Here is a 50,986-nt window from a genome sequence, read left to right on the forward strand (position 1 = left end):
CGGACGCCCATCCCCGGTCACACGATGATCATCGCACCACGACAACCACCACACGACCGGGGACCTGACTAGTTACAAACAGTGTTCTAACCCTGTTTCTCACTCACGACCACTGGCACCGCTCGGCAGCCGCAGCGTGAACGTCGAACCCTGACCGGGTACGGAAACCGCCGTCGCGGTCCCGCCGTGGGCTTCCGCGAGCTTCCGCACGATCGCCAGCCCGAGGCCGCTGCCGCCGGTCCCCCGGGTGCGCGCCTTGTCGGCCCGCCAGAACCGGTCGAACACGTGCGGCAGGTCCTCGGGCGCGATCCCGGCGCCGGTGTCGGCGACCTCGATGACGACGTCGTCGCCGTCCCGGCGCCCGCGGACCTCCACCGACCCGCCGGCCGGGGTGTGCCGGACGGCGTTCGACACCAGGTTGCCCACGGCCTGCCGCAGCCGCACCGGATCAGCGGTCAACGAGAGTGGCCCGGCCGACACCGTGAGCAACAGGTCCGCGGGCCGGAAAGCCGCCACGACCTGGGCCAGCAGCGCCGCCGCGTCGACCGGTTCCGGGTGCAGCCGCAGCGCGCCGGCGTCGGCGAGCGCGAGGTCCTGCAGGTCGTCGACGATGTGTTGCAGGTGGACGGCCTCTTCGAGCAGGGAGTCGACCAGTTCGTCGTCGAGCCGGCTGATGCCGTCCTGGGTCGCTTCCAGCCAGCCGCGGATGTTGCTCAGTGGCGTGCGTAGCTCGTGCGCGATGTCGCTGACCATCGCCTTCCGGGTCTCCTCGAGCCGCTCGCGGCTGGCGGACATGGCGTTGAACGCAGTGCCGAGCCGGGCGATCTCGTCGCGGCCGCGCACCTTGACCTGCGCGCCGCTCTCGCCGGCCTCCATCCGCTGCGCCGCGCCGGTGAGCGCCCGCAGCGGGCGGATCAGCCGGAGCCCGGCGAACGCCGTGACCAGCAGCGTCAGCAGCAGGATCCCGCCGGCGACCTGGAAGAGCCGGACCTGGTTCTCCGGCGACAGCGTGAAGCCCGCGGGCGGCTCGCCCGACGGCGCGGTGAGGTAGAGCGACGCGGCGGGCGCGACGAACGGCGTCAGCTGCTCTCGGCGCGCCGCGTTCAGGCACGACCGCACGGCCTGCTCGGATTCCTCGGCCGCGACGCCCTTGTGCACCCAGGTGAAGTCGAGCAGGACCTGCACCTGGGCCAGCGGCTTCGACTCCGGTCCGCGGTTGAGGCAGGCGTTGACCAGTGTGGACAGCTGGTCCAGCGCCGTCTGCTCGGTCTTCGCCGGCCGGCTGAGCGCGGTGCCGTTGCAGGAGGAGAGCACGAACGGGTCGGCGCCCTCGATCCGCGGGTGCCCGCCCGGCGACGTCTCGATCGAGCCGAGGCCCGAGCGGCCCTGCACGCACCGCAGCACGCGCTGGGCGACGGCGGCGAGGTTCGCGCGGTCGGCCTCGGGCAGCGCGTACGGGCCGACCGCGTCCGGGTCGATCCGGTCGGCGGTGGTGTCCTGGCCGAGCCCGGAGTCGACCGACAGCGGGTCGACGACGATCGAGGGCCGCAGCGGCAACGGCCGGCCGTCGGTGGCCGAATCCGCGATCGGCGTGCCGTCGGTCAGCGTCAAGGCGATGCGGCGGCCGGTAGTCGCGGCGGTGCCACGCAGCTGGTCGCCGACGTCGTGCCAGTTCGGGTGCGTGGCGGCGTACTTCAGCAGCCCGCGGTAGATGTTCCCGTCGTCGGCCAGGGCCTGGCCCTGCTCCTGCTGAATCGCGCCGGACGTCGTGCGCGCGGCGAGCCACGCGGTCGCGGCGATCGACGCCACCGCGACCAGCGCCGACAACACGAACAACCGCAGGAGGAGGCTACGGCGCATCGGCGCCCGCGGTCAGCTTGTAGCCGACGCCGTAGACGGTGAGCAGCCGCGCCGGGCGCCGCGGCTGCGCCTCGATCTTCTTGCGCAGGTTCATCACGTGGACGTCGATCGCGCGCTGGGTGATGAACCGGTCGAAGCCGTGCAGGTGTTCCAGCAGCTGGCCCCGTGTGAAGACGCGGTCGGGCTGGGCCGCCATCAGCTCCAGCAGCCGGAACTCCCCCGGTGTGCAGTCGATCGGCCGGCCGTCGACAGTCACCTCGTGGCGCATCGGGTCGACGCTCAGCGAGCCGACGCGCGCGACGCCGTTCCCGGGCCGGGCCGGCGCGGCCCGCCGCAGCAGCGTCCGGATCCGGGCCATCAGCTCGCGCGGGCTGAACGGCTTGGTGACGTAGTCGTCGGCGCCGAGGTCGAGCCCGGCGAGCAGATCGTCCTCTGTGGACCGCGCGGTGAGCATGAGCACCGGCAGGTCCGACTCCGCACGCAGCGTCCGGCAGATCTCCAGGCCGTCCACCCCGGGCAGCATGACGTCGAGTACGAGCAGGTCGGGCGGGTGCCGGCGGACGAGGTCCAGCGCGACGGCGCCGTCTCCGACGACGACCACGGTGTGGCGCTCCCGCTCGAGGTAGCGCCGGACGAGCTCCGCCTGTTTGGCGTCGTCTTCGGCCAGCACGATGTGGGCGCACATGAGCCGAGCATAAGCGCGGCTACCGGAAGACCACGGTTTCCTGACCGGTCCCTGACATTCCGCTGCGAGCGTGACGCCATGAAAACCCGATCGGGTGGCCTGTGGGCGGCTGTCGCCGTGATCGCCGTGCTGGGCGCCACGACGTACTTCGTCGTCGACCACGGGCGCGGGACCGCCGCCCCGGCCGCGGCGCCGCCCGCCGTGGCCACCGTCGCCGTCCGGAAGACCGACCTGGCGAACACGCAGTCGTTCACCGGCACCCTGGGGTTCGGCACACCGGCGCCGGTGAAGGGCACCGGATCCGGGACCGTGACGAAGCTGCCCGCCGTCGGCGACGTCGCCCAGCGCGGCAAGGCACTGTACTCAGTGGACGGCCGGGGCGTCCCGGTGTTCTTCGGCGACACCCCGCTGTTCCGCAAGCTCGACAACCCGGATCTCACCGGTCCGGACGTCGCCGTCGTCGCCGCGAACCTGGCCGCGCTGGGCTACAAAGTGGGACACCCCAAGACGTTCACGTTCGCCGAAGTCCTGAAAAAGTGGCAAAAGAAAGCCGGGCTCGAGGAGACGGGCACGCTCGACGTCGGCCAGGTGCTCGTCCTGCCCGGCCCGGTGCGGGTCAACTCGGTGACCGCGCAGCCCGGCGACCCGGTCGCCGAGCCGCTGCTGACGGTCAGCGCCACGACCAAGGTGGTCGTCGCGCCGGTGTCCGCTTCGGACGTCGCGGCGATCAAGACCGGCGCGCCGGTGACCGTGGCCCGGCCGGACGGCCAGGAAGTCCCGGCCAAGGTGACGTCGGTGAGCACGGACGTGACGGGAACGCCGGAAGGCGGGGCACAGGGGCCGCCCAAGGTAAATGTCACGGTCACGCCCGACGACCCGAAGTCCGTCGCCGACCTCGACTCGGCGTCGGTCGAGGTGCGGATCGCCACCGGGACGCACGCCGGGGTCCTCGCGGTACCGGTCGGCGCGCTGCTGGCGCTGCGCGAAGGCGGGTACGCCGTGCAATTGCCGGACGGGACGCTGAAAGCCGTCAAGACCGGGATGTTCGCACGCGACCTCGTCGAGATCAGCGGCGCGGGGATCACCGAAGGCCTGAAAGTGGTGACGACGTCGTGACGCCGGTGCTGGCGCTGCGCGGGGTGAGCAAGCGCTATCCCGGTGACGTCGTCGCGCTCGACGACGTCACGCTGACTGTGTCCGACGGCGAACTGCTGGCGATCGTCGGGCCGTCGGGCTCGGGGAAATCGACGTTGCTGCACATCGCCGGGACGCTCGACCGCGCGACGTCGGGCACGGTGGAGGTCGGCGGCGACGACGTCACGTCGTTGTCCGACCGGCAGCTGTCCGCGTTGCGCGGGCGCCGGCTGGGGTTCGTGTTCCAGCAGTTCCACCTCACCGACGGACTGTCCGCGGTGGACAACGTGGCCACCGGGCTGCTGTACGCCGGGGTGCCGCGCCGCCGACGTCGTCCGCTGGCACTCGACGCGCTGGGCCGGGTCGGGCTCGGTCACCGCGTCTCCCATCGGCCGCACGAGCTGTCCGGCGGGGAACGCCAGCGCGTCGCGATCGCGCGCGCCGTCGTCAACGACCCGGCGCTGGTGCTGGCCGACGAGCCGACCGGCGCGCTGGACACCGCGAACGGGCAGGCCGTGCTGGAGCTGCTGACCGGGCTGCACGCCGAGGGCACGACGATCGCCGTCATCACGCACGACCGGGACATCGCGGCCGGGCTGCCCCGGCGCGTCGAGTTCCGGGACGGCCGGATCGTGGGAGACACGGCGTGACGCCCGCCGACGTGCTCGGCGTGGGCCTGCTGGGCATCCGGACGCGGCCGCTGCGGGCGGCGCTGTCCGCGCTGGGGATCTCGCTCGGCATCGCGACGCTGATCCTGGTCACCGGCATCCCGGCGTCGAGCCAGGCGGCACTGCTCGACCGGCTGACCGCGCTCGGGACGAACATGCTGCGCGCCGAACCGCAGCCGAACCAGACGCCGCCGGTGGTGCTGCCGGAGTCGGCGGTGGGGAGCGTGCGGCGGATCGGGCCGGTGACCACGGCGGCGGCCGTCGCGAACACGCACGCCGTCGTCCGGCGGTCCGACCGCGTCGACCCCCAGGACGGCTCGGGACTTTCGGTGCTCGCCGCGTCACCCGATCTTCTGCCGGCTCTGAACGGCACTGTCCAATCGGGACGGTTCGACGCTTCGGATCTGCCCGTCGTAGCGCTGGGCTACGTTGCCGCGTCCCGGCTCGGCATCCCGCGCGTGGTGCCGGGACAGCCGCCGCCGGTCGTGCTGATCGGGACGACCTGGTACACGGTCACCGGAGTGCTCGCGCCGATGCCCCTCGCTCCGGACGTGGAACGCGCGGTGCTCGTCGGATGGGGCTCGGCGAAACGGTTCCTGGGCTTCGACGGGCACCCGACGGTCGTGTACGTGAAGGCGCGCGAGGACGCGATCGCCGACGTCCGCGCGGTGCTGCCGGCGACGCTGAACCCCTCGTTACCAGGTTTGGTGCAGGTGTCGCGGCCGTCGGACGCGCTGGCGGCGAAGCAGGCGACGCAGACGGCGTTCTCCGCGCTGTTCCTGGGTTTGGCGGGCGTGGCACTGCTGGTCGGCGGGGTGGGCGTCGCCAACACGATGTTCGTGTCGGTGCTGGAACGCCGTCGCGAGATCGGCCTGCGGCGCGCGCTGGGTGCGACGCGCGGGCACATCCGCGACCAGTTCCTCACCGAAGCCGTGGCGCTGTCGGGGCTCGGCGGGTGCGCGGGGACGGTGCTGGGCGTCCTGGTCACCCTCGGCTACACGACCTACCAGGGGTGGCCGCCGGTGATCCCCCTTCCCGCGGTGGCGGGCGGGGTGTTCGGGGCACTGGTGGTGGGGGTGCTGGCGGGGCTGCACCCGTCGCTGCGCGCCGCGCGGATGCCGCCGACGCAGGCGCTGGCATGAGTCGCTCACGGCGTGCTGACGAGTTCCTGAAAAGCGCCGGTCATGCTTCCGGTATGGCTCTTCGTCTCCTGGCTGTTCCCGCTCTGCTCCTGGGCTTGGCCGCGTGTTCGTCCCCGCCCCCGGCACCGCCGCAGGTGGCTTCGCTCTCGACGCCCGCGTCGTCTTCTGCTTCCGCCGCGCCTTCCACGGACGCGGACGGCGGCCGCCCCCGCCACCGCGTCGACGAGACGGCGGAGGAGTCCAACCGCCTGATCGAGCCGTGGCGCACGTGCATGAAGGACCACGGCGCGGACGTCGACACGCAGCCGAACACCATTGCCGGCGCGGAGAAGTGGAGCGCGGACCACAAGGACGCGGGCGACGCGTGCCGGTCGAAGCTGCCCCTGCTGCCGTGGGGCATGGACCGCGAGAACCCGGCGTACCAGGACAACATGCACAAGTGGGTGCAGTGCATGAACGACAAGGGCATGCACGTGGTGGAGACGCCGGACAACGACGAGTCGCCGTGGACGTACTCGAGCGACTCCCAGCCCCCGAACGCGGACAAGATCGAGCACGACTGCGAAGTGGCGATCCTCGGCCCGAGTGACAAGCAGCACTCTTGACCTCCATGTTACTGGAGGTCTCAGCATGGCCTCATGACCGACTTGACGAAGGGCGTCACCGAGCTGGTGCTGGAAGCCCGTGACCTCGAAGCGTCCGAACGCTTCTACACCGAAGTGCTGGGGCTGCCGGTGGTGTTGCGCTGGGAAGGCCCGGCGTGGAAGGGCCGCGAAGCGGTGTGGGTCCAGTCCGGCGATCGGACACGGATCGGCCTGTGGAAGCCGTTCGTGGGCATCGCGGGAGCGCGCCCGGGAGCGCACGTCCACTTCGCGATGACGGTGTCCGAGGAGGACTACACCGCGGCGGTGGCCCGGGCGCACGCCCAGGGTGTCCCGGTGGACGAGGTGTACTTCGGCGACGACCCGGCGGAACCGGGCCAGCGCTCGGCGTACGTCACGGACCCGGACGGCCACGTCGTCGAGCTGTGGACCCGCGACGTCGCGACGCAGGTCGACGCCGGGCCGCCGCACGCGGTGACCCCGGACGTCTTCGGGGTCTAGCTCTCTGCCAGTTCCCGCAGTGCCGGGAGAAGCGCACGCAACGCCCGGCCCCGGTGCGAGACGGCGTCCTTTTCGGACGGTTCCATCTCCGCCGACGTCCGCGACTCGCCGTCCGGGCGGAAGATCGGGTCGTAGCCGAAGCCGTTCGTGCCCCGCCGTTCCCGGACCATCGTTCCGCGCCACTCGCCGCGGACCACCGTTTCCTCGCCGGACGTCAGGACCAGCGCCGCCGCGCAGACGAACTGGGCGCCGCGGCGCTCGTCCGGGACGTCGCCGAGCTGGCCCAGCACCAGGTTCAGGTTCGCGTCGTCGTCTCCGTGACCGCCTGACCAGCGGGCCGACAGCACGCCCGGCATGCCGTTGAGCGCGTCGATCGCGATGCCGGAGTCGTCGGCGATGGCCGGCAACCCGCAAGCCGCCACCGCGTCACGGGCCTTCGCCACCGCGTTGCCCTCGAAGTCGGGCGCGGTCTCCGGGGCTTCCGGAAAGTCGGGCACGTCCGCGAGCCCGAGCACCTCGATACCGGAGATTCCCTCCGCGAGAAGGATCCGCCGCAGCTCGCCCAGCTTCTTCGCGTTGCGAGTAGCCAGAAGCAGCTTCGTCACTTCGAGCCCTTCTTCTTGTCCGGACGCGGCTCCGGCAGCTCACCCGGGTAAGGCAGCGCCAGCGCCTCGTTCTGCAGCCGCGTCAGCTCTTCGCAGCCCGCCTGGGCCAGGTCCAGCATCTTGTCCAAAGTGGACCGGGCGAAGGTCGCGCCCTCGCCGGTGCCCTGGACCTCGATCAGCGTGCCCGCGTCCGTCGCCACCACGTTCATGTCGACCTCGGCGCGCGAGTCCTCCTCGTACGGCAGGTCGAGCCGGACGCGGCCGTCGACCACGCCGACGCTCACCGCCGCCACCGAAGACGACAGCGGCTGCGGGTCGTTGAGCCGGTTCGCCGCGCCCAGCCACGTGATCGCGTCGGCCAGGGCCACGTAACCACCGGTCACCGCGGCCGTGCGGGTGCCGCCGTCGGCCTGGATGACGTCGCAGTCGATGACGATCGTGTTCTCGCCCAGCGCCGCCAGGTCGATGCAGGCGCGCAGCGAACGGCCGATCAGCCGCGAGATCTCGTGCGTGCGCCCGCCGATCCGGCCCTTCACCGACTCGCGGTCGCCGCGGGTGTTGGTCGCGGACGGCAGCATCGCGTACTCGGCCGTCACCCACCCGAGCCCGGATCCGGCCCGCCAGCGCGGCACTCCTTCGGTGACGCTCGCGGCGCACAGCACCCGGGTGTTGCCGAATTCGATCAACACCGACCCCGCCGGCCACTGCTGGAACCCCCGGGTGATCTTGATGTCCCGGAGCTGGTCGTCGTTCCTGCCATCTTTTCGAGCCACGGGAGCACTCTAGGACCGACCGCTCAGACGTCGTAGACGGCACCCTGCTTGACGACCTCGGCCCCCGGGAACTCCGCCGACGCCTCGGCCAGAACCGCGCCCGCGTCCGTCCACGGCGCGATGTGCGTCAGCAGCAGCCGTCCGACCCCGGCCTCGCGCGCCAGCTCGCCGGCCTGCTTGCCCGACAGGTGCACCCCGGTCGGCCGCTCGGCCGAGTCCGTCCAGGACGCCTCGGCCAGCAGCAGGTCGACGCCGTCGGCGAGCTCGTTCAGCGCCGTGCATGGCCCGGTGTCGCCGGTGAACGCGAGGATCCGGCCGCCGTAGGAGATGCGCAGGCCGTACGCCGGGGTCGGGTGGTCGACCACGACGGCGACGACCTCGAACGGCCCGATCCGGAACGGTTCCGGCCGCAGCGGGTGGAAGGCGTAGACGTCGGTGAGGTCGGTGGTGGCCCGTTCGGCCTCGTTGGGCGCATAAGCGTTCGCGAGCCGCAGAGGAGCGTCGTGCGGCGCGTACAGCGGCAGCAACCGCGGGCGGGCCGGGTACGGCGGCGCCGGGTGGTAGCGCCGCAGGACGGTGAGCGCGCTGACGTCGGCGCAGTGGTCGGGGTGCAGGTGCGAGAGCACCAGGGCGTCCAGGTCGAACGGGTCGGCCACGGCCTGCAGCTGCGCCAGCGTTCCGTTGCCGAGTTCGAGGCCGAGCAGGAAACCCTCCGCCTCGACCAGGTAACCGGACGCGGCGGTGTTGGGCCCGGGGATGCTGCCGGAGCACCCGAGGATGGTCAGTCGCACTTCGACACCCTAAGCGCCCGCCAGCCTGATCACGCGGTGGTGGGAGCGAGGACACCCGGGGCGAACCCCATGAACCGCTGGGCGAGCCGGGTGAACGGCTCGGCCGAACCGGTGGCGAGGAACTCGTGGCGCGGCGGGGTCTCCCGGGTCGTCAGCAGGTCCCGCTCGGTGAGCACGCGGACGACGTCCTTGGCGGTCTCGTCCGCGCTCGACACCAGGGTGACCTCCTGGCCCATCACGATCTGCAGCACGCCCTGCAGGAGCGGGTAGTGCGTGCAGCCGAGCACGAGCGTGTCGACCTCGGCGTCGAGCAGCGGCTGGAGGTAGCCCTGCGCGAGCCCGAGGACCTGGCGGCCGGAGGTGATGCCGCGCTCGACGAAGTCGACGAACCGCGGGCAGGCGACGCTGGTGAGCGTGATGCCCGGCGCGGCGGCGAACGCGTCCTCGTAGGCGCGCGACCGCACGGTGCCCTCGGTGCCGATCACGCCGACGCGGCCGGTGTGCGTGGCCACGACGGCGCGGCGCGCGGCGGGCAGGACGACCTCGATGACCGGCACGTCGTAGCGCTCGCGGGCGTCGCGCAGGCAGGCCGCGGACGCCGTGTTGCAGGCGATGACCAGGGCTTTCACGCCGCTTTCGACGATCTCGTCGAGGGCCTCGAGCGCGTAGCTGCGCGCGGTGGCGATCGGGAGCGGGCCGTACGGGTTGCGCGCGGTGTCGCCGACGTAGCGGAGCTGCTCGGCGGGCAGCTGCTCGAGGAGCGCCCTCGCGACGGTCAGCCCGCCGACGCCGGAATCGAACACGCCGATCGGGGCATCAGCGGGCGAGGACGTCACCCTTCGAGGTTACCCGGCGCCGCGGGCTCGGCTTTGCGCGACTTGCCCGTGCGGCCGGTCAGCCACGCCGCGAGGACGCCGGCCAGCGCGCCGAAGACGTGTCCCTGCCAGGAAACACCCGGGTTGCCGGGCAGCAGGCCGGCGAGCATGCCGCTCCACACGCCGAGCAGGACGACGGCGACCAGGATCTGCCCGGCCGCGCGGTTGAAGATGCCGCGCACCAGCAGGTAGGCGAGCCAGCCGAAGGCCAGCCCGGACGCGCCGACGGTGACCGCGTTCGCCGGCCCGATCAGCCACACCCCGAGCCCGGACACCACCCAGATGATGGCCGTGACCAGGGCGAACCGGCCGATCCCGGCGGCCATGGCGAGGAAGGAGAACAGGAGCACCGGCACGGTGTTCGCGAACAGGTGCGACCAGCCGGCGTGCAGCAGCGGCGCGAACAGCACGCCGTCGAGGCCGGACAGCACCCGCGAATGGATCCCGCCCTGGTCCAGGTCGCCGGGCAGGATCACGTCCACCAGCTCGACCAGGTAGAGCAGCAGGGTGAACGAGAGCGCGACGAGCGCGGCCGCCTTCGGTTTCGGCGGCAGCACGCGCTTGGCGGCGTCGGTTTCCGGGGCCGGGTTCACGGGCAAAGTGCTCACGTGATCGACGCTACGTCGCTCCGGGCGGGCCCGCCTCGGGTGAAATCCCTGATCCCGGGCTTTTGTCGGACCCTCCCGCTAGCGTCTGCGGCATGGGGAACTTCGACGTTGACGGATACCTGGAGCGGCTCGGCCTCGACGCGGAGCCGCCGAGCGTGGCCGCGCTGCGGCGGCTGCACGCGGCGCACGTCGAGCGTGTGCCGTACGAGCCGCTGGAGATCCAGCTCGGGCGGCCGACGCCGCTGGAGCCGTCGGCGTCGATCGCGCGGATCCTGCGTGGTCGCGGTGGGTACTGCTACCACCTGAACGGCGCCTTCTCGGCCCTGCTGCGCGAGCTCGGCTACGAGGTCACGCGCCACCTCGGCGGGGTGCAGGGCAGCACGGGCGACGCGCCGAACGTCGACCGCAACCACCTGGCGCTGACCGTCACCGGCGTGCCGGACGAGCCGGACACGACGTGGCTGGTGGACGCCGGGCTCGGCGACGGCGTCCACGAGCCGCTACCCCTACGGGAAGGGTCGTACACCCAGGGCCCGCACACCTACCGGCTGCGGCCGTCGGAGGTGGCGCCGGGCGGCTGGCGGTTCGACCACGACCCCTCGGGCAGCTTCGCAGGCTTCGACTTCGCGCCGGGCGAAGCGGAGATGACCGACTTCGCGGAGAAGCACGCGTGGCTGTCGACGGCGCCGGAGTCCGGGTTCGTCCGGGTGTGCGTGCTGCAACGCCGGGACGCGACCGGGGTCGACACCCTGCGGGCGCGGACCCTGAACCGCCACGGCGCCAAGGAGGTCGTCGAGTCCCCGCACGCCTGGTGGACGGCCGCGGCGGACGTCTTCGGCATCACGCCGGACCTGTTCACGGCCGAGGAGCGCGAGCGGCTGTGGCGGCAGGTCGTGGCGCAGCACGAAGCGCACGTGAGCGGTGGGCCGGTGGTCAGCGTGTGACCGGGGCCGTCGGCAGCGGCGTCTTGCCGAGCGCGTAGCCGACGGCGGCGTCGGCGTGCAGGCTGGTCGTGGGGAACGTCGGCACCGGCGCGTCCTCCGGGCCGACGAGCAGCTCGATCTCGGTGCACCCGTAGATCACGCCCTCGGCGCCCGCCTCGACCAGCCGCGCGATCACCTCGCGGTAGGCCTGCCGCGAGGTGTCCTCGACGACCCCGAGCACCAGTTCGTCGTAGATGACGCGGTGGACGAGGTCGCGGTCTTCGGCGCTCGGCACGAGGACGTCCAACCCGTGCGCGGCGAGCCGGTCGCGGTAGAACGGCTGCCCCATGGTGAACCCGGTCCCGAGCAACCCGACCCGGCGGATCCCGGCGGCCTTGATGGCCGCGGCGGTGGCGTCGCCGAGGTGCAGCAGCGGGATGCCGAGGCCGTCCGCCAGCTGGTCGGCGACCTTGTGCATGGTGTTGGTGCACAGCACGACGAAGTCGGCACCGGCGGCTTCGAGCGCGCGAGCCGCGCGGTTCAGCTCCGCGCCGGCGTCGTCCCAGCGGTCCTCGGCCTGCATGGCCTCGATGGCGGCGAAGTCGACGGAGTAGAGCACCGTGTGCGCCGAGTGGAAGCCACCCAGGACGGCTTTCACCCGTTCGTTTACCAGGCGGTAGTACTCGATGGACGATTCCCAGCTCATCCCGCCGAGCAGCCCGATGACCTTCATGCTGACAGCATGCCCGAACTGCGCACGGCCTTCGCGGGGGTCTCGAACGTCCTGGTCACCGACGGCACCTCGAGCGTGCTGGTCGACGGCTTCTTCTCGCGGCCGTCCCTGCTGAAGATGGCGACGCGCGTGGCGCCGGACCGCGGCCGGATCGACGAGGCCTTGCACCGCCTCGGCGTCACGAAGCTCGACGCCGTCCTGGTGGCGCACTCCCACGTCGACCACGCCCTCGACGCGCCGGTCGTCGCCGAGCTGACCGGCGCCACGCTGGCCGGCTCACCGTCGACCCGGAAGGTCCAAGAGGGCTACGGCCTGGCCGCGCAGCCGTTCGAAGAGCTGGTCCCGGGCAAGCCGGTCGAGTTCGGCGCCTTCACCGTGACGGCAGTCGATGCCGAGCACAGCGACGGCGACCGGGTACCGGGCGAGATCACCGAGCCGGTCCGGCTGCCGGCCAAGGCGAAGGCCTTCAAGACCGGGCGTTGCTACTCGTTCCACATCGCGCACGCGGCGGGCAGCGTCCTCGTCCACGCGTCGGCGAACTTCGTGCCCGGTGCGCTGGCCGGCTACGACGCGGACGTCGTCTACCTCGGCGCCGGGGCGGCCGGGAAGCAGACCGAGGAATGGCGGGAGCGGTACTGGCGGGAGACCGTCGGCGCGCTCACCCCGCGCAAGGTCCGCCCGATCCACTGGGACGCCTTCTGGCGGCCGCTGTCGAAGCCGCTCAAGCTGCTGCCGAAGGTGTTCGACGACCTGGAGACGACCATGGCCACCTTCCAGCGGCTGGCCGAGGCCGACGGGATCGACCTCGCCCTGCCCGAGCTCTGGAAGGCCGAGTGACTCAGGCCCAGAGCTGCCCGTCGAGCCGCTCGGCGGCCTCGTCGAGCGACCCGGCGTAAGCCCCGGTCGAGAGGTACTTCCACCCGGCGTCCGCGACGATGAACGCCACGTCCGCGGTTTCGCCGCGAGCAGCCGCCTTCTCCGCGACGGCCAGCGCAGCGTGCAGGACCGCGCCCGTCGAAATGCCCGCGAAGATGCCTTCGTGCTCCAGCAGCTCCCGGGTGCGCCGCAGAGCGTCGTACGCGCCGACGGAGAACCGGCCGTTGAGGACGCTGGGGTCGTACAGCTCCGGGACGAACCCCTCGTCGAGGTTGCGCAGGCCGTACACCAGCTCGCCGTAGCGGGGCTCGGCCGCGATGACCTGGACGTCCGGCTTCGCCTCGTGCAGGTACCGGCCGACGCCCACCAGCGTCCCGGTCGTGCCGAGGCCGCCGACGAAGTGCGTCAGCGTCGGCAGGTCCTTGAGCAGCTCGGGCCCGGTGCCGCGGTAGTGCGCGTCGGCGTTGGCCGGGTTGCCGTACTGGTAGAGCATCACCCATTCCGGGTTCGCCTCGGCCAGCTCCTTCGCCCGCCGGACGGCTTCGTTCGAGCCGCCCGCGGCCGGGGAGAACACGATCCGCGCGCCGTAGGCCTGCAGCAGCTGCTTGCGCTCGGTCGAGGTGTTCTCCGGCATCACGCAGACCAGGCCATAGCCCTTGAGCTTGGCGGCCATGGCCAATGAGATGCCGGTGTTGCCCGACGTCGGCTCCAGGATCGTGGAGCCGCGCCGCAGCTTGCCTTCGCGCTCGGCGGCTTCGATCATGGCCAGCGCGGGGCGGTCCTTGATCGAGCCGGTCGGGTTGCGGTCCTCCAGCTTCGCCCAGAGGCGCACGTCGTGCGTGGGCGAGAGCCGGGGCAGCCCGACCAGCGGGGTGCCGCCGAGCGCGTCGAGCAGGGACTCGAAGCGAGCCATCGATCAGCCACCGGCCACGGCGGGGAGGATGGTCAGGGTGTCGCCGTCCTTGACCTCGGCCTCGAGCCCGCCGGCGAAGCGCACGTCCTCGTCGTTGACGTAGACGTTGATGAAGCGGTGCAGCTTCTCCTCCTTCACCAGGCGGCCCTTGATGCCGGCGTGGCGGGAATCGACGTCGTCGATGACCTCGAGGACGGTCGCGCCCTTCGCCTCGACGGACTTCTCGCCGCCGGTGTGGGTGCGCAGGATCGTCGGGATGGAGACGGTCACGGCCATGGGTTCTTACCTCCGGTGGGTTCTTACACGCAGACGCCGGTGGCGCGGCGGTTTATTCCGACGGGACTCAGTCGACGATCTCGACCGGCTCCTCGGTGATCTCGGCGTCCACGATCCGGTACGACCGGAACTCGTGCACTTCGGGGTCGCGGGTGGAGACGAGCACGTAGTGCGCGTCCGGCTCGGCCGCGATGTTCGCGTCGGTCCGCGACGGGTAGGCCTCGGTCGCGGTGTGCGAGTGGTAGATCACCACGGGCACCTCGTCGTTGGCGGCCATCTCGCGGTAGAGCTTCAGCAGGTCACCGGAGTCGAACTCGTAGAACGTCGGCGAGCGCGCGGCGTTCAGCATGGGGATGAACCGCTCGGCCGAGTCCGACCCTTCGGGCCCGGCGATGACGCCGCACGCCTCGTCGGGATGGTCACGGCGGGCATGGGCGACGATCTCGTCGACGAGTTCACGGCGGATCCGGAGCACACCCGACATCTTAGGTGGTGGACACAAGCTGTCCAGATGATGAGATGTACCGCTCACCAGGCATTCCTGGGACACTGAGCCGGTGCCGCTGTCGTCGAAAGTACGCGATCGGTGCCGGATGTACCTCGGCACGGACGAGCGGATCCAGTACGTCATCCCGGGCATGTCGCTCTACGTCAACCGCATGCGCCTGCGGGTCGGGTTCCTGGTCATGGTGACCGACCGGCACGTGACGCTGCTGGCCTGCGGCCGCTGGAGCCTGCACTGCCCGAAGCAGATCTGGGAGCGCCTGCCGCGCACCACGGAACTGGGGCCGCTGGAGATCCACCCGTCGCTGGGCCCGATCCTGTCCGTCGCGGGGATCGACATGGAGATCGACGAGGAGTACGTGAGCACGGTGCGCGCCGCCAACCTGGAGATCGGCGACGACGCCCTGCCCGAGGACCCCTACCCGGGCGCGTGAAGCGCTGCCGCTCACAGCTCCAGGAACACCGGCACGTCGCCGCGGGCCAGCGCGGCCGTGGCGAGGTGACTTTCCAGGTCCTGCAGCCAGACGGCGGTCCGCTCGGCACCCCACCGCGTCGCGAACAGGCCGGTGCCCGACGTCTTCCACCGCGTCTGCCGCAGGGTGACCGTCTGGGCGTGGGCGAGCGCGAGCCGCAGGTCGCGGACGCCCGCGAGGTCGAGGTCGAGCTCGGTCCTCCCGGCCCAGGCCGTGAGCACCCGGGCGAAGGTGGCGGCCACTTCGGCCCGCATCGCGGCACCGTGCCGGTCCCGGAAGGCCGCACTGGGTTCCCGGGAGTCGTAGGCGTCGGGGAACAGCCTGCGGTCGGGGATCCCGGTCCGCCGGTCCGAGCCGGCCAGGCGCGCGGCGACGTCGGTCAGCGTGTGGTGCAGCACCGCGGCCGTGTTCGGGGCCAGCCGGAGCCGGACGCGGCCGGCCACCCCGGTGACGTGCACGAAGTCGGTCATCCGACGCGCCGCAGGGTCGCGCGGAGGCCGCGGATCTGCAGGGCCGCGACGACGTTCTCCGCCTCCGGTGCGGACACCGGGGGTTCGAGCTCGGCCGAGCCGGTGGTGTGGATCCGCTCGGCGGTCGCCCAGCAGGCGTCGACCGGCCAGCCGAGGAGCTCTTCCAGCACCAAGGTCACGCCGGGGAAGGTGTTCACATTGTCGTTGTGGATCCGGACGATCCACTTGTCCTCGGTCCGCACGCGAGGATGATCCGCGCGCGGCGGCCTGGCGTTACGCGAACGCTTCCGGCCACACGTCCCGGTAAGCCGGCACCCCGCCCGCGGTCGTCGCCGCCAGCAGGCCGTGCACCATCGCCCGCGCGAACACCCGCGCCGCCGCCGAGCACAGGGCGTCCAACGCCGCCGGGCGCGCCGCCGCGCCGAACGGGCCGCTCGCCTCCGGCAGCTCACGCGCTCCGGTGGCCAGCGCGAACACCGTGTCGCCGTCGAACATCGTGTGGGCCGGGCGCACCGCGCGGGCCAGGCCGTCCTGGGCCGCGACCGCGATCCGCCGTGCCTCGGCCTTCGACAACGCCGCGTCCACCGCGACCACACCGATCGTCGTGTTCAGGTCGGTCGCGCGAGAAGGCAGCGACGCAGCGCGAGAAGGCCACGTGACGCCGAAGTCGCCGTGGTCGGCCGCGTACGCGCGTCCAGTGGAGAGATCCACGGCTTCGCCCGCCGCGTTGACCGCCGCCAGCGCCCCGACCGTGTATTCGCCGACGACCTCGCTCGCGGAACCGATTCCGCCTTTGAGCGACCCGACGGCCGCCCCCGCGCCCGCGCCGACCGTCCCCTGCGCGAACGACTCCGAAGCCGCTTCGCACGCCGCGTAGCCGAAGGACGCGTCGGGCCGGTTGCCCCACTCGCTGCGCGGCAGGTCGAACAGCACCGCCGCGGGCACGATCGGCACGACCTCGTGTGGCTGCATGCCCACCGGGAAACCCAGGTTCCGCTCGGCGAGCCACCGCATGACGCCGTCGGCCGCGGCCAGCCCGTACGCGCTCCCGCCGGACAGGCAGATCGCGTTCACTCGCTGCACCAGGTTCTCCGGCTCCAGCAGGTTCGTCTCCCGCGTGCCGGGCGCGCCGCCGCGCTGGTCGACGGCACCGACCGCGCCGTCGGGCACGAGGACCACCGTCGTCCCGGTCGCCCAGCCGTCGCCGACCCGCTCGTGGTGCCCGACCAGGACACCCGGCACGTCGGTGATCATCCGGTGAGCGCCTGGATCAGCGTCTCCTGCACCCAGGTCAGCCAGTGGTAGACGCCCAGGTGCGGCGCCCGCGGGTCGTCCTCGGGCAGCTCGTCGGGCATGTCGTCGGTGACGTCGAGCGCGGTGCCGAGCGCCAGCCGGACGTCGTTGAGCGCACCCAGCCAGGCGTCGGCCTGCTCCTCGGTCAGCCGGACGTGGCCGCCGTCGCGGGGCAGCGTGTCCAGCACGATCTTGGCCACGCCGACCTTGATGTCCAGCAGCTCCGGCTCGTGCAGCGACCGCATCGCCGCGGCGGAGTCGAGGTCCTCGCTGGTCGGGTTGTCCGGGTCGAGCCGGTGGAAGTCCGGGAGCAGCCGCGAAAGCACCGGGTCGTCCGGGGACTCCGTCGGCCCGATCCGGATGCCGGTCAGTTCGGCGAGCTCGTCCTGCGGCGCCTCCTCGGCGCGCGCGGTGAGCATGTCCTCGAGCTGGCTGACCAGCCCGCGCAGCACCGCGGCTTCCTGCTGCTCGAAGCCTGCGTGGATCACCGCGCCCTTGCGCCGCCAGCCGTTCACGAGGTCTGCTCCATCGTCGCCCACAGGCCTGCCGCGTGGAGCTTCGCCACGTCGGTCTCCACCTTCTCCTTGGAGCCGGACGAGACGATCGCCTTGCCCTTGTGGTGCACGTCCAGCATGAGCTTGGTGGCGTGGTCGCGCCCGTACCCGAACAGCTTCTGGAAGACGTACGTCACGTACGACATCAGGTTGACCGGGTCGTTCCACACCACGGTCCGCCAGGGTGTGTCCGACTCGGCGACCTCGGCACCGGCCGGCTCGACCTGCGTCTGCTCGGCTGCGACAGGCATGGACATGCACCCCATGGTGTCACGGGGGCGACAGGGTACGCCGCGCCAGGTCCGGCCATGTGGGTGAATAGGCTGACCCCATGGGTTCACCGGAGCCGGCCACGACCAGCACTGCGCTGCTCACCGACCACTACGAGCTGACCATGCTGGGCAGCGCGCTCGCCGACGGGACGCACGCGCGGCCCTGTGTGTTCGAGGTGTTCGCCCGGCGCCTGCCGGACGGGCGCCGCTACGGCGTCGTCGCAGGTACCGCCCGCGTCCTGGACGCGATCGCGGACTTCCGCTTCACCGAAGCCGAACTGGCGCAGCTGGAAGCCACCGCCGTCGTCGACGACGCGACGCTGTCCTGGCTCGCGGACTACGAGTTCTCGGGTGACGTCGACGGCTACTCCGAAGGCGAGCTGTACTTCCCGGGTTCGCCGTTGCTCACCGTCACCGGCTCGTTCGCCGAGTGCGTGCTGCTCGAGACGCTGGTGCTGTCGATCCTCAACCACGACAGCGCGATCGCGTCCGCGGCGGCCCGGATGTCCGGGGCCGCGCACGGCCGCCCGATCATCGAGATGGGCGGGCGCCGCACGCACGAGTACGCCGCGGTCGCGGCCGCGCGCGCCGCCTACCTGGCCGGCTTCGCGACGACGTCCAACCTCGAGGCAGGCCGCCGCTACGGGATCCCGACGCGCGGCACCGTCGCGCACGCTTTCATGCTGCTGCACGACAGCGAAGAAGCGGCGTTCCGCGCGCAGGTCGAGAAGATGGGCGCGGACACGACGCTGCTAGTCGACACCTACGACATCACCGCCGGCATCGAGACCGCGGTCCGCGTCGCTGGGCCGGAGCTCGGCGCGATCCGGATCGACTCGGGCGACGTCGGCCCGCTCGCCCGCCGCGCCCGCGAGCAGCTGGACTCCCTCGGTGCGAAGGACACCCGGATCGTCGTTTCCGGCGACCTCGACGAGCACGCCATCGCGGCGCTGCGCGCGGAGCCCGTGGACGCGTACGGCGTCGGCACCTCGGTGGTCACCGGGTCCGGCGCGCCGACCGCCGGGATGGTCTACAAGCTGGTCGAGGTGGACGGCAAGCCGGTCGCGAAGCGCAGCGCCCACAAGGAGTCCCGCGGCGGGCGCAAGTCCGCGCTGCGGCGCTACCGCGGCACCGGCACGGCCGTCGAAGAGGTCGTCTGGACGACGGCGTCCGGCGCGCCCACGCCGGACGCGAACGACCGGCCGCTGCAGATCCCGCTGATCCGCGCTGGCCGCGCGGAGGCGGACCTGCCTACGCTCGACGACGCGAGGCAGCGGTTGCGCCGCGGCCTCGTGAGCCTGCCGTGGGAGGGCCTCAAGCTCTCGCACGGCGAGCCCGCCATCCCGACGATCTTCCTCTGAAACGGAGTCCGGCCATGGGAACCGCGCTGATCGTGGTGGACGTGCAGAACGACTTCTGCGAAGGGGGTTCGCTCGGCCTGCCGGGCGGGGCCGCCGCGGCCGCCGCCATCTCGAAGCAGGCCGTCGAAGGCGGGTACAGCCACGTCGTGGCCACCCGCGACAACCACATCGACCCGGGTGACCACTTCAGCGAGACGCCCGACTTCAAGGACAGCTGGCCGGTGCACTGCGTCGCCGGTACGCCGGGAGCGTCGTTCCACCCCGCGCTCGACGTCGTCCCGATCGGCGAGGTGTTCTCCAAGGGCGAATACAGCGCCGCGTACTCCGGCTTCGAAGGCGCGGCCCGCGACGGGAAGTCCCTGGAGACGTGGCTGCGCGAGCACGACGTCACCGACGTCGACGTCGTCGGCATCGCGACGGACTTCTGCGTCCGCGCGACGGCCCTCGACGCGGCGAAGGCGGGCTTCGGCGTGCGGGTGCTGCTGGACCTGACCGTCGGCGGCTCGCAGCCGACGGTGGACGCGACGCTCGAGGACTTCGGCAAGGCGGGAGTCACCCACACCGGCACGGCGTTCGTCGGACCGGCCGCGTGAAGGACCTGCAAGCCTCGCTGGCGGAACACCGGCTCGTCGCGATCCTGCGCGCGGCCGACGCGTCGCGGTTCGCCGACGCGGCGATGGTGCTGCACGCGGCGGGCATCTGCCTGCTCGAAGCGACGCTGACGACCCCGGGCGCGCCCGCCGCGATCACCGCGCTGCGCCTGGCGCTCGGCGCGGACGCGCTGATCGGCGCGGGCAGCGTCCGCGAACCGTCCGATGTGGACATCGCGGTCGACGCGGGCGCGGCGTACCTGATCACGCCGACGGTGAACCCGGCGGTCCTGGAACGCGCCGCGGAGCTGGAGACCCCGGTGGTCTGCGGTGCGCTGACGCCGACGGAGATCGACCAGGCCCGGCGCCTCGGCGCGGCCGCGGTGAAGGTGTTCCCGATCGCGGCGGTGGGCGGGGTCGCCTACCTGCGTGCGATCCGGGCCCCGCTGCCGGACGTCCCGCTGGTCCCGACCGGCGGCGTCCACCTGGCCGACGTCGAGGGCTACCTGCGCGCGGGCGCGATCGCGGTGGCCGCGGCGACGCCGTTGCTGGGCGACGCGCTCTCGCCGAGCGGAAGCCTGCCGGACCTGGCGACGCGGGCCGGCGAGTTCGTCGCGGCGGCCAGCCGCTTCACGACTGTGTAGCTACTTCTTGCCGAAGGGGTCGCAGGCGGCCGTGCCCAGGTAGATGTCCCCGCTCGCCGGGCCGCCCTGCGGGAACAGCTTGATGTGCAGCGCGTGCGTCACGAGGCTGCCGTCCGGCGGCTGGGGCGTCACGGTCTCGTTGAGGATCACCGTCGCCAGCGCCGTGCCCGCCGGCCCGCCCGGGATGACGATCCGGTGGTTCGGCGGGATCTCCGCGGGCACGGTGATCCCGTCGACCGCGCCGATCGAGACCTCGCCGCCGCTGCCGGTCGCCGTCGTGGCGCACTTCGCCGAGTAGGTGCGGACGGTGATCACCGGGCCGCCGTAGCGCTTGAGCACGGCGGCTTCGAACCGGTGCCCGGACGCCTGCGCGATCGCCACGTCCCCCGTGCGCCCGCAGCCGCTCTCCCCGGTGCCGAACGTCGCGACATCGCCCGTCACGCCGCCTTGCGTGCGCGCGCTCAACGGGCCGTCGGCAGTGCATTTCGCCAGGTCACCGGTGACGACGTGCTCGTTGTCGATCGTCACGTCCAGCGAGCCCGCGGACGCCCATCCGGTGGACGTCCCGGGGGCCGCGGCGGCCAGGAGGGGCGCGGTCAGCAGCGTCACCGCCAGCAACCGGATCGTCCTCTTCCCGGCGTTTCGCATGCAGCGGCCTCCACGGTCGTCGTGACAGTTCGTAGTTACCCCTTTCGTCATCGGCAGGCACGCGGACACCCCTGATCGGGTCCACCCGGACGGGTGGCCGGTGAGGAACGCAACTTCCGGGGTTTTCCCTGGGTAACGAGCGTTAACCTCGGTTGTCTGCTCACCCAGGGAGGTTCTGTGTCTTCGCTGTCCTTCGCCGGCAAGCGGCCCGTGCTGGCCGACCTCGTGCCCGGTTCCCTCGTCCGGGACATCGCGCTGGTCGCCGGCGGTGCCGTGCTCACCGGCGCCGCCGCGCAGCTGACCATCCCGGTGCCGGGCAGCCCGGTGCCGATGACCGGCCAGACGTTCGCCGCGCTGCTCGTCGGCGCGTCGCTCGGCATGTCGCGCGGTGCCGCGTCGATGCTGGTGTACCTGCTGGTCGGTGCCGTGGGCGTGCCGTGGTTCCAGCACGGCACCGCGGGCCTGTCCGGCGCGAGCGCCGGCTACATCGTCGGGTTCGTCTTCGCCGGCGCGCTCGTGGGCGCGCTCGCCCGCCGCGGCGGCGACCGGACGCCGGTGCGCACCGCGGGCACCATGGTGCTCGGCAACCTCGTGATCTACGCGTTCGGCGTGCCGTGGCTGATGGCCTCGACCGGGTTCGACCTGTCGACGGCGTTCGCCAAGGGCGTGACACCGTTCCTGATCGGCGACGCGATCAAGATCGTCGTGGCCGCCGGCCTGCTGCCGCTGACCTGGAAGCTCGTCTCGGGCCGCACCGAGGACTGACTTGCCCGCCGAAGGGGACCTCGCGCTCGTGAGGTCCCCTTCGGCGTTCCCGCGACAGGGCGCGAGTGGCCCGTTCGCGACGGATCACCGATCCTGTCGGCGGTGGCGGCTAATGTGTCGCTGTGCCCGCTCGAACTGACTTCCCCGGCGTCCTCGAACTCCTCACCCACGCGGTGGAGTCCGTAGGCGGTGCCGAACGGCCCGGGCAGGTCGAGATGGCGGATGCCGTCGGCCGCGCCATCCGCACCGGCGAGCACCTGGCCGTGCAGGCCGGCACCGGCACCGGCAAGTCCTTGGCCTACCTGGTTCCCGCGATCCGCCACGCCGTCGAGAAGGAAGCCACCGTCGTGGTTTCGACGGCGACGATCGCGTTGCAGCGCCAGCTCGTCGACCGCGACCTCCCGCGCCTGGCGAAGGCGCTGAAGAAGCCCCTCGGCCGCGAACCGACCTTCGCGATCCTCAAGGGCCGCCGCAACTACATGTGCCTGCACCGCCTGGACGCCGGCGCACCGGACGAGCCGGAGGACGCCCAGCTCTTCGACCCGTTCGCGGTGTCGCGCCTCGGCAAGGAGGTCACGCGGCTGCGGGAGTGGGCGTCGGACACCGAAACCGGCGACCGCGACGAGCTCGTCCCCGGCGTCACCGACCAGGCGTGGCGCCAGGTGTCCGTGACGGCGAAGGAATGTCTCGGCGCGTCCCGCTGTCCGATCGGCACGGACTGCTTCGCCGAGAAGGCCCGTGCCGAGGCCGGCCGCGCCGACGTCATCGTGACCAACCACGCGCTGCTGGCGATCGACGCCCTGCAGGGCTACCAGGTCCTGCCGGACCACGACGTGGTGATCATCGACGAGGCGCACGACCTCGTCGACCGCGTCACGTCCGTCGCCACCGGCGAGCTCACCAGCGCGATGTGCGCGTCGGCCGCGCGCCGCTGCGGCAAGCTGATCGACGCCGACGTCGCCGACGGCCTCCTGGAGGCGGGTGACGGGCTGGCGCTGATCGTCGACGACCTGCCCGCGGGCCGGCTGGACGAGCTGCCCCAGCCGCTGCGGGGCGCGATCCCGGCGATCCGGGACGCCGCGCACCGGTGCATCACCTCGCTGGGCTCGGATCGCAAGGAGGACGTCGAAGGGGCCACCGCGCGCAAGCTGGCGCGCTCGCTGCTCGACGAGGTGCACGACACCGCGGTCCGGCTGCTGGAGGCGTTCGACGACGACCAGGCGCACCAGCGCGACGTCGTCTGGCTCTCCGGCGACAAGTACTCGTCGAACCCGCGGCCGCCGGCGCTGAAGGTGGCGCCGCTGGGCGTCGCCGGATTGCTGCGCGAGCGCGTCTTCAACCTGCACACGACGGTCCTCACCTCGGCGACGCTGACCCTGGGCGGCACGTTCGACACCATGGCGCGGCAGTGGGGGCTCCCGCCGGGCGCGGCCCGCGTCGAGAAGGCGCCGGGAGCCGCGACGGACAAGGAAGCGCCGTCCGACACCGACACCGGGCCGAAGTGGACGGGCCTGGACGTCGGCTCGCCGTTCGACCACAAGCGCAACGGCATCCTCTACCTGGCCAAGCACCTGCCGCCGCCGGGGCGCGACGGCCTCGCGTCGTCCACAATGGACGAACTGGCCGAGCTGATCGAAGCCGCGGGCGGGCGCACGCTGGGGTTGTTCTCCTCGATGCGGGCGGCCAAGCAGGCGGCCGAGGAGATGCGCGGGCGGCTCGACTTCCCGATCCTCTGCCAGGGCGAAGACGCGACGTCGCTGCTGGTCCAGAAGTTCTCCGAAGACGTTCGCACGTGCCTGTTCGGCACGCTGAGCCTGTGGCAGGGCGTGGACGTCCCCGGGCCGTCGCTGCAGCTCGTGGTGGTCGACCGGATCCCGTTCCCGCGCCCGGACGACCCGGTCTCCTCGGCGCGCCAGCGCGCGGTGGAAGCCCGCGGCGGCAACGGGTTCCTCACCGTGGCGGCCACGCACGCGGCGCTGCTGCTGGCGCAGGGCACCGGTCGGCTGCACCGGTCGGTCACCGACCGCGGGGTGGTCGCGGTGCTGGATTCGCGGCTGGCGAACGCCCGCTACGGCGGATTCCTCCGTGCCTCGCTGCCGCCGTTCTGGCCCACGATGGACCCGAAGGTGGCCCGCGACGCGTTGCGCCGGCTGGACGCTGCCGCGCCCGCGTGACGCGGTCCACAACACCGACCGGTACGGTGAAGCAACCCAAGCAACAATAGGGAGCACCGGTTGACCCAGGATTCGTCCAGCGCACAGTCCCGGACCGTCAGTGTCGACGACACCGGCGTACGGCGGCGGCTCGCGGACGGCAGCGAAGAAGCTGTCACGTGGGCCAGCCTGTCGTCGGTGATGGTCCGCGTGATCCCCGACGGCCCGTGGAACGAAGACGTCTTCTTCATGCTGGTGGACACCAACGGCAAAGGCACGGCGGTCCCGAGCGGCGACCCGGCGGCCGACGCGCTGATCGAGCGGCTGCAGTCGTTGCCGGGCTTCGACAACGAGAAGTTCATCGAGGCCATGACGACCGACGCGGACCAGGCCTACGTCGTCTGGGAATCCAGCGAGAACTGACGTGCGCTGCCCGGTCTGCGGCGCGGAAGACAGCTTGAGCCCGCTCGCGGACCTCTCGGCCGACAGCGCTGGCTGCGGCTCGCCTTCAAGCGTCCGGGTTTCCTCGAATCCCGGCCCGTCATCGTCGCCGAGTACGGCCGGGCGTGCCGGTCGTGCCACGTGGTGCTCCCCTTCCTCGACGAGCAGAACCAGCGCAAGCTCGCCGAGGAGTGGGACACCCTGGTCCCGGTGGCGCCCGACCCTAAGCCGGGAACTCCTCGGTCACCGGAATCCCCTTCTTGAGCGTCCGGCTCACCGTGCAGAGCCGCTCGATCGCGCGGTCCACGGCACCGGCCAGCGCCTCGCGCTGATCCCCCGCCAAAGTCGACACGTCGACATCGAATGCGACGTGCACGGCGTCCAGTTCCGAGGCCCCCTCACGCCGGTCGGCGCTGACGGTCACGCGGAACTTCGCGTCTTCGCCCACCCGCCGCGTGATCAGCTCTTCGGCGGTCACCGCGCTGCAGCCCGCGGCCGCGATCTGCAGCAGTTCCGCGGGCGAGAACGCCCCTTCCGCACCAGTGCGACCCAGCCGCACCGAAGCGCCCCGGTCGTTGCGGCCGACGAAGGAATGCTGGCCGTCGCGCTGTACTTCGAGTCCCATGCCCGCTCCAACCCGGTCAGGAAACCGCTTGTTCCGGCGCCCACTGGGCGAGAACCGTGATGGTGCCCGGATCGACCTCGGTGAACCCGGCGTCCCGGACGGCCACGACGCGATCGCGCCGCCACGCTCCCTCGGGGTCGTCCCCGGGGTGCAGTTCCTTCCAGCGCGCGACACTCGCCGTGCGCACGGCGGTCCGGTAGCCCTGCGCGGCCCAGCCGGCCAGCGCGACGTCGTCCAGCAGCGCCGCGAGGATCATCGTGGCGTGCCCGACCTGCGCGGCGGCCTTGCCGACGGTCATCGGCGCGTGCGGGTTGAGCAGGAGCAGCGGGACACCGGCGGGCGGCGGCCCGGGCTCGTCGGGCGGCAGCTCGCTCCCTGAGATCTGCAGCCGCGAGACCTCCTTGGGCGCCTCGGCGACCAGTCCGGGCACGAGGGCCCGCGCCTCGGCGCCGTCGATCTCGACCGTGATGCCCGGCAGGTCCTGCACGGCCGCCCAGTGCGCGCCCCGCGCCCGCCGCGCCACCTTGCGGATCCGATTGTCGAGCCAGGCGTGCATCGGCTCGGCCCACTCGCCGCCGGGCTCGGCGCGCTCGTCGAGGCAGACGGCCAGCGCGGCGGCCGCCGCGGCCTCCAGCAGCGGCGTGCGGCCCGGCGGCTCGGCCCGCTCGATGCGCAGGATCACCGGCATCGCCCGGACTTCCTCCGGGAGCTCGTCGGAAGTGTCCGATGTGTCTTCGGCCGGAAGCCCCAGCCAGTAGGCGTAGCGGGCGCCCAGGGGGTCGAGAATGCTGCTCACGGACGCATCAGCTCGAGTCCGTCGGCAGCGTCGGCCGCCTCGACCTCGCCGCGGGTGAGACCGAGCACGAACAGCACGGCGTCGAGGTACGGGTGCGACAGCGCGGTGTCGGCCACCTCGCGCAGCGCGGGCTTGGCGTTGAACGCGACACCCATGCCCGCCGCCGACAGCATGTCGATGTCGTTGGCGCCGTCCCCGACCGCGACGCACTGCTCCAGCGGGATGTCGTACTCCCCGGCGACGCGGCGAAGCACCTTCGCCTTGCCTGCGCGGTCCACGACGTCCCCGACCACGCGCCCGGTGAGCTTGCCGTCGACGATCTCGAGCTCGTTCGCCGCCGCGAAGTCGAGGCCGAGCTCCGCCACCAGGCCGCCGATGACCTGGGTGAACCCGCCGGACACCACGCCGGTCTTGAAACCCATCCGCTTGAGCGTGCGGATCGTCGTGCGCGCGCCCGGGGTCAGCTCGATCGACGCGGCGACCTCGTCGATCGCCGTCGCGGGCAGGCCCGCCAGCAACGCGACCCGGCGTTCCAGCGACTGCGTGAAGTTGAGCTCGCCGCGCATGGCGGCCTCGGTGATCTCGCGGATCTCCGGCTCGACGCCGGCGTGCGCGCCCAGCATCTCGATGACCTCGCCCTGGATGAGCGTCGAGTCGACGTCGAAGACGACCAGCCGCTTCGCCCGGCGCGTGATCCCGGCCCGTTCGACCGCGATGTCCACGCCCGCCTCGACCGCGGCGTCGGCGAGCTCCGAGCGCAAGGCCGTGTCGGCTTCCGGGGTGTCCTGGTCGACCGAGACGTACAGCTCCAGCCCGGTCACGGGGTAGTCGGCGACGCTGCGGATCGCGTCGATGTTGGCGCCCAGCGACGCCAGCCGGCGCGCGACCTCCGAGAAGCCGCGCGCGGTGACCGGGCGGCCGAGGATCACCAGCACGTGGGTGGAGTCGCGGCGGCCGAGCGCGAACGGGTCGTCCCCGATCGCCGACCCGATCTTGACGTCGACCGTCATGCCGACGGACGCCATCGCCTGCTCGACCGACTCCTGCAGGCCCTCCGGGTCGCGGTACACGCCGGCGAGCACACCGAGCACGAGCTGCCCGCGGATGACGACCTGCTCGACGTCGAGCACGTCGACGTCGTGCCGGGTCAGCACGGCGAACAGTACGGACGAGACGCCCGGCTTGTCGGGGCCCGTGGTCGTGATCAGGACGGGGGTCTGGGTCACTGGTCATCCCTCGTTCGGCGACGCTGCACGATCAGTCTGCCGGTCCGGCCTCGGACATAAGTAGAGCGCGTGCCCGGCTTCACAAAAGCCGGGCACGCGCTCACTCGATCAGGTGTCCTACTTGTCGTCGCCCTGCTCGCTCGCGTTGTCCTTGGAGTGGTCTCCCGGAATCACCGCTTCGGTGAGCACCTGCGACGGGGCCGCGTGGCTGATGACCTTCTGCTTCCCGAAGAAGCCGATCTCGCCCTCCTTGTGGAGGCGCTCGATCATGTGCGGGTAGTGCAGCTCGAAGGCCGGCCGCTCGGAACGGATCCGGGGCAGCTCGGTGAAGTTGTGCCGCGGCGGCGGGCAGGACGTCGCCCACTCGAGCGAGTTGCCGTAGCCCCACGGGTCGTCCACCGTGACGATCTCGCCGTACCGGTAGCTCTTGAAGACGTTCCAGATGAACGGCAGCGTCGAGGCACCGAGGATGTACGCGCCGATCGTCGAGATCGTGTTCAGCGTCGTGAAGCCGTCACTGGTCAGGTAGTCCGCGTACCGCCGCGGCATGCCCTCGGCGCCCAGCCAGTGCTGGACGAGGAACGTGCCGTGGAAGCCGATGAACGTGGTCCAGAAGTGCCACTTGCCGAGCTTCTCGTCCATCATCCGGCCGGTGATCTTCGGGAACCAGAAGTAGATGCCGGCGAAGGTGGCGAACACGATCGTGCCGTAGAGCACGTAGTGGAAGTGCGCGACGACGAAGTAGCTGTCCGACACGTGGAAGTCGATCGCCGGCGCGGCCAGCATGATGCCGGTCAGGCCGCCGAAGAGGAACGTGACGATGAAGCCCATCGAGAAGATCATCGGCGTCTCGAAGGACAGCTGGCCCTTCCACATCGTGCCGATCCAGTTGAAGAACTTCACGCCGGTCGGGACCGCGATCAGGAACGTCATGAAGGAGAAGAACGGCAGCAGCACGGCGCCGGTGGCGTACATGTGGTGCGCCCACACCGCGACCGACAGCGCCGCGATGGCCAGCGTCGCCCAGACCAGGCTCTTGTAGCCGAACATGGGCTTGCGGCTGAACACCGGGAAGATCTCCGACACGATACCGAAGAACGGTAGCGCGACGATGTAGACCTCTGGATGGCCGAAGAACCAGAAGAGGTGCTGCCAGAGGATCACCCCGCCGTTTTCGGGGTCGAACACGTGCGCGCCCAGATGCCGGTCCGCCAGCAGGCCCATCAGGGCCGCGGTCAGGATCGGGAAGGCGAGCAGGATCAGGATCGACGTCACCAGGATGTTCCAGGTGAAGATCGGCATCCGGTACATCGTCATGCCCGGCGCGCGCAGGCAGACCACGGTGGTGACCATGTTGACCGCGCCGAGGATGGTGCCGAGACCGGAGACCACCAGGCCGGAGATCCACAGGTCCGCACCGACGCCCGGCGAGTGGATCGCGTCCGACAGCGGGGTGTAGGCGAACCAGCCGAAGTCGGCGGCGCCACCCGGCGTCAGGAAGCCCGACAGCACGATCAGGCCGCCGAAGAGGTACAGCCAGTACGAGAACGCGTTCAGCCGCGGGAACGCGACGTCCGGCGAGCCGATCTGCAGCGGGAGCACGAAGTTCGCGAAGCCGAAGAGGATCGGGGTCGCGTACAGCAGCAGCATCACCGTGCCGTGCATGGTGAACAGCTGGTTGTACTGCTCCTGCGAAAGGAACTGCTGCCCGGGCCGCGCCAGCTCGGTACGGATCAGCATGGCCATCGCGCCGCCCGCCATGAAGAAGGCGAACGACGTGACCAGGTACATGATCCCGATCTGCTTGTGGTCCGTCGTGCGGAACAACCGCAGCAGGTACGAACCCTTGACCGACTCGTGCGCGGGGTACGGGCGCGTCGCGATCGGCTTGGGGGCTACGGCCGTCACTCCTGCCTCCAACACTTGAACCTTGTGGTGGTCATCGTCCGGCCGCCGGGCGCGGGCGAGGCCCGGTTCCGGCGGTCAAGGGGATCGTAGCCCTCGCTACCGACAGTCGCGCGCACCGGCTGGCAAGATCGGGCCGTGGCCGACGAATACACGCGTGCCGCGGTCCGCGCGGCACGGACCGTGACCTCCCGGCTGGGTCTGCGCGACCACGAGCCGGAGGTCCTCCACGAACGCTCGAACGTGCTGGTGAAGCTGGGTCCGCTGGTCGCGCGGGTGCCGGGGACCACCCGCCTCGCGCGGACCGGGCCGGCGTGGCAGGAACGGGACGTGGCCCTCTCCCGGTTCCTCACCGAACGTGGTGTGCCCGTCGTCTCACCGGCCACGGATCCCCCGGCCGGACCGCATTTCGCCGAGGGCCTGCCGGTCACGCTCTGGCACCACACGCCGCACGATCCGGACCACCGGTACGCACCGGACGTCGTCGCGCGGTCGCTCGCCGAGGTGCATTCGGCGTTGCGGGAGTTCCCGGGCGAGCTCCCCCGGCGCGGCCCGCTCGACGACCTGGAGCGCATCTTCGACCGGCACGATCTGGACGGCGAAGCGCCCCGGTTGCGCGAGGAGACGGCGCGCCTCGCCGCGACGCTGCCGGACGTCGCCGTGCAGCCGCTGCACGGCGACGCGCACCCCGGCAACGTGATCGCCACCCCCGCGGGCCCCTGCTGGCTGGACTTCGAGGACACCTGGCTCGGCCCGCTGGCCTGGGATCTCGGGATCCTCGCCCGGCAGGGCGGCCCGGAGTTCGTGGCCGCCTACCCGGGCGAGGTGCCTTTCGCCGCTCTCGAGCCTTGGGTTCGGGTGCGGGAGCTCTACTCGGTCGCGTGGCAGTACGTCATCGCGATCCGGTTCCCGCACCGGCTCCCCGGCGCCCGCGCGGCGCTCGCCGCCTACTTTTCGTGAGTCGCCGGGTACCAGGAGAGGATCGCCTCGACCACGCCCGCCGGGTCCTCCAGCGGGGTCAGGTGGCCGGCTTCCGGGAGCACCACGAGCGTCGCGCCGGCCATGACTTCGACCATCGCGCTCGCCGCCGCGACCGGCGTGATCGGGTCCTCTTCGCCGACGACGACCAGCGCGGGGACTCCCGAGTCGCGCAGCAGATCAAGGGAGTCGGGCCGCGTCCGCAGCGCGAGCGCCGTCCACGAAATCCCGGCGGGCGGCTGCGATTCGATGATCTCCCGGACCGTCTCGACGACGTCCGGCCGCTGCTCGCGCGTCGACCCGGCCAGCAGGTTCGGCAGGTTGGCCTCGGCGAGCCAGCCCTCGATGCCTTCGTCCTCGACGCGCCTGGCGACGTCCAGCCGGCTCTGCGCGGCCTCGGGCGTGTCCGGCGTGGCCTTGGTGTCGATGAGCACGAGCCCGCCGACCCGCTCCGGGGCCAGCCGCAGCACGGCCATCGCGAGGTAGCCGCCCATCGAGCAGCCGCCGAGCACGACGCGGTCCAGCTCCAGGCGGTCCAGCAGGGCGACGACGTCGCGCGCGGCGTCCTCGAGGCTCGGTTCGCGGTCCGAGTCCGGCAGCGGCGAGCGGCCCAGTCCGCGCTGGTCCGGGGTGATCACCCGAAGGTGTGAAGCGAGGGGCTCGCGCACCGCGTTCCACATGCGGGCGTCCAAGGGAAAGGCGTGGAGGAGGACCAGCGGCAGTTCGGTCATGCGGGATATTTTGTCGGACCCCCGCGCTAGCTTCGCCGATGTGTTCACCGACATCGAAACCGACCGGCTGCTGCTGCGTCCGCTCCACGAGGCGGACCGGCAGGCGATGGTCGACATCCACACGGACCCGCGCACCAACCGCTTCCACCCCGACCCGCCCGACGTCCCGCGTGCGTCGGCGATGTTCTCGGAGTGGCTGGCGCACTGGGCCGAGCACGGCTTCGGCTACCCGGCGGTGACCGAACGCGGCGGCACCGAGGTGCTCGGCATGTGCGGGGTGCGGCTGCGGGAGTTCCACGGCGAGAAGGTGCTGAACCTCGGCTACCGGTTCCGGCCGTCGGCGTGGGGCAAGGGGTACGCGGGCGAGGCCGGGCTGGCGGTCCTGGAGTGGTGCGCCCGCGAACTGCCGTCGGTGCCGGTGCTGGCGAGCGTCAGCATCGCGAACAAGCCGTCGCTGCGGGTGGCGGAGCGGCTCGGCTTCACCGAGTACACGGAGGAGATGTACGACGGCGCGATGTCGCGGCACTACCGGCGCTGAGCCGGGCGATGTTTGACAACTCCAGAAGGAATCGGGTCACCGCCGGCGGTTCGGCCGCCGCCGCGCCCGGGCGTCCCAGCAGGCGCGGTGCCAGTGCCGCCGGTCGGCGACGGAGCCGGTCTCCTCGGCGGGCCAGACGACGAGGTGCGGCGTCCCCGGCCGGATCTCGTGGTCGCAGCCGGGGCACCGGTAGTCCTTGGTGGCCTGCGAACCGGGCACGGTCCGCACGAGCCAGTCACCGTCGGCCCCGGACTCGGCCCGGGCCCAGCCGGTGGCGGCACCGAGGTCGCGTTCGGGCGGCCCACCGTCCACGCGGCGGCCGGGACGGTTGCGTCGAGGCACCCCCAAACGGTATCCGCCCGCCTCCCGCCCACCCCAACCCTCCACCCGCCCCAGCCAGACGAGTCGTCCCCCAGGTACGCAACCCGACCCTCCAGGCACGCAAGCCGACCGTCCAGGTACGCGTGTCGACCCTCCAATCACGCGAGTCGACTCTCCAATCACACGTGATGCCCCTTCAATCACGCGAGATGCCCGTCCAATCACGGGTGATGCCCCTCCCGTCACACGTGATGCCCGTCCGATCACGAGTGCCACCCGTCGGAGCTCAGGCCGCGCGACCGGCCACCCGGCCGCCGGCCCGCAACCGGCGGCGGATCCCGTCGTGGCCGAGGCCGTCCCAGCCGAGCCGGGCCAGCGTCCGCCCGGTCCGCCGGAAGTCCTCGCCCCCGAGCACGGACATGATCGTGATGGCGGCGTCGACCACCGGCGTCGCGACCCCGGCGCACCGCGCGAGTGCCTGCAGCGGCACGAGCGTGGAACGGATGTCCTCGGTCAGGAACCGGTGGTCGAGGCTGGTCGGCGCGGCGATCGTCCGGTACGGCTCCACCGTCCGCAGCGCGTCGAGCAACGTCGTGGCCGGGCAGCCGTAGTAGCGGTCGAGGACCTCGGTCATGGGCAGCAGCCGGGCGCCGTACGCCCGTGCGACGGCGGCGAACTCGGCCTCGGTCCGTTCCAGCAGCGCGATCGTGCGGTGGGAAACGCCTTCGACGTAGAAGAGCAGCTCCTCCGCGCGGTCGATGGTGCCGAGGTTGGCGAGCGCGATCGGTACGTGCGCGACCGCGCCGAAGTCGTGCAGGCCGCGTTCGACGGGGTTGCGCGCGACCTCCAGCATCGGGAACCACTCGCGCAACAGCCCGGTGTGCCGTCCGACGGCAGCCGGCGTGCTGCCCGAGATCAGGTTCCAGCCCTTGGCCCCCAGCACGGTCACCCCGCCGGTCCCGGACGGCCGCGCGGCGAACAACGCGTCGGTCTCGACGACGTCGACCTCCGGTGCCCCGGCGGCGGCGAGCGCGTGCGCGAACTCGACGCTCCCGCACAGCTTGCTGGAGAACAGGACCACCACCTGGCCCACGCGAAGATACGGCGCGAGGCGGACGGCGACCTCCGGATAGGCGGTCGTCACGGTCGCGACCAGCACCACGGCCCGCCCGGCCAGCGACGCGGGATCCGCCGTCACCTCGCGCAGCGGGAACCGGCCGTCGAGCACCCCGCTCGCGACGATCTCCCGCCGGCGCGCGATGTCCCTCACCGCCGAGAGATCCCGCGTGCAGAGGTGCACGGGCAGCCCCCGCGAGGCGAGGTGGGCCGCCACGGCCCGTCCCTCACCACCCGCCCCGACGACCCCGATCCCGTCCAGCCCGCTCATCCCGCCCACTCCCCGTCGATCCGGTACGCAGTGGACAGGTCGGCACACCGGCGGGGAAAGTTCCCGCCGGGGCACATTCTCGAAGAACGGGACCCGTCACCCTTGGGCGAGCGCCAGCGGCACCAGCTGTTCGGCCGTGGTGAGCGACCCGTGCTGCCCGATCAGCGACGTCTCCACGGCTTCGGCAAGTCCTCGCACCATCCCGAACTGTCCCCGGGCCGCCGCGACGACGTCACCGATCCGCGGCAGCACCCGGTCGCTGACCGTGTGCCCGAACCACCCCTCGGCGATGGCCTCCTCCCGCGACCGCACCCAGGCCCGCTCGCCCAGCACCGCCCGCCAGGCCGCGAGGACGTCCGCGGCCGCGCCCGGCTCGGTGTAGACGTGCCGGGCGCGCACCTCGCCCCCGAAGGTCCGGACGCCGGAAAGCAGCTCCGGGACGTCTTCGAGGTCGAGCTTGTCGTCGACGGTGACCATCCCGTGGTCGGCCACCACGGCGAGCAGCGCACCGGCCGGCAGACCGTCCACAAGGGACTCGACGAGCCGGTCGATCTGCCGCAGCTGCATCCGCCACGCGGTGGACCCGGGGCCGTACACGTGCCCCAGCAGGTCGAGTTCACTGTGGTAGGCGTAGCAGAACGCCCGCTCGCCGAGCACCGACAACGTCCGCGCGGCGAGGTCGCCCAGCGCGTGTACCCCGGCGTACTGCGCACCGCTCTGGGTGGCCAGGGTCAGGGCGGTGTCGCGGAACTTGGCGGACGACACCACCGCGGCGGCGACACCTGCCGCGGCCGCCCGTTCGAATGTCGTTGCCAGCGGTTGCACCTCGCGGGGCGGGAGGGCGCCACGCAGGTCACTGCCGTCTTCGTGGCTGCACCAGCGCAACGCGTTGAGCACCCCGGTGCCGGGCATCTCGAACGTGTAGCCGACCATGCCGTGCTCGCCGGAAGCGAGCCCGGTGCCGATCGCCGCCACCCCGGCGGCCGTCGTGGACGGGAAGCCCACGCGCAACGACTCCCGGGCGAGTTCGGTCAACACCGGGGCGTCGGCGGCGTGCTCGGCCAGCAGCTCCCAGCCGAGCCCGTCGACCAGCAGGACCCCGGCGCTGCGGGCCTCCGGCAGCGCCAGCGTGTTCCCGAAGCCGGGCACCCCGAGCGCGGTGAGCAGGGACGGGACGACCTGGCCGAGGTGCGGGACGTCGGCAAGCGGTGGCGGCTGCACGCGCCCAGCTTCCCATCCCCGGACTCCTCCGGCGATAATCGCGGCATGCCGACCTACGCCTACCGCTGCCGCGAGTGCACCGAGACCTTCGAGCTCCTGCGCCCGATGAGCGAATCGAGCGCGCCGGCGACCTGCCCCGACGGCCACGCCGACACCGTCAAGCTGCTCACCACGGTCGCCCTCACCGGGGCCGCGAGCGGACCCGCGGTCTCGGCGGGCGGCGGCGGTGGCTGCTGTGGCGGCGGCTGCTGCGGCTAAAGAGCCTTCAGAGCCTGCTCCAGGTCGGCCCAGAGGTCCTCGACGTCCTCGAGCCCGGCCGACAGCCGGATCAGCTGGTCGGACACGCCCGCGTCGTGCCGGTCGCCCGCGTCGACGATCCGGTGGCTGATCGACCCCGGGTGCTGGATCAGCGTGTCGACGCTGCCGAGGCTGACGGCCGGCGTGATCAGCCGGACCGCGCCGATCGGGGCGTGCGGGTCGCCGTCGACCTCGAACGCCACCAGCGGCCCACCCAGCCGCGGGTAGTGGACGGCCGTCACCGCCGGGTGGTCGCCGAGCCGTGAGGCCAGCGTCGCCGCGGTGGCCGATGCGGCGTTGACGCGCAGTGGCAGCGTGGAAAGCCCACGCAGCAACAGGTATCCGGCGAGCGGGTGCAGCACGCCGCCGGTGGCGAAGCGGATCTGCCGCAGCCGGGCGGCTTCCGCTGCGTCGCACGCGACGACCCCGCCCATCACGTCGCCGTGGCCGCCGAGGAACTTCGTCGCGCTGTGCAGCACGATCCGCGCGCCGTGCAGGCCCGGGCGCTGCAGCACCGGGGTCGCGAAAGTGTTGTCCACCAACAGCGGCACGTCTCCGCAGGCACGAGCCAGCGCAGCGATGTCGGCCTCGACGAGCGTCGGGTTGGCCGGCGTCTCGACGAACACCAGCCCGGTGTCGGGCCGCAGCGCGGCGGCGACGGCGTCCGGCGCGGCCCAGGTGACCTCGGTGCCGAGCAGCCCGGACTCGAGCAGGTGGTCACTGCAGCCATACAGCGGGCGCACGGCAACGACGTGCCGTTTCCCTTGCGCCACCGCGGAAAGCAGGCAGGCCGAGACCGCGGCCATGCCGCTGGCGAACGCGACGCCGTGCTCGAAGCCTTCGAGTTCGGCGAGCGCACGCTCGAACCGTTCGACGGTCGGGTTGCCCACCCGGCCGTAGATCGGCGGGCCGTCGAGTTCGCCGCCGGCGGCGAACTCGTCGATCCGGGCGGCTTCGGCGGCACTGTCGCGGGAGGGGTAGGTCGTCGACAGGTCGAGCGGGACGGCGTGCACGCCGAGGTCCGTGAGGTCGTCACGGCCGGCGTGGACGGCACGCGTGCGCAGCGAAGAGGTCATGCCAGCATGGTCGAGCTTTCACCGGATCCGAAGCAACACTCTCGGATATCATTCGCCGATGTCCGATTCTGTCGAACTGAGTCCGGTCGACCTCGAAATTCTGCGCTTGCTCCAGAACGATGCCCGGGTCACCAACAAGGACCTGGCGGCCGCGGTCGGCATCGCGCCGTCGACGTGCCTGGACCGCGTCGCCCGGCTGCGGGACACCAGCGTGATCACCGGGCAGCACGCTTCAGTCGACGCGGCGAAGCTGGGACGCCCGCTGGAGGCGTTCCTGTTCGTCCAGGTCCGCCCGCACCGGCGGCCGCTGGTCGACCCGTTCGTCGACCACCTGCTGTCGCTGCCCGAAGTCCGCGCGGTCTACCACCTGACCGGGCCGGACGACTTCCTCGCGCACGTCGCGACCAGCTCCGCCGGCGAGCTGCAGCGGCTGGTCCTCGACGAGCTGACCGCCCGGGACGAGGTCGCCCGCGTGCACACGAACCTCGTGTTCCAGCACTGGAGCGGCGGCCCGCTACTGCCGCCGACCACCTGAAGTCCGGCCGTTCGAGTCACAGCGTGTCCAGCCAGCGGCGGGTCTCGCGCGGGGACGTCAGCCGGCGGATTTCGGGGCCGGGCGACTCGGCGGCCCAGGCCCGGATGGTCGCCCGTTTCCGCGCGAACGACGCGAAGTGCCAGCGGATGATCGAGTCCGCGGAGAACATCTGGCGGAACGACTCGACGTTGCCGTTGCAGATCCGTTCGCGGGTCACCGAGCGCTTGGCCGTCCGGCGCACCAGGCGGCCCAGGGAAAGCCAGCGCGGGTAGTCGAGCCCCACGACGAGCTGCGTGCGGGGCAGCACGACGTCCTTCCACCTGCTGTACGCGGCATCGAGGACCCAGCGTTCCCCCGCGCACACCTCGGCGATGCGGCGGCGCTGCTCGTCGTCGGGTACCGCGACCCAGCCCGGCTGCCAGGTGAGGTCGTCGGCCGAGACGTACGGCAGGCCGGTGCGCCCGGCGATCAGGGCCGCGAGCGTCGACTTGCCCGAACCGGTCACGCCGTAGACGACGATGCGCTCAGGCGTCGAGGTCACGAGCGGGCTCCCGCGGTCCGCGGTAGGGCAGCGTCTGGCTGTAGACGACGTTCGTGGTCGTGCTGCCGAACTGGGCCAGCTCGTCCATCGTGTGCTCGAGGTGGGCCATCGAGGCCGCGGCGATCTTGAGCGTGTAGCAGTCGTCGCCGGTAGTGCGCAGGCATTCGAGGATCTCGAGGCGCTCGCCCAGCAGCTTGTGCAGTGCCTCGTGCCGGCTGCCGGGGTACTTGAGCCGGACGACGGCGAGCACCGGGTAGCCGACCTTGCCGAGGTCGATGTCGGCGCGGTAGCCGGTGATCACGCCGGCCGCCTCGAGCCGCCGGAGCCGTTCGGTCGTGGCCGACGCGCTGAGGTTCACGCGGCGGCCGAGCTCGGTGAGCGGCAGCCGGGCGTCCTGCTGGAGCTCGACCAGGATGGCCCAGTCCGTCTGATCGAGAATCTCGGTCATCCGGCGAATGTACCGCGAGATCCACGGCCGAAGCCGCCGAACGCCGTGATCGATCCCTTCCGATCACCGCTTTGACCTCGATAGCCTTTCCAGGTGAAGATCGGCGTGAACGTCCCCAACTTCGGCCCCGGCACCGACCCCGGTGTGTTGCGCGCTTGGGCGCGGACCGTGGAAGGCCTCGGCTACGACCTGCTGATGGTGTCCGACCACGTCGCGATCACCCCGGACGTCGCGGGCCAGTACCCGGCGCCGTTCTACGAGCCGTTCACGACGCTTTCGTGGCTCGCGGGCATCACCGAGCGGGTGCGGCTCGGCACCACCGTGCTGGTCGTGCCGTACCGGCATCCCCTGCTGGTGGCCCGGATGGCGGCGAACCTCGACGCGCTCAGCGGCGGCCGGCTGATGATCGGTGCCGGGATCGGCTGGGCGAAGCAGGAGTTCGACGCGCTCGGCGTCCCGTTCGCCCAGCGCGGGAAGCTCACCAGCGAGTACCTCCGGGCGATCCGCGCGGCCTGGGCCGACCACGACGACTACCGGGCCGGCCCGATCCCGCTGTGGCTGGGCGGGCACAGCGACGCGGGGCTGCGCCGCGCGGTGGAGCTCGGCGACGCGTGGCATCCGCTGCGGATGACCATGTCCGGGTTCCGGGAAGGCTTGGCACGCCTGAAAACCCTGGCCGGCGACCGGCCGGTGCCGGCGTTCGCGCCGCGGATCCTCCTGCGGGTGACCGGCGAACCCGTGACCGGCCCGGACCGGCGCGCCGGGGAAGGCACCCTCGAGCAGGTCCTCGACGACCTGACACAGCTGCGGGCGCTGGGCGCGGACACCGTCGTGCTCGACCCGTTCGATGCGGACCCCGCCGAAACCCTCCACCCGGAGGTCGCGTGGCGGGACCTCGCGGCGATTGCCGCTTCCTGGAAGGAAAACCGGTGAAAGAAACCGAAGAAGCCCTGCTGCGGCGCGCGATCGAGCTCGCCCGCGAAGCGCGCGAGGAACACGGCAACCCGCCGTTCGGCTCGCTGCTGGCCGACGCGGACGGCAACGTCCTCGCCGAGGATCGCAACACTTCGTTGACCGACAACGACATCACGGCGCACCCGGAGCTGAAGCTCGCCCGCTGGGCGGCGCAGAACCTGGCCCCCGAGGTCGCGGCGGCGACCACGATGTTCACCAGCACCCAGCCGTGCGGGATGTGCACCGGCGCGATCGAGCGGTCCGGGCTCGGCCGCGTCGTCTACGCGCTGTCGGCGGAACAGTTCCTCACGCTGCGCCCGCCGGTCACGTGGGGCTACGAGACGGAAGGCCCGGCCCTGTTCGACGAGGCCCGGGTGCCCGTCGAGGGGTACTACAAGTGACGAGCTACGAGGTGCGCCCGGTGGCGCGCGTCGAGTCGCCCCTCACGGACCGCACCACGGCGCCGAGACAGGGCGACGAAGGCGCCCCACCGGCCCGGGTGGTGTTCGCACCGGAGTTCCACCCGGCGGCGGCCGACCTCCACCCGGGCGACCGCCTGGTGCTCCTGACGTGGCTGCACGAAGCCGACCGCGAGGTCCAGGCGGTCCACCCGCGCAACGACCCGGCGCGCCCCCGCGAAGGGGTGTTCTCGACACGCTCCCCGGACCGCCCGAACCCGATCGGCCTCCACACGGTGACGGTGACGGCGGCCGAGAACGGAACGCTCACGGTGACGGGCCTGGAAGCGATCGACGGCACACCGGTCCTGGACGTGAAACCGGTCCTCGGCGAGGTGGCCGCCCGCTGAGCCGGTCGATCACGATCCGGGCACCGGGGTAACGACCGCCGCCGCCCGGCCGACCTCCTGCGTACAAACGGAGCAAAGCCCGATGTGCCGGAGGAGGACTGGCGATGACCAGTACGTTCGAACCCGTGCTGCCCGACCCCTGGGCGCCGCCGCCGGCTTCGCCGCCGGTGCGGGCGAAGACGAATCCCTGGCACCTGGTGCTCGCCGCCGCGGCCGGCGCGGCCCTGGTCGGCGCCCTGTGGGTCGGCCTCGACCTGGCCGATTCCGGTGCACCCATCAGCACGCCCGGCACCCCCGCGGAAACGTTCGCTCTCAGCGGCACGTTCACGCTGTACAGCACCGGGTACAGCTACAGCACCTGCGGTGGCTCCGGCGGCTACTCCGACATCACGACCGGGACGACGGTCACCGTCTACAACGCCGCGGGAACCGTGCTCTCCCAAGGCGCACTCGGATCTGGGCGGCCTAACGGCGCCGGGAGCTGCGTGTTCACACTGTCCGCGCCGAACGTTCCGGCGGGCGAGAAGTTCTACCTCGTCGAGGTGTCCCACCGGGGGCGGATCATGGTGCAGCCCGACGACGCGCGAAACGGGAACGTCGCCCTCAGCCTGGGCAGCTGATCAGTAGTCCTTGAAGCCCTTCCCGGTCTTCCGGCCCAGCCGCCCGGCCGTCACGAGGTGCTCGAGCAGCGGCGCCGGCGCGAAGCCCTCTTCGCGGAACTCATTGTACAGCGTCCGCTGGATGGCCAGGGAAACGTCCAGCCCGACCACGTCCAGCAGCTCGAACGGGCCCATCGGCAGGCCGCAGCCCACCTTCATGGCCGTGTCGATGTCGTTAGCCCCCGCGTAGTGGGCCTCCAGCATCTTCACCGCGTCGTTCAGGTACGGGAACAGCAGCGCGTTGACGATGAAGCCCGCCCGGTCTCCACAGTGGACGGCGTGCTTGCCCACCGCGGCGCAGACCGCGCTCGCCGTCGCCACCACGTCCGGGGCGGTCGCGATCGTCGAGACCACCTCCACCAGCTTCATCACCGGAGCCGGGTTGAAGAAGTGGAGACCGATCACGTCGGAGGGCCGGGAGGTCGCCGCCGCGCACTCGATCACCGGCAGCGAAGACGTCGTCGTCGCCAGGACCGCGCCCGGGCGGACGACCTCGTCCAAAGCCGCGAACACCGCCTGCTTCACCGAAAGCTCCTCGGCCACCGCCTCGACGACCAGGTCGACGTCGGCAAGCGCTTCGAAGTCGGTCACCGGGGTGATCCGAGCCAAGGCGGAGGCAGCGTCCTCTTCGGACAGCTTCCCCTTGACCACAGCTTTGTCGAGCGACTTCTTCACCTTCGCCACGGACGCCTGCGCCTTCTCCAGGCTCCGGGCGCGCAGCACGACGTCGAGGCCGCGTTTCGCGAACACCTCCGCGATGCCGGTCGCCATCGTCCCGGTGCCGATCACGCCGACCTTGGCCACCGGCCGCGGCTCCGCACCGTCCACAGTGGACACGACCGTCACGTCCGAGACGATATTGGGCGAGTCGGGTGCGTCGTAGGCGTAGAAGCCGCGGCCCGTCTTGCGTCCCAGCTGGCCCGCCGTGATCATCTGCTTGAGCAGCGGCGCCGGCGCGTGCAGCCGGTTGCGGGACTGGTGGTACATCGTGTCGAGGATCTCGTAGGCGGTGTCCAGCCCGATCAGGTCGAGCAGCGCGAGCGGGCCCATCGGGTACCCGCAGCCGAAGCGCATCGCGGCGTCGAGGTCCTCGCGTGTGGCGTAGCGCTGCTCGTACATCCGCACCGCGTGGTTGAGGTAGCCGAACAGCAGCGCGTTCGCGATGAAGCCCGCCCGGTCGCCGATCACCACCGGCACCTTGCCGAGCCGCTCGGCGAACGCGACCACCTCGGTGACCACCTCCGGCTCGGTGACCACGGTCTTCACGATCTCGACCAGCTTCTGCACCGGCGCCGGGTTGAAGAAGTGCATGCCGACGACCTTGCCGGGGCGCGCCGTGTGCACCCCGATCTCGGTGATCGACAGCGACGAGGTGTTGGACACGAACACGACGTCCGGCCGGGTGACCTTGTCCAGCTCGGTGAAGACGTCAGCTTTCAGTTCGAGGCTTTCCGGAATCGCCTCGATCACCAGGTCCACTTCGGACAGATCCGACAGCGAAGTGCTGTACCGGATCCGTTCCAGCAGCGCCGCTCGGCCGGCCTCGTCGAGCTTTCCGCCGGAAAGCGCGCGTTCGGTGGAGTGCCGCAGGTGACCGCGGCCCCGCTCGACCGCCGGCTGGTCGAGCTCGACCGTGACGACGTCGAGCCCGCTGCGCGCGAGCACTTCGGCGATCCCGGCCCCCATCGTGCCCAGGCCGACCACTCCGACCGTCGAGATGTCCCGCGCCATCGAGGCCTCCAGAGATGTTACTCGCTGGTAATTGGCCCCTGACTCTGCCACACGCAGCCGTCGGAAGCCCACACGGAATCGAGTCAGTACCGCGCAAGTCACCCGGTCGGCGAGCCGGGTTCACTCGCCGAAGTTGCCGTCCACCAGCTCTTTCGCCTTGGTCAGCGCGGCGGAAGCCTGCGGGCCGCTCGCCTGCAGGCGGATCCGGTCACCCTGGCGGGCACCCAGCGACATCAGCGCCAGCACGCTCTTGGCGTCGGCCTCCTGCTCGCCGAGCCGCACGGTGACTTCGGCGTCGAACTCGCTCAGCGCGCGCACCAGCAGCGCCGCGGGACGCGCGTGCAGGCCGACATCGTTGTGCAGCTCCAGCTCGATCTCGTCACCACCGGCCGTGACCTCAGAGAGGGCCAGGTCCTCCGGCATCCCGGCGGCCGCGGCGGCCTCCGCCACCGCCTTGCGGTCCTGGCCCGACTGCGCCGCGACCGCCGCCGCGATCGCGCCTTCGACCAGCGGGCCGTCCGCGACGATGGCCGCCGAGGGGTCGGCGAGCGATTCGATGGCCAGCTCGGCCGTCATCTGGGCGCTGCCGAGGTCGTAGAGCAGGACGACGCCGTCGCCGGAGTCGGCGCGCTGGGTGGCCGCGACGACCTCGTCGTAGTCGGTGCCGATCGAGCCGTCGGAGAGGCCGCCGGCCGGCAGGATGGTGACGTCCGGCGCCATCTGGGCAGCCAGTTCCGCCAGGCCTTCCGCGAGCTTCGAGCTGTGCGAAACGAGCACGATGCCGACACTCACCGGGCGGCCTCCGCGAACGCGCGCAGCAGCAGCGCCGACGACCGCGCACCCGGGTCCATGTGCCCCACCGCGCGCTCGCCCAGGTACGACGCCCGGCCCTTGCGCGGCACCAGGTCCACTGTGGACTCCGCGCCGCGGTCGGCCGCGTCGGCCGCCGCGGTCAGCACCGCGGCGACGTCCCCGCCGTCCTCGGCCGCCTTCTCCGCGGCCGACACCGCCGGGATCAGGGCGTCGACCATGGTCGCGTCGCCACCCACTGCCTTCCCCCGGGCCTGGACGCCTTCGAGCCCGGCGCGCAGCGCGTCCAGCAGCGCCGGGACGTCGAGGTCCTCGGCGGTGCCGAGCTTGGCCGAAGCACGCAGGAAAGCCGTGCCGTACAACGGACCCGCCGCTCCGCCGACCTTGGAGATCAACGTCGTCGCGACGAGCTTCAGGACCGCACCCGGCGTCTCCGGCGCGCCCGCGTCGAGGGCCGCCACGACGGCGGTGAACCCGCGGTTCAGGTTCTCGCCGTGGTCGCCGTCGCCGATCGCGCGGTCGAGCTCGCTCAGCGCGACGCGGTGCTCGGCGACCACGGCCGCCGCGGCACGCACGGCCGCCGCGACCCCGTCGGCCTTGCAGGTCATCAGACCCCCCACCGCAGCGCCGCGGTGTTGACCGGGGCGTCCCAGAGCTCGGTCAGCTCGTCGTCCAGCTTGAGCAACGTCAGACTCATCCCCTGCATCTCGAGGCTGGTGATGTACGGGCCGACCAGCCGGCGTTCGACCACGATCCCACGCTCGGCCAGCAGCCGCTCGGCGATGCCGTGCGCCAGGTAGAGCTCGACGAGCGGCGTCGCGCCCATCGAGTTGGTGAACAGCAGCACGCGGTCACCGGAGGCGAACGGCAGGTCTTCCACCACTGCCTGGACCATCCGCGCCACCAGCGCGTCAGCCGGTTCGAGCGGGATCCGTTCGCGGCCGGGCTCGCCGTGGATGCCGATGCCGAACTCGATCTCGCCGTCGCCGAGGTCGAAGCTGGGCGTGCCGGCGTGCGGCACGGTCGGCGCGGTCAGCGCGACGCCGATCGACCGCACCTGGCCGATCACCTTCTGCGCCAGCTCGGTCACGGCGTCGAGCGAGTCGCCGCGCTCGGCGGCCGCGCCGGTGATCTTCTCCAGCAGCACCGTGCCGCCGACCCCGCGGCGGCCCGCGGTGTAGGTCGAGTCCTTGACCGCGACGTCGTCGTCGATCACGACGCTGCGCACCTCCAGGCCTTCGGCGGCGGCCAGCTCGGCGGCCGTCTCGAAGTTCAGCACGTCGCCGGTGTAGTTCTTCACGATGAGCAGGGCGCCCGCCTCGCCGGTGGTCGCGGTGACGGCGGCCTGCACGGCGTCCGGCGTCGGCGAGGTGAACACCGCGCCCGGGACGGCGGCCGCGAGCATGCCCCGGCCGACGAACCCGCCGTGCAGCGGCTCGTGCCCGGACCCGCCGCCGGAGATGACGGCGACCTTCCCGGCGACCGGCGCGTCGGCGCGGACCACCACGTCCGGATCCTCCTGGACGCGCAGGATGTCCGCGTGCGCGGCGGCGAGGCCCCGCAGCGACTCCACGACCACGTTCGCCGGATCGTTGATGATCTTCTTCACGGCAACCTCCGGCACATCGGCGGGTGGGGTGTCCCCTTCCTACCTCTCCGCGCGGCCCGCCGCCAGATCAGGGTTTGGGGAGCTTCGTGACGACGTTCTTCGCGACGGTGACCGCCTTGCCGCACGGATCGTCGGCGTTCGGGCTCGCGTTGTAGTTCTCGTAGTCCACTTGGGCCAGTTCGACGTCGTCGCCCTGCCACGGCCGGTGCTGCCACTGCACCGTGCACCGCGACGCGCTCCCGTCCGCCTGCTTCTGAAAAGCTGTCACGCCGTTGCCGAGGTCCACCTTGGAGTAACCGTCCCCGACGATCGGCGGCAGTCCCGGCAGGAACTCGACGGTCACGGTCGGGTTGGCGCCGTTGCTCTGCCACTGGCAGGAGTGCAGGCCCGAGGGCGCGGACTTCGCCGACGGCACGGCGGGGGCGACCACCGCGGTGTCGGCCATGGCGCACGGGTCGGCGGTCAGCACGGTGCCCGCCGGCGTCGAGTACTTCTCCGGCGAGTTGTGCACCTTCTGCACGATGGCGTCCATGAGCGTCTGGCCGGGCCGGCACGGGTCGCCGGGGTAGGTGACCGAAACCGTGAGGGCCATGTCCGGGTTCAGCGCCGTCATCGTCGCGACCGTGCAGCTGGAGTCGTCGGTCTTGTTCACGCGCAGCGGCAGCCCGCCGACCTGGCCGGTCGTCTTGTCCGCGTGCGGCAGCAGCGTGCCGCCGATCTCGAACTCGAGCCGGATCTCCTTGCCGCCGGGGTCCTTCACCTTGTTGGTGCACCGGTCGAAGGCGATCGACGACGGCGACGGGTCCTCCTCGACCGTGCCGAGGCCCAGCGCGCCGAGAGCGTCCTTGGTCAGGAACTGGCACGGCTTGATCGTCCGCAGCACGTTCGCCGCCACGGCGGCGTCGGTGATCGGGCCGTCGGTGACCTGGCCGGTGCCGGCCGCCGCGGGCACCGTCGTCCGCGCGAAGTTGGACTTGCCGAGGTCCTGCCCGCACGCGGTCAGCGGCAGCGCGAGGGCGGTGACCAGCAGGAACAGCTTCGGGAGACGGCGGCGCCGGACGTCAGGGAGCACGCGGTGCACGGTAGCCGGAACCTCGCACCCCTGTCCGGACAACCCGGCTATTCGGCCGTGGCGGCGGGTGTGTCTTCGCTCTCGGGCTCGGCCGGCACGACGAGCGGCCGGACGCGGGCCCAGATGATGAACAACGCGGAGACCACCAGCATGCCGATGCCGGCCCAAAGGTTGATGTTGACGTCCGCCGCCTTCTTCAGCTCCGCGTCGGAGGTGAAGAAGGCGCCCATCACGGTGAGGATGACGCCGTAGACGCCGATCAGCAGGGCGATGATCAGCCGGATGTCGAAAGCGCCCGCCTTCTTGGGCCGCGCGCCGGACTCGGTAGCCATGACGGACCTCCTAGAAGATGGCGTTGAGGGCGATGGTCAGGATGAGCACGATGCCCGCGAGCAGGCCCGGCCTGCGGTACCAGCCCGCGTTCTCGCCGGTGTCGTCGTGCTGCCGCGTCGACTTCGGCGTCAGCGAGTACACGAGCCCCACCAGCTCTTCGTCCGGCCTCGGCTTGGTGGCCAGCGACACGACGACGCTCACCACGATGTCGACGACGAACGCGGTCCCGGCGGCGACGAAGCTGATGCCCTGGCCGGTGAGGCCGAGCACCCCGGCCTGGGACAGGCCCCAGACGGTGACCGCGGACGCGGTACCGAGCACCAGGCCGCTCCAGCCGGCGTGCGGGGTCATCCGCTTCCAGAACATGCCCAGGATGAACGTCGCGAACAGCGGCGCGTTGAAGAACGAGAACAGGTCCTGCAGGTAGTTCAGGATGTTGCCGGAGTTCGACGCGATGAACGCGGTGCCGATGGCGAGGACCGTGCCGACCGACGTCACCACGCGCCCGAGGCGCAGGTAGTAGCCGTCCGGCTTGTCCTTCTTGATGTACGTCTGCCAGATGTCGTACGTGAAGACGGTGTTGAACGAGCTGAGGTTCGCGGCCATGCCGGCCATGAACGAGGCCAGCAGACCGGCGATCGCGATGCCGAGCATGCCGTTCGGGAGCAGGTCGCGCATCAGCAGCAGGAGCGCGTTGTTGAAGGTGACGCCGCTTTCCGCGGTGCCGCCGTCCAGCAGGACCTGCTTGTCCTTGACGTACTCGGAGACGGTGACCGCGGCGATCATGCCGGGGATGATCACGATGAACGGGACCAGCATCTTCGGGAACGCGCCGATGATCGGCGTGCGCCGCGCGGCGGACATGCTCTTCGACGCCATCGCGCGCTGGACCTCGACGAAGTTCGTCGTCCAGTACCCGAACGAGAGCACGAAGCCCAGACCGAACACGATGCCGAGGATCGAGAGGATGTTGTTGCCGAAGCCGGTCAGGTTGTCACCGGGCCACGAGTGCAGCTGCGCGGTGCCGCCCGGGCTGTTGGTGACCTTGTCGACCAGGCCTTGCCAGCCGCCGACCTTGACGAGGCCGATGATCGTCAGCGGCACCAGCGCGATGACGATCACGAAGAACTGCAGCACTTCGTTGTAGATCGCGGCGGAGAGGCCGCCGAGCGCCGTGTAGGAGAGGACGATCACGGCGGCGATGATGATCGACACCCACAGCGGCCAGCCGAGCAGCAGGTTCACCACGCTGGCCAGCAGGAACAGGTTCGCGCCCGCGATCAGGATCTGAGCGGCGGCGAAGCTGATGCCGTTGACGAGGTGCGCCGGCTTGCCGAAGCGGCGGCGCATGAACTCGGGAACGCTGCGGACCTTCGAGCCGTAGTAGAACGGCATCATGACGATGCCGAGGAACAGCATCGCCGGGATCGCGCCGATCCAGAAGTAGTGGACGGTCGGCAGGCCGTACTGGGCGCCGTTGGCCGACATGCCCATGACCTCGACCGCGCCGAGGTTCGCCGAGATGAACGCCAGGCCGGTGACCCAGGCGGGCAGCGAGCGGCCCGACAGGAAGAAGTCGAGACTGCTGGACACTTGACGCCGTGCCAGGTACCCGATGCCGAGCACGAGCACGAAGTAGAACGCCAACTCGATGTAGTCGATCGCGCTCGCGTCGAGTCGCAGGTTCGCATCGGCTAGGACGAGCACCCGACCCACCTCTTTTCAAACTGGACAACAACCCACAGGAATCACCACTGTCCTGTCGGATCCGGACAGTACTGCATGGATTCAGGGTCGGCACGTTGACTTGTCCAAAGTGGCCAGAGGGCGCGTCCCCCCGGCCTTGACCTGGGGAAACGCGCCCTCTGTCACGCACCGCGGGAGCGGTTGTGGATCACCGATCGGTCGGGACCGCGATCTCGCCGTCTTCTTCGATCAGCTTGGCGAGCACCTCGTCGGGCAGGTAGGTGCGGTGCGGGTAGCCCGGGCCCCACGAGTTGAGCAGCGGCACGGCGCCGAGCTCGTCGGCCCGCGGGTTGGCGAGCACCGAGTGCACGTCGTCGACCGACTTGGCCCAGCGGAACGCCTTGATGCCCTGCTTGGCCTCGGGCGCGTACTTCTCGCGCGCCTCCCAGTCGTCGGCGGCGTAGGAGTCGTCCCACAGGACGTGCCCGGCTTCCTTGAGCACCTCGGCCGCGGCGCGGACCGACGTGCCGTTGTCGTCGCCGGGGTTGGTCTCGGGCCACTCGTCGTGCTTCTTGGCCGAGTCCCAGAGCCAGCGGGCGGTGTACTCGCTGCCGTTGAAGATCGACATGCACCGCGACCAGCCGAAGCCGACGCAGGCGCCTTCCTTGCCCTGGTCGTAGAACGCGTACCAGGCGTCGGTGTCCGGGGTGCCGCCCGGCTCGAGGCAGACGCAGTGGCCGCCGCGGATCCGGCCCAGCTTCTTGACGCCGGCCTTGGCGATGAAGAACTCACCGGAGGTGTCGTCCTGCTCCGGGGTGTCGAACGCGGAGTACCAGTTGACCCCGATCACGACCGGCGCCCGGGTCGGCCGGTCGGCGTCGGAGAGCGCGGTGAGCGGATACCGTTCGACGTGCCGCCAGTCGTCCGGAATGAACCGGCCCAGACGCGGGTCGGCCGGATCGGAACCGAGTGGGCGATAACGCATGACTTCCTCCTCCGTGCAGACGAAAACGCACGCGCACCGGCCGGACAGGCACGCGCACACGAGCTCGAAGGCGGACTGAAAACGTAGGCACGACAAAGAAAGACGGCCGAGCGCACCACCCTCCGGCCACACCGGACCCACCGGCGGAACCCCTCGGAATAGAGTGTGCCACGAGCGGGCACAATAGGATCCCGAACTCACCCGAACAGCGCATAAAGGCAGGTCGGAAAGGACCTGATCACTTCTCGGCCACGTATCGGGTTAACGATTTCCTGGCGGAGTAATCACCCGGGAATCAGATACCGCAATTCGGCATCGATTCGGTCTCGGTACTTCGGTAACAACGATGTGCGCCAGGGCGACTCCCGTGCGTCGCGGCCACCGGGCGGCGTTGTCAGGAGGAGCCAGGATGTCACCCTGATCTTCGGAGGCCTGCGGCTGACCGAAACCGCCGTCGTCGAAGGCGCCGGTGACCGGGCCCTGCACCATTCGCTGACGGGCCTGTCCGCGCGGGTCGAAATCCGGAGTGCCCGGAACAGCCACGTCACGATCCCCCGGGTGCTGTTCCTCGGCATCCTCGCGCTGGCAGTCAAGAAGGAGCGGTACGACACCGAAGCGCACGTCGTGATCGAAGGACCGGGGACGAAGCTCGAGCGAGCGGTGAGCCTCCGCAGGCACCCTGACGGCGCGGAAGTGGCCCGGGAGTTCGCCGCGCGGCTGAACCGGCTCAGCACGCATCCCGGCTCCGACCACCACGCGCGGAGCCGGCCGTGGGGTGGCCAAGAGCGGTTCGACGTCGCCCTGCTCGATCCCGGCGCCCGCCAGGTCGAGGTCGTGCGGACGGTCCGGCAGCTCGTGCGCGGCCTCGGCCTCATCGATGCCAAGGAGCTGGTGACCGGAACGCCGTCGATCCTGCTGGAACAGGTATCCGCGCCGGAGGCCGAAGCCGCCCGGGAAAGGCTCGAAGACGCGGGCGCGACCGTGGAACTGCTGTGAACGGGCCTCAGTCCGATACGCGCCGGAAGCGCGGCACCACACCGTCCGAAGTCTCGACCGTCTCGCCGAACATCGCTTCCGGCCGCACCCAAAGACCCCGCGCACCGTACAACGCCCGGTACACCACGAGCCGCTCTTCGGTCTCGCTGTGGGACGCGACCCCGAGCACCTCGTACTCGCCGCCCTTGTAGTGGACGTAACGACCCGGAAGCACCTCAGAACAGCCGAAACTCGTCGGACTCGATGCCGCGCAGCTCGTCGTAGTCCAGGGTCAAGCACCTGATTCCGCGGTCCTCCGCCAGCGTGCGCGCCTGGGGCTTGATGATCTGGGCCGCGAACACGCCCTGGACCGGGGCCAGCAGCGGGTCGCGGTTCAGCAGCTCCAAATACCGCGTCAGCTGCTCCACCCCGTCGATCTCGCCGCGGCGCTTGATCTCCACCGCCACCGACTTGCCGTCGGCGTCGCGGGCCATGATGTCCACCGGACCGATCGCCGTCGGGAACTCGCGGCGGACCAGCGTGTAGCCGTCGCCCAGGGTTTTGATGTGCTCGGCCAGCAGTTCCTGCAGGTGCGCCTCGACGCCGTCCTTCTGCAGGCCCGGCTCCGCGCCCAGCGCCTGGGTGTAGTCGTGGAAGACCTCCTCGAGGGAGATCACCAGCTTCTCGCCCTGCTTGTTCTCGACGATCCAGAGGTTGCCGTCCTCGATCAGCCAGCAGGGTGGGCTCATCCAGTTCAACGGCTTGTACGCACGGTCGTCGGAGTGGACGGACACCGACCCGTCGGACTTCACGAGCAACAGGCGGGTGGCCATCGGCAGGTGGGCGGTGAGCCGGCCGGCGTAGTCGACCTGGCACCGCGCGATCACGAGACGCACCCGAGGAGGGTAGGACAGCCTCGGTGATACTGGGCGGGTGGACCCCATTGAGCGTGTCGCGTCCCGTGAGGTGTACCGGAACGACTGGATGACCGTGCGCGAGGACGACATCCGCCGCCCGGACGGCTCGGCGGGCATCTACGGCGTGATCGACAAGCCGGACTACGCCCTTGTCATCGCGCAGGACGGCGACCGGTTCCGGCTGGTCGAGCAGTTCCGCTACCCGCTGGGCGAACGGCGCTGGGAGTTCCCGCAGGGCACCGCGCCCGGCCTCGCCGACGTGCCGCCCGCCGAGCTCGCCGTGCGCGAACTGCGCGAAGAGACCGGCCTGCGCGCCGGCTCGATGGTGCCGCTCGGCAAGCTCGACGTCGCCGCCGGCATGAGCAGCCAGCGCGGCTGGGTGTTCCTCGCCACCGACATCACCGAGGGCGAGCCCGAGCGCGAACTCGAGGAGCAGGACATGCGCAGCGCGTGGTTCTCGCGCGCGGACCTCGAGAAGATGATCCTGGCCGGGGAGATCACCGACGCGCAGTCGATCGCGGCGTGGGGTCAGCTCATGCTGGTCGAGCGGCACCGGCCCTGAGCATCCCGCGGATCACCAGGTGGTGGAACGGCTTGATGAGCGCGAAATAGGCCGGGCCGACGCGGTTGTGGAAGTGCACGATCGTGCCGAGCCGGAACCGCGCGCCGGGCACCGCTTCGACCGTCAGGTACCCGCTCAGGTGACTGTCGTCGACGCCCGCGACCAGGTAGCGCTCCGGGTCGCCGGCGCGGACGGTGAAGAACGCGACCCGGTCGCCGGGCGCGAACCCGACGTCCTCGGGCCGGAGCCGGCCGGACCGCGGCACGGATGCGGTGTCCAGCCGCAGCGCCTTGGCGAGGACGTACCGGGCGCCGAACAGGGCCTTCACCCAGACCGGTGACCAGCCGAACATGCCCGCGATGAACTCGCGCAGGCTGTTCTCGCTTTCGATCTCCTCGAACTCGACGTAGTCGGCACCATCGACGAAGGGCTCGGTCATTTCCTTCTCCCCAGAACGAGTTCCAACGCACTCTTGAGCTCCCGGCCGGACAGCGGCGGCACGACCTGCCCGGCGCCGACGACGATCAGGTACAGCGCCTGCGCCAGGCCCGCGTCGCCGCTGACCTCGGTCAGGTAGGCCACGCGGGTCCGGTCGACGCGCTCCTGGACCGCCCGCGCTTCGGCGTCCTGCAGCGCCCAGGCCCGGATGGCGATCTCGAGCCCGAGGCCGGGACCGGGCGTGAGGACGAGCTTCAGCAACGTGCCCAGGCGATCGCCGTCGGCCGCCTCGGCCTGCTCCATGAACCGGGTCGTGCGTTCGGTCTCGAAGTGCTCCAGCAGGGCGGTCCGGTAGCCGGTCGTGCCCTTGAAGTGGTGGTAGAAGGAGCCCTTCGACAGGCCGAGCCGCTCGGTCAGCCGCTCGATGGTCACCGATGGCGCACCCTGCTCCGCCAGCAGCACCAACCCCGCGTCCAGCCAGTCCCTCTTGCCCGCCATGGCGCGACCATACCATACCGTATGGTATGGCCAGCGAATGTCATGAAGGGCACCCTCATGGCTCTTAAGTGGCTCTTTGCACCGATGTGTGGGTGGTTGAGCGTGGCGTGAAGGGGCGCACGCCGTTGTCCGGCTTAGTTTCTGGCTTGTCGAAGGTCAGCAACCAAGTGATCGGGGAACGGCGTGCGCAA

The 50,986-nt window shown here is 71.3% G+C and carries 64 protein-coding genes; 24 read left to right on the forward strand and 40 right to left on the reverse strand.

The window, feature by feature from the left end; genetic code table 11:
* Positions 1-99: 99 nt before the first annotated feature.
* The gene (locus QQ657_RS51130; protein WP_284749723.1) at positions 100-1,860 is read right to left on the reverse strand and encodes a sensor histidine kinase; all 1,761 of its coding nucleotides are present in this window, start codon (positions 1,858-1,860) and stop codon (positions 100-102) included.
* On the reverse strand, positions 1,850-2,545 hold the full coding sequence (locus QQ657_RS51135) for a response regulator transcription factor (protein WP_284749724.1): 696 nt from the start codon (positions 2,543-2,545) through the stop codon (positions 1,850-1,852). The genes QQ657_RS51130 and QQ657_RS51135 overlap by 11 nt, the downstream gene beginning before the upstream one ends.
* A 78-nt stretch (positions 2,546-2,623) precedes the next feature.
* Here QQ657_RS51135 and QQ657_RS51140 point away from each other — a divergent pair, with 78 nt between their 5' ends.
* From QQ657_RS51140 to QQ657_RS51160, 5 genes are read left to right on the forward strand one after another with little or no spacing between them, the layout of a single operon-like run.
* Positions 2,624-3,661 (forward strand): efflux RND transporter periplasmic adaptor subunit, encoded by a 1,038-nt coding sequence (locus QQ657_RS51140; RefSeq protein WP_284749725.1) that lies wholly within the window; start codon positions 2,624-2,626, stop codon positions 3,659-3,661.
* On the forward strand, positions 3,658-4,329 hold the full coding sequence (locus QQ657_RS51145) for an ABC transporter ATP-binding protein (protein ID WP_284749726.1): 672 nt from the start codon (positions 3,658-3,660) through the stop codon (positions 4,327-4,329). Before QQ657_RS51140 ends, QQ657_RS51145 begins: the two co-directional genes overlap by 4 nt.
* On the forward strand, positions 4,326-5,489 hold the full coding sequence (locus QQ657_RS51150; RefSeq protein WP_284749727.1) for an ABC transporter permease: 1,164 nt from the start codon (positions 4,326-4,328) through the stop codon (positions 5,487-5,489). Before QQ657_RS51145 ends, QQ657_RS51150 begins: the two co-directional genes overlap by 4 nt.
* 53 nt (positions 5,490-5,542) lie before the next feature.
* Positions 5,543-6,094, forward strand: coding sequence for a hypothetical protein (locus QQ657_RS51155; RefSeq protein WP_284749728.1), 552 nt, complete (start codon positions 5,543-5,545; stop codon positions 6,092-6,094).
* Positions 6,095-6,127: 33 nt separating this feature from the next.
* Complete coding sequence (locus QQ657_RS51160; RefSeq protein ID WP_284749729.1) at positions 6,128-6,592, forward strand: VOC family protein; 465 nt, start codon at positions 6,128-6,130, stop codon at positions 6,590-6,592.
* Here QQ657_RS51160 and rdgB read toward each other — a convergent pair.
* Genes rdgB through QQ657_RS51185 form a run of 5 tightly spaced genes read right to left on the reverse strand, consistent with a single transcriptional unit; the run spans position 6,589 to position 10,244 of the window.
* Positions 6,589-7,197: an RdgB/HAM1 family non-canonical purine NTP pyrophosphatase gene (gene rdgB / locus QQ657_RS51165; protein WP_284749730.1), complete on the reverse strand. Its 609-nt coding sequence runs from the start codon at positions 7,195-7,197 to the stop codon at positions 6,589-6,591. The genes QQ657_RS51160 and rdgB overlap by 4 nt on opposite strands.
* Complete coding sequence (rph, locus tag QQ657_RS51170; protein WP_155541338.1) at positions 7,194-7,970, reverse strand: ribonuclease PH; 777 nt, start codon at positions 7,968-7,970, stop codon at positions 7,194-7,196. Before rph ends, rdgB begins: the two co-directional genes overlap by 4 nt.
* 23 nt (positions 7,971-7,993) lie before the next feature.
* Positions 7,994-8,761: an MBL fold metallo-hydrolase gene (locus QQ657_RS51175; protein ID WP_284749731.1), complete on the reverse strand. Its 768-nt coding sequence runs from the start codon at positions 8,759-8,761 to the stop codon at positions 7,994-7,996.
* Between the two features lie 29 nt (positions 8,762-8,790).
* Entirely contained in the window at positions 8,791-9,597 is an 807-nt protein-coding gene (gene murI / locus QQ657_RS51180; protein WP_284749732.1) for a glutamate racemase, read from the reverse strand.
* Complete coding sequence (locus tag QQ657_RS51185) at positions 9,594-10,244, reverse strand: rhomboid family intramembrane serine protease (RefSeq protein ID WP_284749733.1); 651 nt, start codon at positions 10,242-10,244, stop codon at positions 9,594-9,596. The genes murI and QQ657_RS51185 overlap by 4 nt, the downstream gene beginning before the upstream one ends.
* A gap of 92 nt (positions 10,245-10,336) precedes the next feature.
* Between QQ657_RS51185 and QQ657_RS51190 the strand changes: the two genes are divergently transcribed.
* Positions 10,337-11,188: an arylamine N-acetyltransferase family protein gene (locus QQ657_RS51190; RefSeq protein WP_284749734.1), complete on the forward strand. Its 852-nt coding sequence runs from the start codon at positions 10,337-10,339 to the stop codon at positions 11,186-11,188.
* Here the strand turns inward: QQ657_RS51190 and QQ657_RS51195 are convergent.
* Positions 11,178-11,900 (reverse strand): aspartate/glutamate racemase family protein, encoded by a 723-nt coding sequence (locus QQ657_RS51195; protein ID WP_284749735.1) that lies wholly within the window; start codon positions 11,898-11,900, stop codon positions 11,178-11,180. The genes QQ657_RS51190 and QQ657_RS51195 overlap by 11 nt on opposite strands.
* A 9-nt stretch (positions 11,901-11,909) precedes the next feature.
* Here QQ657_RS51195 and QQ657_RS51200 point away from each other — a divergent pair, with 9 nt between their 5' ends.
* On the forward strand, positions 11,910-12,737 hold the full coding sequence (locus QQ657_RS51200; RefSeq protein WP_284749736.1) for an MBL fold metallo-hydrolase: 828 nt from the start codon (positions 11,910-11,912) through the stop codon (positions 12,735-12,737).
* 1 nt (position 12,738) lies between these two features.
* On the opposite strand, the gene QQ657_RS51205 is transcribed toward QQ657_RS51200, so the two are convergent.
* The 3 genes from QQ657_RS51205 to QQ657_RS51215 all read right to left on the reverse strand — a co-directional run bounded on the left by QQ657_RS51205 (position 12,739) and on the right by QQ657_RS51215 (position 14,449).
* The gene (locus tag QQ657_RS51205; protein ID WP_284749737.1) at positions 12,739-13,689 is read right to left on the reverse strand and encodes a PLP-dependent cysteine synthase family protein; all 951 of its coding nucleotides are present in this window, start codon (positions 13,687-13,689) and stop codon (positions 12,739-12,741) included.
* Between the two features lie 3 nt (positions 13,690-13,692).
* Positions 13,693-13,965, reverse strand: coding sequence for a MoaD/ThiS family protein (locus QQ657_RS51210; protein ID WP_284749738.1), 273 nt, complete (start codon positions 13,963-13,965; stop codon positions 13,693-13,695).
* Between the two features lie 67 nt (positions 13,966-14,032).
* Entirely contained in the window at positions 14,033-14,449 is a 417-nt protein-coding gene (locus QQ657_RS51215) for a M67 family metallopeptidase (protein WP_434056863.1), read from the reverse strand.
* A 73-nt stretch (positions 14,450-14,522) separates the two neighbouring features.
* Here QQ657_RS51215 and QQ657_RS51220 point away from each other — a divergent pair, with 73 nt between their 5' ends.
* Complete coding sequence (locus tag QQ657_RS51220; RefSeq protein ID WP_284749740.1) at positions 14,523-14,903, forward strand: hypothetical protein; 381 nt, start codon at positions 14,523-14,525, stop codon at positions 14,901-14,903.
* 11 nt (positions 14,904-14,914) lie between these two features.
* On the opposite strand, the gene QQ657_RS51225 is transcribed toward QQ657_RS51220, so the two are convergent.
* Genes QQ657_RS51225 through clpS form a run of 5 tightly spaced genes read right to left on the reverse strand, consistent with a single transcriptional unit; the run spans position 14,915 to position 17,516 of the window.
* Complete coding sequence (locus QQ657_RS51225; protein WP_284749741.1) at positions 14,915-15,412, reverse strand: hypothetical protein; 498 nt, start codon at positions 15,410-15,412, stop codon at positions 14,915-14,917.
* On the reverse strand, positions 15,409-15,654 hold the full coding sequence (locus QQ657_RS51230) for an ATP-dependent Clp protease adaptor ClpS (protein ID WP_284749742.1): 246 nt from the start codon (positions 15,652-15,654) through the stop codon (positions 15,409-15,411). Before QQ657_RS51230 ends, QQ657_RS51225 begins: the two co-directional genes overlap by 4 nt.
* A gap of 31 nt (positions 15,655-15,685) precedes the next feature.
* The gene (locus tag QQ657_RS51235) at positions 15,686-16,666 is read right to left on the reverse strand and encodes a P1 family peptidase (protein ID WP_284749743.1); all 981 of its coding nucleotides are present in this window, start codon (positions 16,664-16,666) and stop codon (positions 15,686-15,688) included.
* Positions 16,663-17,220, reverse strand: a complete 558-nt coding sequence (locus QQ657_RS51240) for a DUF2017 domain-containing protein (RefSeq protein WP_284749744.1) — start codon at positions 17,218-17,220, stop codon at positions 16,663-16,665. Before QQ657_RS51240 ends, QQ657_RS51235 begins: the two co-directional genes overlap by 4 nt.
* On the reverse strand, positions 17,217-17,516 hold the full coding sequence (gene clpS / locus QQ657_RS51245; RefSeq protein ID WP_284749745.1) for an ATP-dependent Clp protease adapter ClpS: 300 nt from the start codon (positions 17,514-17,516) through the stop codon (positions 17,217-17,219). Before clpS ends, QQ657_RS51240 begins: the two co-directional genes overlap by 4 nt.
* Positions 17,517-17,590: 74 nt before the next feature.
* On the opposite strand from clpS, the gene QQ657_RS51250 reads away from it, so the two are divergent.
* The 3 genes from QQ657_RS51250 to QQ657_RS51260 are packed head-to-tail and all read left to right on the forward strand — an operon-like array spanning position 17,591 to position 20,126.
* Positions 17,591-18,892 (forward strand): nicotinate phosphoribosyltransferase, encoded by a 1,302-nt coding sequence (locus QQ657_RS51250; RefSeq protein ID WP_284749746.1) that lies wholly within the window; start codon positions 17,591-17,593, stop codon positions 18,890-18,892.
* A gap of 14 nt (positions 18,893-18,906) precedes the next feature.
* The gene (locus QQ657_RS51255) at positions 18,907-19,485 is read left to right on the forward strand and encodes an isochorismatase family protein (protein ID WP_284749747.1); all 579 of its coding nucleotides are present in this window, start codon (positions 18,907-18,909) and stop codon (positions 19,483-19,485) included.
* A complete protein-coding gene (locus tag QQ657_RS51260) occupies positions 19,482-20,126 on the forward strand; it encodes a bifunctional 4-hydroxy-2-oxoglutarate aldolase/2-dehydro-3-deoxy-phosphogluconate aldolase (RefSeq protein WP_284749748.1) in 645 nt (214 codons plus the stop codon). Before QQ657_RS51255 ends, QQ657_RS51260 begins: the two co-directional genes overlap by 4 nt.
* On the opposite strand, the gene QQ657_RS51265 is transcribed toward QQ657_RS51260, so the two are convergent.
* The gene (locus tag QQ657_RS51265) at positions 20,127-20,744 is read right to left on the reverse strand and encodes a choice-of-anchor P family protein (protein ID WP_350310771.1); all 618 of its coding nucleotides are present in this window, start codon (positions 20,742-20,744) and stop codon (positions 20,127-20,129) included.
* A gap of 207 nt (positions 20,745-20,951) precedes the next feature.
* Here QQ657_RS51265 and QQ657_RS51270 point away from each other — a divergent pair, with 207 nt between their 5' ends.
* The 3 genes from QQ657_RS51270 to QQ657_RS51280 all read left to right on the forward strand — a co-directional run bounded on the left by QQ657_RS51270 (position 20,952) and on the right by QQ657_RS51280 (position 24,115).
* Positions 20,952-21,539, forward strand: a complete 588-nt coding sequence (locus QQ657_RS51270; RefSeq protein ID WP_284749750.1) for a biotin transporter BioY — start codon at positions 20,952-20,954, stop codon at positions 21,537-21,539.
* A 122-nt stretch (positions 21,540-21,661) separates the two neighbouring features.
* Entirely contained in the window at positions 21,662-23,713 is a 2,052-nt protein-coding gene (locus QQ657_RS51275; protein WP_284749751.1) for an ATP-dependent DNA helicase, read from the forward strand.
* 60 nt (positions 23,714-23,773) lie between these two features.
* The gene (locus tag QQ657_RS51280; protein ID WP_284749752.1) at positions 23,774-24,115 is read left to right on the forward strand and encodes a hypothetical protein; all 342 of its coding nucleotides are present in this window, start codon (positions 23,774-23,776) and stop codon (positions 24,113-24,115) included.
* A gap of 241 nt (positions 24,116-24,356) precedes the next feature.
* Here QQ657_RS51280 and QQ657_RS51285 read toward each other — a convergent pair whose 3' ends face one another.
* From QQ657_RS51285 to ctaD, 4 genes are all read right to left on the reverse strand, one after another.
* The gene (locus QQ657_RS51285) at positions 24,357-24,758 is read right to left on the reverse strand and encodes an OsmC family protein (protein WP_284749753.1); all 402 of its coding nucleotides are present in this window, start codon (positions 24,756-24,758) and stop codon (positions 24,357-24,359) included.
* Between the two features lie 16 nt (positions 24,759-24,774).
* Positions 24,775-25,554: a peptidyl-tRNA hydrolase gene (locus QQ657_RS51290; RefSeq protein WP_284749754.1), complete on the reverse strand. Its 780-nt coding sequence runs from the start codon at positions 25,552-25,554 to the stop codon at positions 24,775-24,777.
* The gene (gene serB / locus QQ657_RS51295; protein ID WP_284749755.1) at positions 25,551-26,780 is read right to left on the reverse strand and encodes a phosphoserine phosphatase SerB; all 1,230 of its coding nucleotides are present in this window, start codon (positions 26,778-26,780) and stop codon (positions 25,551-25,553) included. The genes QQ657_RS51290 and serB overlap by 4 nt, the downstream gene beginning before the upstream one ends.
* Positions 26,781-26,897: 117 nt before the next feature.
* Positions 26,898-28,688 carry an aa3-type cytochrome oxidase subunit I gene (gene ctaD, locus QQ657_RS51300; RefSeq protein WP_284749756.1) on the reverse strand — a complete coding sequence of 597 codons (1,791 nt, stop codon included), beginning with the start codon at positions 28,686-28,688 and terminating at the stop codon, positions 26,898-26,900.
* Between the two features lie 135 nt (positions 28,689-28,823).
* On the opposite strand from ctaD, the gene QQ657_RS51305 reads away from it, so the two are divergent.
* The gene (locus QQ657_RS51305; RefSeq protein WP_284749757.1) at positions 28,824-29,645 is read left to right on the forward strand and encodes a phosphotransferase enzyme family protein; all 822 of its coding nucleotides are present in this window, start codon (positions 28,824-28,826) and stop codon (positions 29,643-29,645) included.
* Here QQ657_RS51305 and QQ657_RS51310 read toward each other — a convergent pair.
* On the reverse strand, positions 29,633-30,394 hold the full coding sequence (locus tag QQ657_RS51310; protein WP_284749758.1) for an alpha/beta fold hydrolase: 762 nt from the start codon (positions 30,392-30,394) through the stop codon (positions 29,633-29,635). The genes QQ657_RS51305 and QQ657_RS51310 overlap by 13 nt on opposite strands.
* Here QQ657_RS51310 and QQ657_RS51315 point away from each other — a divergent pair.
* Positions 30,393-30,932 (forward strand): GNAT family N-acetyltransferase, encoded by a 540-nt coding sequence (locus QQ657_RS51315; protein ID WP_284749759.1) that lies wholly within the window; start codon positions 30,393-30,395, stop codon positions 30,930-30,932. The two genes, QQ657_RS51310 and QQ657_RS51315, sit on opposite strands and share 2 nt — an antisense overlap.
* A 36-nt stretch (positions 30,933-30,968) precedes the next feature.
* Here the strand turns inward: QQ657_RS51315 and QQ657_RS51320 are convergent, their stop codons facing one another.
* From QQ657_RS51320 to QQ657_RS51330, 3 genes are all read right to left on the reverse strand, one after another.
* The gene (locus QQ657_RS51320) at positions 30,969-31,274 is read right to left on the reverse strand and encodes an Rv1322 family protein (RefSeq protein ID WP_284749760.1); all 306 of its coding nucleotides are present in this window, start codon (positions 31,272-31,274) and stop codon (positions 30,969-30,971) included.
* Between the two features lie 265 nt (positions 31,275-31,539).
* Entirely contained in the window at positions 31,540-32,640 is a 1,101-nt protein-coding gene (locus QQ657_RS51325; protein WP_284749761.1) for an NAD/NADP-dependent octopine/nopaline dehydrogenase family protein, read from the reverse strand.
* A gap of 96 nt (positions 32,641-32,736) precedes the next feature.
* A complete protein-coding gene (locus QQ657_RS51330) occupies positions 32,737-33,861 on the reverse strand; it encodes an alkaline phosphatase family protein (protein ID WP_284749762.1) in 1,125 nt (374 codons plus the stop codon).
* Positions 33,862-33,906: 45 nt separating this feature from the next.
* On the opposite strand from QQ657_RS51330, the gene QQ657_RS51335 reads away from it, so the two are divergent.
* Positions 33,907-34,119 (forward strand): FmdB family zinc ribbon protein, encoded by a 213-nt coding sequence (locus QQ657_RS51335; protein WP_284749763.1) that lies wholly within the window; start codon positions 33,907-33,909, stop codon positions 34,117-34,119.
* Here the strand turns inward: QQ657_RS51335 and QQ657_RS51340 are convergent.
* Entirely contained in the window at positions 34,116-35,234 is a 1,119-nt protein-coding gene (locus QQ657_RS51340; RefSeq protein ID WP_284749764.1) for a trans-sulfuration enzyme family protein, read from the reverse strand. The two genes, QQ657_RS51335 and QQ657_RS51340, sit on opposite strands and share 4 nt — an antisense overlap.
* A 58-nt stretch (positions 35,235-35,292) precedes the next feature.
* Between QQ657_RS51340 and QQ657_RS51345 the strand changes: the two genes are divergently transcribed.
* Positions 35,293-35,769, forward strand: a complete 477-nt coding sequence (locus QQ657_RS51345; RefSeq protein ID WP_284749765.1) for an Lrp/AsnC family transcriptional regulator — start codon at positions 35,293-35,295, stop codon at positions 35,767-35,769.
* Between the two features lie 16 nt (positions 35,770-35,785).
* On the opposite strand, the gene QQ657_RS51350 is transcribed toward QQ657_RS51345, so the two are convergent.
* The gene (locus QQ657_RS51350; protein WP_284749766.1) at positions 35,786-36,310 is read right to left on the reverse strand and encodes a P-loop NTPase family protein; all 525 of its coding nucleotides are present in this window, start codon (positions 36,308-36,310) and stop codon (positions 35,786-35,788) included.
* Positions 36,294-36,758 (reverse strand): Lrp/AsnC family transcriptional regulator, encoded by a 465-nt coding sequence (locus tag QQ657_RS51355; RefSeq protein WP_284749767.1) that lies wholly within the window; start codon positions 36,756-36,758, stop codon positions 36,294-36,296. The genes QQ657_RS51350 and QQ657_RS51355 overlap by 17 nt, the downstream gene beginning before the upstream one ends.
* A 93-nt stretch (positions 36,759-36,851) precedes the next feature.
* Between QQ657_RS51355 and QQ657_RS51360 the strand changes: the two genes are divergently transcribed.
* From QQ657_RS51360 to QQ657_RS51375, 4 genes are all read left to right on the forward strand, one after another.
* Positions 36,852-37,691, forward strand: coding sequence for an LLM class flavin-dependent oxidoreductase (locus tag QQ657_RS51360; protein ID WP_284749768.1), 840 nt, complete (start codon positions 36,852-36,854; stop codon positions 37,689-37,691).
* Complete coding sequence (locus tag QQ657_RS51365; protein WP_284749769.1) at positions 37,688-38,113, forward strand: nucleoside deaminase; 426 nt, start codon at positions 37,688-37,690, stop codon at positions 38,111-38,113. Before QQ657_RS51360 ends, QQ657_RS51365 begins: the two co-directional genes overlap by 4 nt.
* Positions 38,110-38,520 (forward strand): tRNA (N6-threonylcarbamoyladenosine(37)-N6)-methyltransferase TrmO, encoded by a 411-nt coding sequence (gene tsaA / locus QQ657_RS51370; RefSeq protein WP_284749770.1) that lies wholly within the window; start codon positions 38,110-38,112, stop codon positions 38,518-38,520. Before QQ657_RS51365 ends, tsaA begins: the two co-directional genes overlap by 4 nt.
* A 104-nt stretch (positions 38,521-38,624) precedes the next feature.
* Positions 38,625-39,140: a hypothetical protein gene (locus QQ657_RS51375; protein WP_284749771.1), complete on the forward strand. Its 516-nt coding sequence runs from the start codon at positions 38,625-38,627 to the stop codon at positions 39,138-39,140.
* Here QQ657_RS51375 and QQ657_RS51380 read toward each other — a convergent pair whose 3' ends face one another.
* From QQ657_RS51380 to QQ657_RS51415, 8 genes are all read right to left on the reverse strand, one after another.
* Positions 39,141-40,910 carry a 3-hydroxyacyl-CoA dehydrogenase family protein gene (locus QQ657_RS51380; RefSeq protein WP_284749772.1) on the reverse strand — a complete coding sequence of 590 codons (1,770 nt, stop codon included), beginning with the start codon at positions 40,908-40,910 and terminating at the stop codon, positions 39,141-39,143. It lies immediately after the preceding gene.
* A 120-nt stretch (positions 40,911-41,030) separates the two neighbouring features.
* Positions 41,031-41,702, reverse strand: a complete 672-nt coding sequence (gene dhaM / locus QQ657_RS51385; RefSeq protein WP_284749773.1) for a dihydroxyacetone kinase phosphoryl donor subunit DhaM — start codon at positions 41,700-41,702, stop codon at positions 41,031-41,033.
* On the reverse strand, positions 41,699-42,328 hold the full coding sequence (dhaL, locus tag QQ657_RS51390) for a dihydroxyacetone kinase subunit DhaL (RefSeq protein ID WP_284749774.1): 630 nt from the start codon (positions 42,326-42,328) through the stop codon (positions 41,699-41,701). Before dhaL ends, dhaM begins: the two co-directional genes overlap by 4 nt.
* Entirely contained in the window at positions 42,328-43,329 is a 1,002-nt protein-coding gene (gene dhaK / locus QQ657_RS51395) for a dihydroxyacetone kinase subunit DhaK (RefSeq protein WP_284749775.1), read from the reverse strand. The genes dhaL and dhaK overlap by 1 nt, the downstream gene beginning before the upstream one ends.
* Positions 43,330-43,396: 67 nt before the next feature.
* On the reverse strand, positions 43,397-44,401 hold the full coding sequence (locus QQ657_RS51400) for a DUF3558 domain-containing protein (RefSeq protein ID WP_284749776.1): 1,005 nt from the start codon (positions 44,399-44,401) through the stop codon (positions 43,397-43,399).
* Between the two features lie 47 nt (positions 44,402-44,448).
* A complete protein-coding gene (locus tag QQ657_RS51405; protein WP_284749777.1) occupies positions 44,449-44,733 on the reverse strand; it encodes a hypothetical protein in 285 nt (94 codons plus the stop codon).
* Between the two features lie 10 nt (positions 44,734-44,743).
* Positions 44,744-46,441 (reverse strand): sodium:solute symporter family protein, encoded by a 1,698-nt coding sequence (locus QQ657_RS51410; protein WP_284749778.1) that lies wholly within the window; start codon positions 46,439-46,441, stop codon positions 44,744-44,746.
* Positions 46,442-46,628: 187 nt separating this feature from the next.
* Positions 46,629-47,405, reverse strand: a complete 777-nt coding sequence (locus QQ657_RS51415; protein WP_284749779.1) for a hypothetical protein — start codon at positions 47,403-47,405, stop codon at positions 46,629-46,631.
* A 348-nt stretch (positions 47,406-47,753) separates the two neighbouring features.
* Between QQ657_RS51415 and QQ657_RS51420 the strand changes: the two genes are divergently transcribed.
* The gene (locus QQ657_RS51420) at positions 47,754-48,401 is read left to right on the forward strand and encodes a ribosomal protein L7/L12 (protein ID WP_284749780.1); all 648 of its coding nucleotides are present in this window, start codon (positions 47,754-47,756) and stop codon (positions 48,399-48,401) included.
* 7 nt (positions 48,402-48,408) lie between these two features.
* On the opposite strand, the gene QQ657_RS51425 is transcribed toward QQ657_RS51420, so the two are convergent.
* Entirely contained in the window at positions 48,409-48,615 is a 207-nt protein-coding gene (locus QQ657_RS51425) for a DUF1653 domain-containing protein (RefSeq protein WP_284749781.1), read from the reverse strand.
* Position 48,616: 1 nt separating this feature from the next.
* The gene (gene nucS / locus QQ657_RS51430) at positions 48,617-49,276 is read right to left on the reverse strand and encodes an endonuclease NucS (protein WP_284749782.1); all 660 of its coding nucleotides are present in this window, start codon (positions 49,274-49,276) and stop codon (positions 48,617-48,619) included.
* Between the two features lie 37 nt (positions 49,277-49,313).
* Here nucS and QQ657_RS51435 point away from each other — a divergent pair, with 37 nt between their 5' ends.
* A complete protein-coding gene (locus QQ657_RS51435; RefSeq protein WP_284749783.1) occupies positions 49,314-49,859 on the forward strand; it encodes an NUDIX domain-containing protein in 546 nt (181 codons plus the stop codon).
* On the opposite strand, the gene QQ657_RS51440 is transcribed toward QQ657_RS51435, so the two are convergent.
* Both QQ657_RS51440 and QQ657_RS51445 read right to left on the reverse strand, forming a co-directional pair.
* Positions 49,831-50,298: a DUF2867 domain-containing protein gene (locus tag QQ657_RS51440; RefSeq protein ID WP_284749784.1), complete on the reverse strand. Its 468-nt coding sequence runs from the start codon at positions 50,296-50,298 to the stop codon at positions 49,831-49,833. The two genes, QQ657_RS51435 and QQ657_RS51440, sit on opposite strands and share 29 nt — an antisense overlap.
* Complete coding sequence (locus QQ657_RS51445) at positions 50,295-50,795, reverse strand: TetR/AcrR family transcriptional regulator (RefSeq protein ID WP_284749785.1); 501 nt, start codon at positions 50,793-50,795, stop codon at positions 50,295-50,297. The genes QQ657_RS51440 and QQ657_RS51445 overlap by 4 nt, the downstream gene beginning before the upstream one ends.
* Positions 50,796-50,986 lie beyond the last annotated feature (191 nt).

Origin of the sequence: Amycolatopsis ponsaeliensis (genome assembly GCF_030182635.1) — a bacterium.
Taxonomy (GTDB): Bacteria; Actinomycetota; Actinomycetes; order Mycobacteriales; family Pseudonocardiaceae; genus Amycolatopsis; species Amycolatopsis ponsaeliensis.

What these genes read in the sequence shown, in the direction of transcription:
- QQ657_RS51190 (WP_284749734.1), top strand. Translation starts at nt 10,337, where the DNA reads ATGGGGAACTTCGACGTTGACGGATACCTGGAGCGGCTCGGCCTCGAC.
- clpS (WP_284749745.1), bottom strand. Translation starts at nt 17,516, where the DNA reads ATGTCCATGCCTGTCGCAGCCGAGCAGACGCAGGTCGAGCCGGCCGGT.
- QQ657_RS51315 (WP_284749759.1), top strand. Translation starts at nt 30,393, where the DNA reads ATGCGGGATATTTTGTCGGACCCCCGCGCTAGCTTCGCCGATGTGTTC.
- QQ657_RS51310 (WP_284749758.1), bottom strand. Translation starts at nt 30,394, where the DNA reads ATGACCGAACTGCCGCTGGTCCTCCTCCACGCCTTTCCCTTGGACGCC.
- QQ657_RS51215 (WP_434056863.1), bottom strand. Translation starts at nt 14,449, where the DNA reads ATGTCGGGTGTGCTCCGGATCCGCCGTGAACTCGTCGACGAGATCGTC.
- QQ657_RS51375 (WP_284749771.1), top strand. Translation starts at nt 38,625, where the DNA reads ATGACCAGTACGTTCGAACCCGTGCTGCCCGACCCCTGGGCGCCGCCG.
- QQ657_RS51285 (WP_284749753.1), bottom strand. Translation starts at nt 24,758, where the DNA reads ATGGGACTCGAAGTACAGCGCGACGGCCAGCATTCCTTCGTCGGCCGC.
- QQ657_RS51205 (WP_284749737.1), bottom strand. Translation starts at nt 13,689, where the DNA reads ATGGCTCGCTTCGAGTCCCTGCTCGACGCGCTCGGCGGCACCCCGCTG.
- dhaL (WP_284749774.1), bottom strand. Translation starts at nt 42,328, where the DNA reads ATGACCTGCAAGGCCGACGGGGTCGCGGCGGCCGTGCGTGCCGCGGCG.
- QQ657_RS51325 (WP_284749761.1), bottom strand. Translation starts at nt 32,640, where the DNA reads ATGAGCGGGCTGGACGGGATCGGGGTCGTCGGGGCGGGTGGTGAGGGA.
- QQ657_RS51440 (WP_284749784.1), bottom strand. Translation starts at nt 50,298, where the DNA reads ATGACCGAGCCCTTCGTCGATGGTGCCGACTACGTCGAGTTCGAGGAG.
- QQ657_RS51445 (WP_284749785.1), bottom strand. Translation starts at nt 50,795, where the DNA reads ATGGCGGGCAAGAGGGACTGGCTGGACGCGGGGTTGGTGCTGCTGGCG.
- QQ657_RS51250 (WP_284749746.1), top strand. Translation starts at nt 17,591, where the DNA reads ATGGGTTCACCGGAGCCGGCCACGACCAGCACTGCGCTGCTCACCGAC.
- QQ657_RS51160 (WP_284749729.1), top strand. Translation starts at nt 6,128, where the DNA reads ATGACCGACTTGACGAAGGGCGTCACCGAGCTGGTGCTGGAAGCCCGT.
- QQ657_RS51200 (WP_284749736.1), top strand. Translation starts at nt 11,910, where the DNA reads ATGCCCGAACTGCGCACGGCCTTCGCGGGGGTCTCGAACGTCCTGGTC.
- QQ657_RS51225 (WP_284749741.1), bottom strand. Translation starts at nt 15,412, where the DNA reads ATGACCGACTTCGTGCACGTCACCGGGGTGGCCGGCCGCGTCCGGCTC.
- QQ657_RS51255 (WP_284749747.1), top strand. Translation starts at nt 18,907, where the DNA reads ATGGGAACCGCGCTGATCGTGGTGGACGTGCAGAACGACTTCTGCGAA.
- QQ657_RS51415 (WP_284749779.1), bottom strand. Translation starts at nt 47,405, where the DNA reads ATGCGTTATCGCCCACTCGGTTCCGATCCGGCCGACCCGCGTCTGGGC.
- QQ657_RS51210 (WP_284749738.1), bottom strand. Translation starts at nt 13,965, where the DNA reads ATGGCCGTGACCGTCTCCATCCCGACGATCCTGCGCACCCACACCGGC.
- QQ657_RS51355 (WP_284749767.1), bottom strand. Translation starts at nt 36,758, where the DNA reads ATGACCGAGATTCTCGATCAGACGGACTGGGCCATCCTGGTCGAGCTC.
- QQ657_RS51140 (WP_284749725.1), top strand. Translation starts at nt 2,624, where the DNA reads ATGAAAACCCGATCGGGTGGCCTGTGGGCGGCTGTCGCCGTGATCGCC.
- QQ657_RS51155 (WP_284749728.1), top strand. Translation starts at nt 5,543, where the DNA reads ATGGCTCTTCGTCTCCTGGCTGTTCCCGCTCTGCTCCTGGGCTTGGCC.
- QQ657_RS51335 (WP_284749763.1), top strand. Translation starts at nt 33,907, where the DNA reads ATGCCGACCTACGCCTACCGCTGCCGCGAGTGCACCGAGACCTTCGAG.
- QQ657_RS51380 (WP_284749772.1), bottom strand. Translation starts at nt 40,910, where the DNA reads ATGGCGCGGGACATCTCGACGGTCGGAGTGGTCGGCCTGGGCACGATG.
- QQ657_RS51405 (WP_284749777.1), bottom strand. Translation starts at nt 44,733, where the DNA reads ATGGCTACCGAGTCCGGCGCGCGGCCCAAGAAGGCGGGCGCTTTCGAC.
- QQ657_RS51130 (WP_284749723.1), bottom strand. Translation starts at nt 1,860, where the DNA reads ATGCGCCGTAGCCTCCTCCTGCGGTTGTTCGTGTTGTCGGCGCTGGTC.
- QQ657_RS51195 (WP_284749735.1), bottom strand. Translation starts at nt 11,900, where the DNA reads ATGAAGGTCATCGGGCTGCTCGGCGGGATGAGCTGGGAATCGTCCATC.
- QQ657_RS51340 (WP_284749764.1), bottom strand. Translation starts at nt 35,234, where the DNA reads ATGACCTCTTCGCTGCGCACGCGTGCCGTCCACGCCGGCCGTGACGAC.
- QQ657_RS51235 (WP_284749743.1), bottom strand. Translation starts at nt 16,666, where the DNA reads ATGATCACCGACGTGCCGGGTGTCCTGGTCGGGCACCACGAGCGGGTC.
- QQ657_RS51345 (WP_284749765.1), top strand. Translation starts at nt 35,293, where the DNA reads ATGTCCGATTCTGTCGAACTGAGTCCGGTCGACCTCGAAATTCTGCGC.
- QQ657_RS51135 (WP_284749724.1), bottom strand. Translation starts at nt 2,545, where the DNA reads ATGTGCGCCCACATCGTGCTGGCCGAAGACGACGCCAAACAGGCGGAG.